Raw genomic sequence first — 48,873 nt, 5'->3', positions numbered from 1 at the left:
GCCGGATTAAGGCTTGAGTTTTTGCCATGTTTCTGTTATATTGAAAAAGCAGGGAGCAAAAACACTCCCTGCCAACCAATTTTACCCTTGTTTGGACTTTACACAAAGTTAGAAGCAGACCCACTTGGTATAAAGGCGTAATTATTAATGGATAAATGAAATTATTTCTAAATCTTTTATTCGTGTAGAAATAGAAACCGATACGATGAAAGTATCGGTTTCTATTTCTACGATATGCAAATTGTCCATCTGTACCGTTGGGCAGTTGCCTTTGCAATGCCCGATAATTCTACATTTATTTTTTTCAAAATACTTCCTTATCAGGCATCAGCAAAAGGCGCACCGCTTTTTTGCTGCAAAATGTACTCTTTATTCATTTTAAAACGCTCACAAACGAATTAGATTGCTCTTTTGAAGTGGATTTTCTTCTATAACTGCGGGCAAGATGTCCCCCGCCTCTAAGGCGGCGGGTTCCATATCCGCAGTCAGCGGGAGTGCAGTCTCCCGCTGATCGCGGCACTGCTGTGCCGTGCCCTTGTCCTCGTTGAATGACGGGACAAGCCCTTATTGAAATTATATAATGGTGATTGTTGATAAAAAATTCCGCAAGATTATTTCTAATCTTGCGGAAATACTTTTTTATGGAATACAAAGTGTTTTTAGGTTATCCATATTTTAATTTTTTTCCTGGAATACCTCTTTGATCGTGGAAGCCATTCCGACAACTCCCTGTAAATCCGAAGGGATGATAAGCTTGGTGGCGTTTCCCTGCGCCACGTTTTCCATCGCTTCATAGCTTTTCAGTGTTAAAACCTCTGTAGTGGGATGAGATTCGTTTAATTTCTTGAGGCCTTCAGCGGTAGCTTCCTGCACTTTCAGAATGGCTTCCGCTTCCCCTTCCGCATGACGGATTTTTGCCTCTTTTTCACCCTCAGCCTTCAAAATCTGAGCTTCTTTATCCGCTTGGGCACGAAGTATTTTTGCTTCTTTTTCACCCTGTGCTTCCAAAACAGCGGACTGTTTCTTTCCCTCTGCCTGCAGAATCTGTTCTCTCTTTTCACGCTCTGCGCGCATTTGTTTTTCCATCGCGTTTTTGATATCTTCCGGCGGATCAATGTTTTTCAGTTCCACACGGTTAATCTTGATGCCCCAAGGATCGGTGGCTTCGTCCAAAATAGAGCGCATATGAGTGTTGATGGTATCTCTGGAGGTGAGTGTTTCATCCAGCTCCAGATCGCCGATAATATTACGCAGTGTTGTGGCAGTCAGATTTTCGATTGCCTTGGTGGGATTTACAATGCCATAAGTGTACAGCTTTGGATCCGTGATCTGCGCGAAGATAACCGTATCGATAGACATGGTAACATTGTCTTTGGTGATAACCGGCTGGGGTTGAAAGTCATAGACTGTTTCCTTCAAAGTCACCTTTGACGCGATTTTATCGATAAAGGGAACCTTAATGTGCAGACCCACGTCCCACACTGCCTGAAATGCGCCCAAGCGCTCCAGCACATAGGCGCTGGCCTGAGGCACAATCACAATCATACGGGCAGCTATAATTAGGATCAACGCGAGAATCACAAGAAAAATAATAAGCCCTTCCATTTAAAACCATCCTTTCTTTCTCAACAAGATTTTATAAAAAGATTTTTGCATACCGTAAAACAAATCTGTTTATTTTACAATTAGGCTGACGCCCTTTATCTCTTGTACCGTAACTTTCCGCCCTTCCTCAATGATACTGTTATCGGCGCTTTTTGCTGTCCATACGGCGGCATTATATTTTACTTGTCCGCCTCCGCTGACATTATCAATTTTTTTGATAACCAAAACTTGTTTTCCGATCATGGAGTCAGAATTGGTAGGCGCTCTTTTGATCCACTTGGCAAGAACAGGTCTTGTCAGAACAAGAAGCAGAGCGGATAACAAGAGGAAACAGAGGATCTGAATCCAAATATTTTGTGTGAAATAGGATATGACAGCTGTAACCAGTGCGCCGACTGCAAACCAGATGCTTGTCAGGGTAACAGTGACAGCTTCAAAAATGAACAGCACCACAGCTATCAGAATCCATACAATCCAAGCATATTCCATGAAAAAGCCTCCTTTTTGTTTAGTATAACATATAATATACAAAGAAACAATGGGTTTGAAAAATATTGTAATTGAGATTGGGAAAGAGTGCAATCCTGTTTGCATAGCCGAAATTTGAAACATTTTTATATTGGCTTTTCCTTGCAAAAGCGTTTTAATCTTGCTATAATATTTAAATCAGTGATAGAAGGAGAAACATATGAGAGACAGAGCGTTTGATGAACTGCGGGAAACGAAGATTACATTGGATTATACGAAATACGCGGAGGGTTCCGTACTGATAGAGACGGGGGAGACGAAGGTAATCTGCACGGCAAGCTTTGAGGAAAAAGTCCCGTTTCATAAGAAAGGAACCGGCGAGGGCTGGGTAACGGCGGAGTATTCTATGCTGCCCAGGGCTACGCAACAGAGAAATGCCAGGGACATCGCAAAATTAAAAATGAACGGGAGAACTTCTGAAATTCAGAGATTGATAGGCAGGGCACTTCGATCGGTCACCGATCTTGAAAAGATGGGTGAGAATACAATGACAATCGACTGCGATGTGATCCAAGCGGACGGCGGAACCCGGACAGCTTCTATAACCGGTGGATTTGTGGCAATGTATCTGGCCTTTTCCAGACTGGTGGAACAGGGCGTTTTGGAGCAGATGCCGGTTCAGTCTTTTGTCGCGGCTGTCTCAGCAGGTATCGTCGGGGAAGATTGTGTTCTGGATCTGGATTATGAGGAGGACTCCAGCGCGGTTGCAGACTTTAATTTTATTTTAAACGAGGAAGGAAAAATTATTGAGATACAGGGCACCGGGGAGCAGCGGCCCTTTGACGAAGAGGAATTCAACCGTATATTTGCCCTTGCCAAAAAGGGCGTTTGCGAGTTGATAAAAGCACAGAAAAATGCTCTGGAAGCCACAGGAAAAGAAGGAGGGGAACCGATGTGAAATTTGTGGTAGCCACCAACAATGGGGGGAAACTGCAGGAATTCCGAGATATTTTAAAGGAATTTGGACATGAGGCAGTCTCCTTAAAAGAAGTAAATATCGATACGGATTTTGAGGAGACAGGAGAAACATTCAGGGAAAACGCTTATATGAAAGCGGGGACCATTGCCAAGCTATCCGGTCTCCCGACCATTGCGGATGATTCGGGTCTGATGGTGGAAGCTCTTGGCGGAGAGCCGGGGGTTTACTCTGCAAGATACTGCGGCCGGCATGGAGACGACGCGGCGAACAATGAGAAACTTTTGGAAAAGATGAAGGGGAACAAAGAACGCCGTGCAAAGTTTGTCTCCGCAGTCTGTGCAGTGTTTCCGGATGGAAGAGTTCTGCAGGCAGAGGGGGAATGTCCTGGAGAAATTTTGCATGAGCCCAAAGGCAACGGTGGTTTTGGATATGACCCGCTTTTTTATGTTCCCGCTTTGGGGAAAACATTCGCCCAGATGGATAAAACAGAAAAAAATATGGTCAGCCACAGAAAGAAAGCTTTGGATAAATTAAAGATTTTATTATCGAAATGATGAGAAAGGCTTGCACATTTTTTTGATATATGGTAAAATAATCTAAACACAAGATTTTCAGTGTACATAATATTAAGAAAAAAGGTGGTTTGTTATGAAAAAGACAATATTGTCAATCATTATGGTGTTCGCTTTGGTCTTCTCTTTCATGCCTAGTATGGCGGCAGACAGTGTGTCTGTTAATATGGATATGTTTGAAGCTATGTTCACGAACCTGGGCAACAACCTGACTGAATTGTCTGCGGAGGACAGGGTTGACATTTTCACAATCGGAAAGAATTATCTGACAACCGAACTGGGAATTGAGACAGTTAAAAAGGTGCTGAACGGTGAACTGACCGGAGAAATTGCCGATGAAATCAACAAAATGCTTGATGTGATCGGTGGAAAATCAACTTATAAGAACGAATTAATTATGTTTCTGGACTTTATAGATGCATTTGGTGAGAGTGTCCGCACACAGTATATCAATGATTTTCAGGCACGCAAGGCTTATACGCTGTCCTCCTCAGTGCAGATATCTATGAAAAATGTGTATAACCGTTTTGTATCCGCTGATGTACAGGAAATGCTTAGTTCATCCCATGGTGTTACCGGAAACGTTATTCTAAATGTTTTTGATGCGCTGAAGGGTAAGATTTATCTGACGGATAATAAAACGGATAATGAAAAAATTGCGCTGAAGAGCCTTAATTCCTCTTTTGAAAGTAAGCTGGACGAAAAATGGGCAGATATCAAAACCGTAAACGGAAATTCTGTAACAGGTGCGGAGGATATTATCACTGCATTGATCGATTCTTTTAATGATGGTTCGACATCCAAAGAGTTACAGGATATTAAGAACGTGTTTGAAGAGATGGGTATTTACAGTCCTCTGGAAACGCCTACACCGACCCCTAAGCCGACGAAAAAGCCGAGTACGGGGACAGGTTCAGGAACCATATATGTTCCTACTTCTACCCCTACAACAACTCCTGTTGTGACAGTAAACCCGATTCCAGTCCCCCAACCGGCTGCTGAAGACGAGATCGCTCCGGATATGGCAGGACATTGGGCAAAAGATTATGTGAGCGCTGTACAGAAAATGAATCTGTTTATTGGTGATGACCAAGGAAACTTCAATCCAGAAAACGGTCTTACCAGGCAGGAAGCCGCTATCATTATGGTACGTGCTCTGGGATTAGAAAATAAAGAAGTCACCAAAAATATAGAGTTTATTGATATCTTTACAATTGATGACTGGGCGATGAAATATGTTAAGCTATCAGTCGAATACGGTATTTTCAAAGGATATGCAGATCAGACATTTAAGCCTCATGAAATTATTCCGAGGGAACAGTTTGTAGTCATCATTGAGCGTGCATTGCGCGGCACTGACCAAGGGGACAAGACAACCGCGTTTGCGGATGGAAGTGCAATCAGCGACTGGGCAAAAGCAGCTGTTAAGAACGCTGTTGACGCAAAGATTATAAACGGATACGAAGACAACACCTTCCGGCCGGATAACCATATTACCCGTGCGGAAGCTGCTAAGATTCTGTATTCTGCTATGTACGCGTATGGCAAAGTAAACTAATAAGTGAATAACATAAAAATGAAAAGCGCCGTGCATATTTTATGCACGGCGCTTTTTGTTGTTGGATATTAGATTATTTGACAAGAGCACACCTCTACCGTTGTTTCATGTTTTTGATAAGATGTCCTGCGAAACAGATTTTGAAGATGCGATATCAGCTGTTTTTTCTAAGTTTTCCTTTTAACCGATTGCGGTAATAAGAGAGAAAAACACTCAGAGCATAGTCATACACTGCAAGCAGAGCAATTCCTCCGATACCATACAGCCATACAGGAAGTTCTGTGACGATAGGAATGAAAAGTACAAACTGAAACAGCAGCAAAAGCACAATTACCATAACCGAAAAGAATAATACTTTGATGAGCCACTCCAGCCATAGTCTGTTGAGCCGTTCAATCAGACATTTGATAACCGGATAATATCCCAGAAGAAGGACAAATTCCCAAAGAGTGATTGTCTTGTCGGGGACAAGCAAAAAGCCCAGAACAGAGATAGTGATATAGGATAAAAGGCCATACCCCATCCCGCATTCCATCACGCTGAATGCCACAAATGCAGACGCCGCACAGAGCAAGGCAACCGTTCCGAAGGGCCAGATACCTGTTAGAAAAAGAAAGACAGTGCCCAGAGCAGAAAACATTGCAGTGAGAGCGATTTTTCGCGCCACCTTCATTCCTCCTTAACAGCAGCTGATCAGATCGCCGCCCATGCTTTCACAGCAACAATCCGCACAAACCAGCTTGGTACAACAATCACATTCGGTATTTCTTCCGTATCCGTTCATGTTGCCTACATTGCGGTAGGTATTCACTCTTTGATTCAACTGTGCAAGGGCATTGCGATATTCAAAGTTTTGGGGGTCCATGCGCACTGCTGTATTCAGATAGTTTACCGCACGATCAAACCATCCGCGCTGGATGGCGATAACTCCTTTTAAATAGTTCCATTCAGCAGTTTGTTCCCGCATACTGTCCAAAATTTGTTCTGCCTCTGTAATCCGGCCGGATTGAATCAGCTGGCGGATATTTGCAAAGCTGGGATTTCCGCTGTAAGAGCTGCTTTGTCTGGAACCAGACCCAGCGGTTCCGCCTTTCTGATTCATCAGCATACGATATGCCTCATTGATCTCTTTTAATTTTTCTTCCGCCAGATCCGATAAAGGATTGTTGGCATATTGATCCGGATGGTATTTCTTCACCAGTTCCTTATAAGCTTTTTTGATGGTCTCCTCATCCGCTCCCTGGGGAACGCCTAAAATTTCATATGGATTCATTGAATTCTCCTTTTGGCAGGCTCTCCTGCCCGTGTTTTTCTATCACTCTGTCCAACACACCCCGCAGCCCTAAGTAGACCACATTTTCTACAATAGGGCGGTAACGCCGGAATGGAATCAATTCAAAACTTTTTGCGGCGGCGTCCAATGTCAGAGTCAAGGTAAAGCAATATTTTTCTTTGATTCTCTGATAGAATGCATCGACGGACTCCCCTTTTTTCCTCTCTTTGAGCAAGATTGGATTATAATTTTGATGTTTATCATCCTCTGGGATATCCTGAAGAGCATCGATGATATAGATAAAACGACCCAGTTGGTAACCGAATATCCCCAAGGCCTTTTTCTCGGATTCCGTCAAATTCAGATAAGAGGGAGTAAAAAGGCATTCCAGAATTTTCGCAAAACAGTCGGCTGTCCTGTCAATGTCATCACAGTGCTGTTTTTCCAAGTGGCTTAATTCTTTTAACTGTTTTTCTATCAGATTGTATTCATGCTCATAATATTTTTTGCATTTTTTCAGCTGTCCTTTATAGAAAAGTATGGCAAAGATGCTTTTTGGGCTTTTTAAATCATTGTAATCATCGATCAGCTTAAAATAGGTTACCATAATGCTCATATACGCTGCATAGGACAGTGCCTGCTCATCATGGGAAACGGGACGTTTGGAGAGGGGATGTATCACGCAGTGCTCCTGTCTGATTTCTGTTTTTTCTTTCGACATAGCCCCCATGGTAAGTGCCAGAAATGCAAAGTCATAGTTTAGTCCCATACGAACGGGGTGGGAAAAATGTTTTCCCAGAGCTTTGCAAAGGCCGCAGTAATACCCGCGGTATATATTATATTCACGGACCTTCAGTTCGTCTTTAAAGACGGATACATACCCAAACAAGGTTGACCTCCATTCTTTTTCCATGTTGTAGAGCAGGACAATATCCCTTTCCATCCAAGCTTTCTTTCATAACTTCTGTGAAAAAACATAGCGTTTTCTAATCTTCTGTCTCAGCTTTTCTTTCCGTGATTGCCTCGTAGGTGTTTCCGCTGTAAGAAACCGTATTGACAGGGAGGGATTTCTCCGCCAAATTTTTTTCAATTTTATATTTGATACCTGCATACACAATTGCGAACAGCGGCACGCCAACCAGCATTCCGATAAAGCCGAACAGGCCGCCGCTTATGATGATAGCGAAAATAACCCAAAAGGAGGAGAGACCTGTGGAATTCCCCAAAATTTTGGGTCCCAGGATATTACCGTCAAACTGCTGCAGTGCAAGGATAAAAACGCCGAACCAGAGTGCCTGGATGGGACTGACAAACAAAATAATAATGATACTTGGAATAGCTCCAATAAATGGCCCAAAATAGGGAATAATATTGGTAATTCCGACAATCACGCTTATGAGCAACGGATAGGGAAAGCGGAAAATGCGCATCCCGATGAAGCAGATAACTCCAATAATCAGCGAATCAATAATTTTACCGATGATAAAGCCGGTAAAGGTATCGTTGGTATAATGCCCAAAATGGATAATCTGCTTTGCCCGTTCACTTCCAAAGCAGGAAAAGAGTATCTTGTTTATCTGGGCAAAGAATTTTTCTTTGCTCCCCAGCATGTAAATGGAGATGATTACGCCAAGAATAATATCCAGTACAGAACCGGCAACTTTTGTAGTCAGTCCATACAGCAAAGGAATGGTTTTATTTAAAACTTCATAGGCTCTATTCAGCAGATCACCTGTGGAGGTAATCAGGTTGTCGAGCCTGGAACCAGCGCCTTCCACAGGGAAATTCCAGTGGGACAGCAATGCGTCTACTTGATTGGTCAGGTTGTTGACGATATCAGGAATCCCCATAATCAGGCTGCGCAGGCTGATCAGAAGTTGGGGAAGAAGTATCAGTATAAAAATATAGATCAAAAGCAATGCTAATAAATAAGTAATTCCAATAGCCAATCCCCGTTTTAATTTCGGACGCTGCTTTTTTCGTTCCAACAGGAATGCGAGAAGCTTCTCCGTTTTTTTCAGAGCCGGGTTCAACAAATATGCGAACGCAAATGCATAGAGAAAGGGAACCAGCAGGGAAGCGATTTTTGCCGTAAAACCGGTGAAATTATGAATGTTTTTCAGGAACATGTAAAATAAAATAGAAAAGCAAACAGCTCCTGTTGCATACAATGTAATTTTAAAATATTTTTTATCGAGTTTAAATTTCATGAATTCCCCTTTTAAAATCCAATCCCACTTTTTGCTGTCATTTGCGGCAGAACAGGCACCTTGCTTCTAGGATGGAGAAAAGAATCACCTTCGCCTGCAGAGCGTAGCGTTCTTTGCTTTCGTGATATTTCTTAAGGTTATCTATAACGGAACAATGAAGGCGGCGGGATGTCGCCGTAATATTGCGTTTCAATGTTCTTTCGGAATATAGAAATCTATGATTTCGTGATATTTCTTAAGGTTATTATATCCTACTTTGACACAAAAGTCATCAGTTAATAAAATTATTTATCCTATTTTGATAGAAAATTAACACTTTATTCATCATTTTTATGAGAAAAGGGGGACATCATGGGAAAAAGAAAAATGTTTTCCGGTCACTTGGGATTTATTTTAGCTACGGCAGGTTCTGCAGTTGGATTGGGGAATTTATGGCGTTTTCCCACGCTAGCCACCAAATATGGGGGAGGCAGTTTTGTTCTGCTGTATATCATTTTTGTCGCTACCATTGGTTTTTCTCTGGTACTGACCGAAGCGGCGATTGGGAGAAAGTTTCACTGCAATGTAGTGGATGCTTACCGGAAGATAAACAGAAAGTTCACCTTTCTAGGATATATTGCGGTTCTGGTTGCTTTTTTAATCCTGTCCTATTACTGCGTGATTGGAGGATGGATTTTAAAATTTATCACGGTGTATTTTTCCGGTAATGAACTCCTTGCCGCCGGAGACGGTTTTTTTGACGGATTTATCTCAAAAGCCACATGGCCGGTCTTATTTCAGGCTTTATTTGTGCTGTTTAACATGTTTGTGGTGATGCTTGGCGTACAGAATGGAGTGGAGCGGCTCAATAAAGTTTTGATGCCTGCACTGATTATTCTTTCGATTATAGTAAGCATCTTTGCCCTAAGTATGGACGGCGCCCTGGAGGGATTAAAATACTATCTTGTTCCCGATTTCTCAAAACTGTCTTTTCGTGCGGTGCTGGCAGCTTTGGGGCAGATGTTCTTCTCACTTTCCCTAGGTATGGGTGTGACCATCACATATGGTTCGTACGTCCGAAAGGATATCGATCTGGAAAAGGCGACAAAGAAAATTGAGTTGTTTGACACAGGAATTGCACTTTTGGCAGGCTTTATGGTTATACCAGCTATCTTTGCTGTATTTTCCTCCAGTTCGGAGTCTTTGGAAAATGCACTTCAGGCGGGCTCTACTCTGGTATTTATCACGCTGCCTAAAGTTTTTATAAAGATGCCTTTTTCGGGATGGATCGGCGGCACATTCTTTCTTCTCATTTTCTTTGCCGCCCTTACGTCCTCCATTGCACTGATGGAGACTGTAATTTCGACCTGGAAGGAGAAATTACATCTAAAGCGAAAGAGCTGCACCATTTTGGTTGGTCTGATTGCATTCCTGGCTGGTATCCCCGCCTCGCTGGGATACGGAATTTGGGACTCAGTTTCCATTTTTGGGATGAATATTCTTGATTTTACCGATTTTTGCACCAATCAGCTGTTGATGCCTCTGGGTGCAGTGATGACCTGTATTCTTGTCAGCTATATCTGGGGAACGTGGCATTTGACGGACGAGATCAAAAAATCCTCAGCCTTTCACCGGGAAAAATGGTATCTGATATTGATAAAATATATCACGCCTGTGGCTGTTGTGATAACATTGATTTCATCCATTTTAAATACGTTTGGAATGATACAGCTATAGATTGTTAACCTTTTATCAACTTGGTATTGATTTTCTGCCTGAAAAATAGTATAATTTAGCTAACTGTAAAAGAATAAATTGGATGAGAAATCCAGGGAAAGGCGGAGTGGCTAAGGTGAAAAAAATCAAAGTTGAAGTTTGTTCCGGGACTCAGTGCGTTATGATGGGGGCAATGGACATTGTCGCATCCATTCAGAGCCTGTCATCATTAAAGCAGCAGCTGCGACTGGATCGAAAGATAGATATTGTAACCAGCAAATGTTTTGGACTTTGTAAGGAGGGCAAGTGTGGTCCCTTCGTGCGTGTGGATGGAGAGTTGATTGAGAATGCAGACAGTGAAAGCGTCATGTCGCATATCATATCCATTGTGAACAAAAAAGGAGAATGATGCTAATGAGAGGTATTTATACGCCGGTTACAAAGATCCGCCGTCAGGTTTTTACGGAGATTGCGAAGCTGGCTTATTCGGATAAATCGGATCACGATTTTGACGAGATTCCATATACCATTATTCCGGGGGAAATTCCACAGTACCGCGAAAGCGTTTTCATGGAGAGGGCGATCGTAGGGGAGCGTCTGCGGCTTGCTATGGGAATGCCAATCCGAAGGGTTGATGAGCACTCTGTTATTTCAAAAGGTTTGCACAAGTATCGCTGTGATGAGATCAAGCTGGAAGATCCTTTGGTGAATGTGATCAGCTTTGCCTGTGCTGCCTGTCCTCCCAATTCTTATATGGTGACGGATAACTGCAGGAATTGTCTTGCTCATCCGTGTACATCGGTCTGTCCGGTGAAGGCGGTTTCGATTGTCCACGGAAGATCTCACATCGATCAGGACAAATGTGTCCGGTGCGGCAGATGTGCGGAGGTCTGCCCCTACAATGCGATTACGAACTACAAGCGGCCCTGTGCCGCGGCCTGTGGTGTAGACGCGATTGAGAGTGACCATTTGGGCAGGGCAAAAATCAATCATGATGTCTGCGTGGCTTGCGGCATGTGCATCGTAAGCTGTCCTTTTGCGGCAATTGCGGACAAGTCAGAGTTATATCAGATTATTACAGCGATTAAAAACAATAAAAAAGTATGTGCGGCAATCGCCCCCTCTTTTATCTCTCAGTTTGGACCATTGGCTACGCCGGAAAAGGTTTTTGAGGCAATCAAGGCTTTGGGTTTCCATGAGGTGTATGAGGTTGCTATTGGCGCGGATGCCGGAGCAGTGGAGGAAGCGCATCACTATGTAAATCACGTGGCAAATGGAAAACAGCCCTTTCTCGGAACCTCCTGCTGTCCGTCCTGGGCGGCGATGGCAAAGAAGAATTTTCCGGAGTATGCAGCGTGCATATCAGAATCCTCGACCCCTATGGTCGCTACGGGCAAGCTGATCAAAAAAGAAAACGAGGATGCCATTGTGGTGTTTATCGGTCCCTGTATTTCCAAGAAGCTGGAAGCTTCCCGCGAGGAAGTTCGGCCCTACATTGATTTTGTTATCACTTTTGAAGAACTTATGGGTATGATGGTTGCAAAGGGAATTGAATTTGACGATTACGATGATGATCAGAAGGTAAATCAAGCCTCAAAAGCAGGACGCGGCTATGCGGTCGCGGGTGGCGTCTGCGAAGCGATTGCGGGTTGTGTAAAGGAATTTTATCCCGAAGTGGAGATGAAAATTGACCGCGCGGAGGGACTTTCCAACTGCAAAAAGATGATGATGATTGCGAAAGCCGGTAAGCGGAACGGCTATCTGCTGGAAGGGATGGCGTGCCCCGGCGGATGCGTAGGCGGACCTGGAACATTAACACCTCCGGCCAAGGCAACGGTTGCGGTAAAAAAATTCAGCACATCTTCCGAAATGCAGTCACCCACTCAAAACGATCTGATTAAAGGATTGGAAGAATAGAATGGAAAAGCAGGTGCATTGGGCGCCTGCTTTTTGATCGTTAAAATAGATGCTGCACTCTGCTCTATGCATTTTTATGACGGCTTTTGCCTTGCAAAAGCGTTTTTATCTTGTTATAATAAAAACATATCTATTATAAAACGGAAAGGATCATTGTTATGAAAAAAGAATTCAATGAGATTTCGGCGCGGATCAGGGAATTGCGTGAAGTCTGCGGATATTCCCAGAAACAGCTGGCAGAAGAGCTTGGCATCGATGAAAGCGTTTATGCGGGCTACGAGCTAAACGGGGAGAATATCCCGATCAGCGTCATTTATGAAATTGCCAATAAATTCGGCGTGGACTTTACAGAGATTGTTACAGGTGTCGGTGCAAAACTTGACACCTACCATATCGTAAAACGAGGAGAAGGCAAAAGTGTCAGCAGATATCCAGGATATCGGTTTGAGGATCTGGCTTTCCGTTACAGCCATAAAATTATGCAGCCCTTGCTGGTAACCTTGGATCCGTCGGATAAACCGGCTGATTTGGTAGCTCATTCCGGTCAGGAATTTAATCTTGTACTGGAAGGTTCCGTGGCGGTTGTGTTTGATGGAAAAGAACTGATTTTAAATGAGGGAGATTCCATTTATTTCAATCCCACTCATCCTCACGGGCAGAAATGCCACGGGGATAAAAAGGCGAGATTTCTTACAATGATTGCTGAGTAATAGAGGAAAGAGAGATTTTACATATGATATTAGATCGTTTTTTACCCAGAAAGGAATTTGACTCCTATGAAGATTTCAAGGAGAATTACATGGTAAACACGCCGGAAGATTTCAACTTTGGGTTTGATATCGTTGACGGCTGGGCAAAAGAGCAGAAGGATTACAGAGCTTTGGTCTGGTGCAATGACCACGGCGAGGAGTATACTTTTACATACGAACAGATGAGTAAATTAAGCAACAAAGCGGCGAACTTTTTTCAGTCGAAGGGCTTAAAGAAGGGCTCCGTCGTTATGCTTATTTTAAGAAGACGCTGGGAATACTGGGTATGTGCGACGGCGTTGATAAAATTAGGAGTTATCTTTATTCCCGGAACCTTGCAGCTTACCAAAAAGGATATCGCATACCGTGCAAATGCCGCGAATATTGAAATGTTCCTCTGTGTAAACGACAGTTATGTCGTGGAACAGGTTGAAAAAGCGCTTCCCGAAATGCCGTGCGTGAAAAATATTGGCCTTGTCGGAAATACGGATAGAGATGGATGGTTTAATTTCAATAGGGAAATCGAAAACTGTTCAAATGAATTGGAAAGACCTGTGGGGGAGAACGCGGTAAAAGGCTCCGATATCATGCAGATCTATTTTACATCCGGAACCACGGGGATGCCAAAGATGGTTATGCATAACCATTTCCACCCTCTTGGACAAATCGTAACAGCAAAATATTGGCAGAGGGTGCAGGAAAACAAGCTTCACATGAGCGTTTCCGATTCCGGTTGGGCGAAGTTTGGCTGGGGTAAAATTTATGGTCAGTGGTGCTGCGGCGCAACCGTTTTCTGTTATGATATGGATAAATTCATTCCCTCCAAGCTTTTAGAAATCATGCAGAATTATAAACTCACAACCTTTTGCGCGCCGCCTACCATGTACCGCTTTATGCTTCAGGAGGATGTAAAAAGCTACGATTTATCCAGCATAGAAAACTGGGCAACCGCAGGGGAACCGCTGAATGCTGAGGTTTTCAACCGGTGGCTTAAACTCACGGGAGGGAAAATCCATACCGGTTTCGGTCAGACAGAGGGAACGGTTCTGTTCGCCGATTTTGAATGGTTTGAACCGATTCCAGGGTCAATGGGAAAGCCTTCCCCCATCTATGATATCCGGCTGGTAAATGAAAACGGTGAAGTTTGTGACAGCGGGGAAGAGGGCGAAATTGTTATTTTCAATGTGAAGAAAAAACCGCCTGTTGGTCTGTTTGTAGGCTATTATAAAAACGAAGAGCAGACAAATCTTGCGATGGGAGACGGAAACTATAATTTAAAAGATGTTGCCTGGAGAGATAACAATGGTTATTATACCTTTGTCGGACGGCATGATGACGTTATCAAATGTTCCGGATATCGGATCGGCCCCTTTGAGGTGGAAAGCGCGCTGATCGAACACCCCGCGGTTGTTGAGTGCGCCATCACCGCGGCTCCTGATCCGATAAGAGGCCAGGTGGTCAAGGCCACGATTGTTCTCGCAAAGGGTTACACCGCCTCGGACGAGCTTGTAAAGGAGCTGCAGAATCATGTTAAAAAAGCAACTGCGCCCTATAAATATCCGAGAATTGTCGAGTTTGTTGATGAACTTCCAAAAACATTAGGAGGAAAAATCAAACGGGCTCAAATCAGAAACAATGATCATAAATAAGGATATCTGCCAATGGATTACAGAGAACAGATAAAGCGGTATCAGCCCCGATGTGAGCAGGAGAAACGGGATAAGGCCATGATGCTGGAGCTGATGGAAAGCTGCGGTCAACGCCTGCTTTGGCGCGACTGCCGGGCAGTACACTTTACAAGCTCCGGGTTTATATTGAATCAGGATTTGGATAAATGTCTGTTTGCGTATCACCGCATTTATGATGCATGGGGATGGACAGGAGGGCATGCCGATGGGAACGGCGATCTTTTGCAGGTTGCCGTCAAAGAGGCAAAGGAGGAGACCGGTCTTGTGCAGGTTGACCCTCTTTCGTTTGAGATTGCTTCTCTTGATATTCTGCCGGTGCATGGCCATTGGAAAAACGGAAGTTATGTAAGTCCCCATTTGCATCTGTGCGCCGCCTACCTTCTCATTGCGGACGAGGATCAGCCAATCCGTCCCAAAAAGGATGAAAATACCGCTGTAAAATGGATATATTTATACCAAATTGAGCAATATAGCCGAGAACAGCACATGCTGCCGATTTATCGGAAACTGACGGGAAGGATTAGAGAAAATGGTATTGGGATGGATCGTTGAACCGCTTCTTGCGTGGTATGACAGGAATGCCAGAGTGTTGCCCTGGCGGGAGGAACCGACGCCTTACCGGGTGTGGATTTCCGAGATTATGCTCCAGCAAACCCGGGTGGAGGCGGTAAAGCCTTACTTTGAGCGGTTTGTGTCACAGCTGCCGGATATCACGGCGCTGGCTGAAGCGGATGATGATAAGCTGATGAAGCTCTGGGAAGGGCTGGGGTATTACAGTCGGGCACGAAATTTGAAAAAAGCAGCGCAGCTCGCTGCGGAGGAGTTTGGAGGTAGGCTGCCTGCCGCATATGACGAGCTTTTGAAATTGCCGGGCATTGGGCCTTATACCGCAGGGGCGATCTCCTCCATTGCTTTCGGCATACCCGCGCCGGCTGTGGACGGCAATGTGCTGCGGGTGATTACCCGTGTGACGGCAGACTACTCCAATGTGAGCGATTCGAAGGTAAAGCGGGAGATGGAAGAGAAGGTTCGGGATATTCTTCCGCCTGCAAGAGCAGGAGATATGAATCAAGCCTTGATGGAATTGGGAGCCACAGTTTGTTTGCCGAACGGTCTGCCGAAATGTGAGATTTGTCCTCTGAAAGAGATCTGTGAGGCGGAAAGGCAGGGAAACCCTTTGGATTTTCCCCAAAAGAATACAAAAAAAGCACGGAAAATAGAGGAGAAAACGGTTCTTCTATTGATCTGCGGTAAAAAAACAGCGATCCGAAAACGGCAGGAAAAAGGGTTGCTGGCAGGGCTATATGAATTTCCCAACCTGGACGGGTATCTCAGCGACGAGCAGATACGAAGACAGGTTGAGAAATGGGGAATGCAGATGGTTTCCATAAAAGAGACGGGGAAAGCGAAGCATATTTTCAGCCATGTGGAATGGCATATGAAGGGCTTTCAAGTTGATGTGGAGCAGGAGAGCGCTCGGTTTCTCTGGACAACCAAAGAAGAGCGTCAGGACCGTTTTCCGATCCCGTCAGCCTTTCAGTTTTATACGAAAATATTAGAGAAAGAACAGGGGAAAGCCCCTTATTGAAGCAAAAGAATAACGCCAAAGGATCCTATCGATCCTTTGGCGTTTTTTATCTCTTATGTTTTGAATGATGGCTTAGCAGATTTCTCTCACGTTGAGGATGACTTTCTTGTTTACAACCGTCTCCGCTTTCATTGTAGGAGAGATCATCAGCGCGGAAGTGAATACCAGCTGGCCGTCATTGCTGATATCGATGTTGGGTGCGACCAGCTGGCTGTCATAACAGAATCCGACCAGCAGTCTGGGATCTTCAAAACAGTTAATACGGGGCAGACAAATTTCAGGCAGCATAAAGCTGGTGCAGTGACAGGACGTAATCGGTTCATCCATATCAATGATAAACTTGAACTTAAAGACGCCTGAATTGGACGTAACTGTCCCGCACAGAACGAAAGATGCCTGATAGGTGATGGTCGTACCCATCGGAGCAACGATCAGCGGAGCGGAAGAATTTCTCCCTTCCAGCGTACATATGTCATTGTAAATTGCATTGTTGAAGTTGGCCAGAGGCAGTTCATACATGTTTCTGCTGTCTGAAATCACTGCGGAAGGAATGTATTTATTAATGACAAATGCCGTGTTCGGAAGGGTTGCTGTTGGAAATGCAACGTCGATCTTGGATTCATAAGCCAAAACCTTAAAGCAGGAATCACTGTCTAAAACCGGCTGAGCACAGGAGCATCCGTTGCAGTCTGTGAATTCTGCAATCAGGTCGCAGTTCTGAGGGGTTAAACGTATCATTTCGTTTAACTGGGTACCTTGAACAGATTTGGAATCAACAATCTGGTTGACATAGGCAAAGATATCTTTTGATTTGCCCCCGCTGTTTCTATCAGGTGTTATGCCTTCACAGCAAAAATTTTTTACAGGCGGACATTCCGGAACGTTACAGAAATCGTTTAACCGGATTTCATTGTTTTCTGCCTGCGTCTCATGGCTGCATCCGCATCCGCATGTGTTTTCGGGCTCGCGGTCACATCCGCATCCGCAGGAACCATCGCGTTTTAAAATTTTGGTGTTATTTGAAAAAATGTTATTACTGTTATTACAACTCATCATTGTAACCTCCTTCACAAGCAGTTTATGCAGGAGAGAAAAGAAGTGCCTTCCTTTTTTGAAAATTATTCTGGGGAGTTGAATATCAAAACAGAGAGACCGCTGAAGGAGCCAAAATTTATTTTACACCAAAATCATCTTCTTTTAATAAGATAAAGTATAGAAGGAAAAAGAGGTGATGAAAGTTGAACGATATGCTTGTACTGAAACATATCAGTGAAAAGTATCAGGACAAAACCGGCGAGGTGGAAGCCTTAAAGGATATCAATTTATCCATCCGCCGGGGAGAGTTTATTTCTATTGTAGGTCCCAGCGGCTGCGGGAAATCCACATTGCTTTCCATCATATCCGGACTTCTGAAACCGACTTCCGGTGAAATATATATTGCAGGGGAACCGATAAACGGCATCTCCGATAAGGTGGGCTATATGCTGCAGAAGGATAATCTGCTGGAATGGCGCACGATCTATAAAAATGTGATTCTAGGGCTGGAGATCCGGCACATGCTCACAAAAGAAAACATAGCGTATGTGACAGAACTTTTGAAAACCTATGGCCTATTTGAATTTAAAGACAAGTATCCCGCCCAGCTATCCGGCGGAATGAGGCAGAGGGCGGCGCTTATAAGGACTTTGGCCACACGCCCGAAACTTCTTTTGCTGGATGAGGCGTTCTCCGCGTTGGATTATCAGACTCGTCTGGCGGTGAGCCAGGATGTCTATCAGATACTGAAAAAAGAGAACCAGACGTCTGTCATGGTAAGCCACGATATCCCGGAGGCCATCAGCATGGCGGATCGGGTTGTCGTTCTGACAAGAAGACCCGGGATGGTTAAAAGCATCTACGAAACAACTTTTGATATGGAAGAGCGGGAACCTTTAAAAACCAGGAAAATGCCGGAATTCAGCACATATTTTAATACGATTTGGAGCGATCTTGATGTACATCTCTAATCAAAAAGCAGGGCTCTCCAAAGAGAGAATCTCCTACTTAAAAAGAACGAAATTAAGAAAAATATCTATATTTGTTGTCCAGATATTGCTTTTGGCCGGCTTTTTTGCTGTTTGGGAAATCTGCGCTGATTTAAAGATGATCGACAGCTTTATCACAAGCCAGCCTTCCCGCATTTTAAAAACCTTTGCGAACCTGTCATCAAACGATCTGCTGCTTCATCTGGGCGTCACCTGCTATGAGACAATCGTTGGTTTTCTGCTGGGCGCGTGTATGGGTACCCTGACGGCTGTTATCCTATGGTGGTCGCCCTATATATCAAAAGTCTGCGAGCCCTTCCTGGTGGTTTTAAACAGTCTGCCGAAAATTGCGCTGGGGCCTATCATTATCATCTGGGTCGGTGCGGGAACCAACGCTATCATTGTGATGGCTCTTGCCATATCGCTGATTGTCACAGTGCTGGAGATGTTAAACGGCTTTATGCATACGGAGCAGGAGAAAATTAAAATGGTCCAGACCTTCGGTGCGACACGCAGACAGATTTTCACGAAGGTGATTTTTCCGTCCAATCTAAGTACTCTGTTCAACTCGCTGAAAATCAATATCGGACTTTCTCTGGTAGGCGTTATCGCAGGGGAATTCCTGGTTTCCAAAGCGGGGCTTGGATACCTTATCGTGTATGGAGGGCAGGTATTTAAACTGGATCTGGTCATGACCAGCGTCATCATCCTTTCGGTGGTTGCGGCTCTTTTATATGAGGGAGTCGTGCTGCTGGAAAGGCTGGTAAATAAATGTATCAACCACACAGGCGCTTAAAGCGCCTGTGTATCTTGTGAAAGGAGTGTTTCCATGAAAAAAGTCAAAAAATTTCTTTGCATCCCCCTTCTGTTTGCAGTCGGTGCTTTCTGTTTTGCCGGGTGCGGAGGAGAAAAACTGCAGAAGGTACGGGTCAGTGAGGTGACTCATTCCGTCTTCTATGCGCCTCAGTATGTTGCCATCAATAAAGGCTTTTTTGCGGAGGAGGGCATTGAACTGGAACTTTCCAACGGACAGGGGGCAGATAAGGTAATGTCTGCCGTGCTCTCCGACCATATTGACATCGGTTTCGCAGGGCCGGAGGCTTCCATCTATGTATACAACGAGGGGAAGGAGGATCACACTCAAGTGTTCGCACAGATGACACAGAGGGATGGTTCCTTTTTGGTAGGGAGAACTCCAGACGATCCTTTTGACTGGGCCAAAGTCAAAGGTTCTGTTGTTCTTCCGGGAAGAAAAGGCGGCGTTCCCTATATGGCTCTGGAATATGTCATCAAATCCAAAGGGCTGACGCCCGGACAGGATGTCACGCTGGACGACAGTATCCAATTTGCCCTGATGGCAGGTGCGTTCACAGCCGGAACAGGAGACTATGTGGCTCTGTTTGAACCGACTGCTTCCATGGTGGAAAAGGAGGGGAAGGGATACGTACTCTCCTCTATCGGACAGGAAGCAGGCGAAATTCCATATACGGCCTACTTTGCAAAGAAAAGTTATATCCAGAAGAACGCTGATATCATCCAGAAATTCACCAATGCTATCTATAAGGGACAGCAGTGGGTTGCAAATCATAGTGCAAAGGAGATTGCCCAAGTGATTCAGCCTTCTTTCCCGGACACAGATCTGGAACTCCTGACAACCGTGGTGCAGAGATATCAGGATATCGATGCCTGGTCAAAAGATCCGGTGATGAAATCCTCTTCCTTTGAACTGCTCCAGACAGTTATGACGTCAGCGGGTGAGCTCTCCAAAAAAGCACCGTATGAACAGATCGTCAATAATACATACGCAGAAAAGGCAAAAGAGACAAACAAATAGTAAGGGTGGTCTTTATGAATACGACTCAATTGCTGGTCAATATTGCGGCCAGGGACCCGAATGGCAGTATATTAACGATCTATCAGAAAGAGAAAAAACAGACCGGCAGAATTCTCTTTCACAATAAAATTTATTTTGTCGGCGCGATGTTTACAGGAAACACACCAAAAATTGACCGTATTGAAGGCGAAAAGACCATAATCAAATGCATTTTTGATCTGGAGGAAGGCGAGTATTGCTTTCAATATAGAATAAGAGAAAGAGTCTTGAATGAACTTTCCTGCGTAAAATCCAATTGCTGTAATATCATCGATTTTTATGTTTTTGATTGAACTTTTTCAGAAATTGGATATAATAGAGAGCAGAAGCGATTTGCTTCTGCTCTTTTTTACGCGAGAGAGGTGAAACGCCACGAACAAGAAAAATCTTGTTCAGGCTCTATACTTATCAAAAGCAGCCAATCTGTCTGAAAGAAAGGAAATAGAAGAGATGAGAAAGACAAAAAAAGTATCCGATTCCACTGTTACCATGGTACAGCAAGTGCTGCCCAACGATACCAATCCGCTGGGAAATCTTTTGGGAGGAACTCTGATGCACTGGATGGATATCTGTGCAGGACTTGCCGCCGCACGGCACGCCAATGAGGCGGTGGTAACGGCGGCGGTTGACCACATCGATTTTAAGCATCCCGTGCGCATGGGGGAAATGGTCACGCTGACAGCAAAACTTACAAAGGTGGGCAGAACCTCCATGAACATCAGCGTGGAGGCGGTTGCGGAAAACCTGAAAACGGGAAATACGATTATTGCCAACCGTGCAGACTTTGTTTTTGTGGCGATGGACAGCGAATATCAGCCTATCGAAGTGCCTTTGCTGGACATAGACGAGTGAGTTCCTTAATTATTTTTTCCCACAATCCGCTTTTATCGCGTTCAGAATCTCCTGTTTGACAGCGGATATACGCGCGCATTCCACAGCGTCTATCTGAAAGCGGCAAACCTGCAGTTCGTGATAGATTCGGAATTGTTCCAGGTTGAGCGTATTCATCAGCTTTTCTTCCAGTTCATGAAGTTGGTTCGATAGCTTTCGGTACCTTTCTGAATCTGTATCTAAACGAGAAGTCATAAAATATCCCTCCTATCTATAGAAGGGATATCTTTTTGACGTTCATTCAGGTAGGATTTCAGAATAGTCTCGATAAAATTGGAGAGAGTTCGGTTTTCCAAACCTGCAAAATACAGCAGTTGATCAATCAGTTCTTTTTCTAACCGGAAGCTGCATACTTTTCTTTCGATTCCCATGGAACCACCTCGATTTGAATATTATAGTTTTATTTTACATCAATGGGAAGTCGGAATCAAAGTTTATATTGTATATAATCGTATTACGCTGTAAGCACTCACCTGGCAAGCAGAAAGAAGGCAAGATAAAAAATAGGAACCTCTCGATGAGAAGTTCCTATTTTACTGCTGAAAACAAACGAAAAAGCCGCCTGCCTGTCATTCCGAGAAACGAGAAATCTCCCAGCTTATAACTGCGGGCAAGATGTCCCCCGCCTCTTAAGGTGGCGGGTTCCATATCCGCAATCAGCGGGAGTACAATCTCCCGCTGATTGCGGTACTGCTATGCAGTGCCCTTGTCCTCGTTGAATGACGGGGCAAGCCCTTATTGAATCCCCAGGCGAGTCAGCTTTGAGATTCTTCGCTTCGCTCAGAATGACAGGTAGGGAAATAAGGGAAAAACCGATTTTAAGGGGTTATCCGCCAATCGGTTTTTACCGTGGTAAAATAGCTCCCGTTGATTTTTACATCCAGCTTTACCAGACAGCTCTCCGGAAATTCAATCCGGTCCGGCTCAAAGGTTTCCACTTCCTGCGCAATGATATAAGGCTCCCATTTTTCCTTTTCGGCGGCGGTCATGGAATCCAAATCGCTTTTTTCCGCCAGACGCTCTATTTTTGCTGTCCGCGACAGGGTTATCTTTCCGGTTTCCGTACCGTTTATAATGGCGGAGACTTCATAATCTCCAACTTCGTCCAAAAGGGCAGTGATCTCTGCCGTACCATCCCCGCTCACAGCGGCGGTTCCCGTCTTTTTCAAAACTCCGTCTTTCCATATATGGATTTCGCTTTTGATATTTGAGGCGTTAGCAAACTGCAGAAAAACCTTGTTGTTCTCGTCGGTCGAAGAGCCTATCAGGGATGCCTGCACAGCATAGTCCATTTTGATCCGCTTGATCACGGTCTGCTGGGTTTCCTCTATAAAATACAGATAGCCATCGTCCCCTTTTACCAGTTCGGTGAGAGGGGCGTTTTCGCTGGAACCTGGCAGAACCTTTTTTGCTTCCAGCGTGTTCGGGTCAACCACATACAGGATATTCCGGATAGTCGCATAGAGGTAACCGTTGTCAAAGAATATACGGAAGGGGCGCCACTGCCTTCCATAGCTCATAGGCTCATAGCTTTTTGATTTTACCAGCTCCAGCGTATCGGGATTCAGAGCAAACAGCGCACCGCTGCTCACACCCCACAGCAGATTATCCGGCCCCATCTCAAGATCACCGATAAAGGTGATTGCCTGTGAGGTTTGGGGGAGCTTCAGCGATGATGTTCCGGCAAGCTTTTGCTGAGCGATATCGTAGACCGCAACCTGTGCCGATTGTTCCACCGGATCGATTCCCAGACCGCCATAGATGCAGGAAGACAGAAAGATTTTTCCGTTCCGGAAAGCCAACCCGGTAATGCTCTGATTCGGAATGATATTCTTTTTGACCGTCCATTGCTTTGTCCTGCGGTTATAAAGGGAAAGCGCGCCGCCCACACTGTTATAATCCGCTACGGTTCCGGCAACCAGATAATCGCCGAAGACCTCTAGGGCAAAAGGGCGGTCCTGCCCGTCAGAACTGAGGGCTTTCAGCAGGGTTGGATTTGTGCTGTCAAAGGGCTTAGAAGGATCTAATTCGTGAATTTTCGCACCGGGGTATACCCCCAGATACACCTTCCCGTCTGACACGGCAATTCCTTCCGTCTGACCGGAGGAAAAACGGTTCTGGCTTTTTTGATTGACATCATATTCCACGCCGATGGTGGACATATATGTGCTGTAATACAGCTTGCCTTCCAAGTATCCCAGTCCTCGCAGCACGGCGGGACAGGATTGCAGAGCATCCTTCACACCCCGTGTCTTTCCAGTGACAGGATCCAGATAGGCAATCGTCCCATCGAAAAAGACATGTACAAAAGTGAGGTTTGGCAGGTAGCTGTCATTTTTTAGCATGACAGCCCCGCCCCGCCGGAAGCCAGTATTGTATTTGATATCCGTCTGAGTTACCGTCTCGGATTCCAAATCAAATTCCTGAATATATCCGCCTGCAGGGAAATAGCATTTGCCGTTTATTTCAGGGGAGGGGTACAGTCCGTTTGCTCCGGATACCGGCGGAAGCCAGCGGTTCTCAGGAATATGGTAGATGAGCCATTTTCCGCCTGCGTCCGATTCCGTATAGCTGATAAGATAATCCCTCACAACCCGGGAGGAATAGAGAGATGTAATCTTGAAATTGGTATCAGGCAAGGCGATTTCGGTAAAGACGCCGGATGAAAGGTCATATTTTTTCAGCCGGGTATTCGGAGCTTTGCTGCCGATATAGAGAGAACCCTTATAATAAGACATAGATTTGGCATACTGGGCGTCGGGAAACACAACCCCTAAATCGGTGAACACTCCGGTTTTCGGATCGAATTTAATCAGCTTGGCCCTCTTATAGGTACTGATATAGACATTGTCCTGATCATCTACAGCCATGGCAAGACCAGCGCTTTCCCCGGCAACAGAGCCCAAATCCTCAAATTTGCTCAGGGCAGGAGTATAGCGGTACATTTTACAGTTGTTATAGGTTGTCAGATAAACCCGGCCCTGAGAATCCACTGCGTGAGACCAGACCGTGGCTTCCTCGTTCAGATTATAAGACTCTATCAGCTTTCGGGCATCCAAGTCAAATACATTGAATTTTCCCGGCACGCCGGAGGTGGTCGTGCACAAAATGTTTGTCCCGTTTTTCTGCGATACGATGCAGTCAGGCGTCTGGCGGTAGTCGGTAATGGCGGTGTCAGTAAGGGATTCATAACCGCTGAAGGAAACATTGTCCAGATCGGCTGCTGCCACCGGAACCGCTGATAGGATCATAGACGCCAGGAGCAACAAAGCAAATTTTTTCATTTTCCAATCACCTGCTTTCTCTTTCTATCTCTATTTTATCCGAAACGGGGAGGTTATTCAATCCTATTCCCTGTGCATTCTTTGTCATTTTTCAGGCATATCTTGAACAAAGCTATCATTTGTTTGCTCAAAAGGGTGCAAAAGTTGCTGATCTTTCAGAAAATTCACTTTTTCCATCTGAAATTCTTGATATTTTTTTGACAGAGTGTTATAATACACCCGTATATCAATATTTAAGCTGAAAAATAGGAGGAAGCAAAATGAAGATACTGGTAACTTCACCAACGGGGTACGTGAAAGATACCTTTTTCACCGATCGTTCCAAAAAGATGTTGGAAGATCTGGGGGAAGTAGAATACAATCCGTATGACAGACATTTTACCCCTGAAGAACTGAGGGATAAGCTGGAAGGCGTAGACATTTTAGTTACAGGCTGGGGTACGCCTGCACTGACAGAAGAAGTGATTGCAAAAGCGGATAAGCTGAAAATGGTTGCACACACTGGGGGAACGGTAGCCAGTTTGGCCACCGATGCTGTGTATAACCGCGGCATCATCGTTTTAAGCGGAAACCCTGTCTTTGCGGAATCCGTTGCAGAGAGCTGTGTGTGCTATATTATGGCAGCGCTGAGGGATATTCCGAAATATGATAATTTGGTAAAAGCCGGCGGATGGAGATCCACTGCCTATTATAACGAGGGTATCATGGATAGAACCATCGGATTGGTCGGGTTTGGTATGATTGCAAAATTCTTTGCAAAAATGCTGCAGCCTTTCCACTGCAATATTAAGATTTATTCCAGTTACCTGACACAGGAAGAGGCTGCAAAATATAATGCCACCGTTGTTCCTTTGAATGAAATTTTTGAAACCTGCGATATTATTTCAGTACACTCTGGCTCCAACCCGAAAACATTTCATCTTGTCGGGGAAGAACAGCTAAAGAAAATCAAGGATGGCGCATTGCTTGTCAATACGGCCAGGGGTGCGGTCATTGATGAAGAGGCTATGATTCGTGAATTGGAAACGCTGCGGTTCAAAGCCGCTTTAGACGTGTTCACGAAAGAACCATTGGATCCGGACAGCAAGCTGAGATATCTTCCCAACGTTTTGGCAATCCCGCACATGGGCGGTCCGACCATTGACCGGCGTGAATATGTGACAATGGCTCTGGCGAAGGACATCAAGGAATTTAAAGAAGGCAAAAAAGACGGTTTTTATTGCCAAATTTCCGCAGCGTATGCGAAGAATCAGACAAGATAACCATTACAAATACATAGAGGAAAGGCCTGCCTGTCAAAGGTGGGCCTTTTCAATGAAGTCCTTTTTTCTTCCAGTGATAGAATAAAATGTCCAAATATTGAAAGTTGGCAATCGGAGAAATTGCAAAAAGCGATATTTTTTCATATTTTTTATAGGAATTTGAAATTTATTTAAAAAATTTGTTGCATAACATTCAAAAATAAGGTATAATTAATGGTGAGACTTGGGAAAAAATATCAATGATATATGGAGGAACAGATCTATGGAATTTAAAAATCCAGAAATGGCAAAAATCTATGAAAACGTCTGCAAAAGAAATCCTCATGAACCGGAATTTCTGCAGGCAGTGAAAGAGGTTCTGGAATCTCTGGAACCGGTGGTGAAGAAAAACCCGATTTACCTGGAAAAAGGTGTAATCGAAAGAATGGTTGAGCCGGAAAGGGTTATATCCTTCCGCGTATCCTGGATGGATGACAACGGGAAAGTGCAGGTAAACAGAGGGTTCCGCGTACAGTTTAATTCTGCAATCGGACCTTATAAGGGCGGACTGAGACTGCATCCTTCCGTAAACCAGAGTGTTATCAAATTTCTCGGTTTTGAACAGGTGTTCAAAAACTCACTGACCACTCTGCCGATGGGCGGAGGAAAAGGTGGATCTGACTTTGATCCCAAAGGAAAATCCGACAATGAAATCATGCGGTTCTGCCAGAGCTTTATGACAGAGCTTTCCAAACATATCGGCGCAGACACGGACGTTCCCGCCGGGGATATCGGCGTAGGCGGAAGAGAGATTGGCTTTCTGTACGGTCAGTATAAACGTTTGAGAAATGAGTTCACCGGCGTTCTGACCGGAAAAGGACTGACTTACGGCGGTTCTTTGGCAAGAACTGAAGCGACCGGCTATGGTCTGTGCTACTTTGCAAATGAAATGCTCAAGCAGAAGGGCAAATCTTTCAAAGATCAGACGGTTGTCATATCTGGTTCCGGAAACGTTGCAATTTACGCTACGGAAAAGGCACAGCAATATGGCGCAAAAGTCATTGCACTGTCGGATTCCTCCGGCTATATCGTGGATGAAGACGGTATCAAATTGGATACGGTAAAACAGATCAAAGAAGTGGAGCGGAAACGGATTTCCGAATATGTAAAATATCATCCGAACGCAAAATTTGTAGAGGGCTGCAAAGGCATCTGGACGGTTAAGTGCGACATCGCACTTCCCTGCGCAACCCAGAATGAGCTGGACGGAGAGAGTGCGAAAGCACTGATTGCGAACGGCTGTTACCTGGTTGCAGAGGGTGCGAATATGCCTTCCACACCGGAAGCAATCGAAGCCTTCCTTGCAAATGACGTATACTTTGGCCCGGCAAAGGCAGCGAACGCCGGCGGTGTTGCAACTTCCGGTTTGGAGATGAGCCAGAACAGTGTCAGACTTTCCTGGACATTTGAAGAAGTTGACGAAAAGCTGCATTCTATTATGAAAGACATTTACCGGAGTGCATACGATGCGGCAAAAGAATACGGCTGCGAAGGCAACTTGGTTGCCGGTGCGAATATCGCAGGTTTTCTAAAGGTTGCAGATGCAATGATCGCTCAGGGTGTTGCATACTAAAATTAGAATAACAGAAAATATACAAAAAACTCTTCCTCATTCGGCATAAAATGGGGGAGAGTTTTTTATGTTCCTGCCGAATATGTTTTTTTCTATAGACTGCGGAGGAAAGTTGAGTGTAAACAGGGGATTTATCTAAGCATAGAATACCGTATCCGAACCCGCCGCAACCAACCAAAAACAGAATTTTTCTGTGTTGTCGGGTTTGTCATACGACGATATGCCTGCACCCTTTCGCCTTGAAAACTTCTCATTTTATGATTGCTTTCGGTTTGCAATTTTTTTGATTCGATTTTTTGTCAGGACGAGGAAAAAGCACAGGGTATACTGGCGTATGCGCGAGCATTTTGACGACGTAATGGCGGAAAAGCGTTCAAAAAAACGGGTTCGTATACGGTACTCTAATGCTTAAGTATTAGGGAGCCGAACGCAATAGCATAAAAGGTGGTCATTTGTTGCTTGTGCACAAAAATAGTTAATTTTTTAACAAATTAATGGGAGGCATTTTTGGGTTAGATATGGTATAATAACCGAGCCTGGTTACAGTATGTCAAATAGTGAGGAAAGGGATGAGGAAAATGCTGTCATACAATTATTTGTTTGATATCGCATTGATTTTATTAAGCACAAAATTGTTAGGGCTTTTGACAAAGAAAATCAGAATGCCGCAGGTTGTAGGGGCTTTGCTTGCGGGTTTAATCTTGGGACCTGCCATGCTGAATGTGCTTCAGGAGACAGAATTCATCAAGCAAATGGCGGAGATCGGTGTGATCATCCTGATGTTTACGGCTGGCTTGGAAACAGACATCAATGAACTGAAAAAGACAGGAAAAGCATCTTTTCTGATCGCACTTTTTGGTGTTGTTATACCGCTGGTTGGCGGATTCTTGGTGGCACACTTCTTCCATGAAGGAAATGTGGAAGGCGGCCCCAGCGTCTTTTTACAAAACGTATTTATTGGGGTGATACTGACTGCTACTTCGGTCAGCATTACGGTAGAAACGCTAAAGGAATTGGGAAAGCTGAATACCCGTGCAGGAAATGCAATCCTTGGAGCTGCCTTGATTGATGATATTCTGGGGATTGTAGCCTTGACATTGATCACCAGCCTTGCAGACAAAAATGCGTCGGCGGGAATCGGAATTGTATTGTTGAAAATTGTGGCTTTCTTTGTGCTTGCCGCTACGGTAGGTGTTGTATTTTATAAATTTTATGACAAATGGATCAGAAGATATCAGAAGGATATGAGGCGTTTTGTCATTGTTGCATTCGTGTTTTGCTTGCTTCTGTCTTTTGCGGCGGAAAAGTTTTTCGGCGTGGCCGATATCACAGGCGCTTTTCTGGCCGGACTAATCCTATCAAAATGTAAAAGAAGATCCTATATTGCCGCCCGGTTTGAGACAACCTCCTATATGCTTTTATCCCCTATCTTTTTTGCAAGCATTGGCATTAAGGTGGTTCTGCCTGAAATGAACGCCGGGATTATTTGGTTTACCGCGATTTTGGTGATTGTGGCTGTTTTCACAAAGATTGTGGGATGCGGCCTTGGCGCAAAGATATGCCGGTATAAAAACAGCGAATCGCTTCAAATCGGAGTCGGCATGATCTCGAGAGGTGAGGTTGCGCTGATTGTAGCCAGCAAGGGCGCTGCAGTGGGATTAATGAATTCCTTGTTTTTTGGCCCTGTTGTTGTGACGGTAGTGGTGACCACTATTATCACGCCGATTTTGCTGAAACTTGTCTTTCAGAAAAAACAGGTCGAACCGATCCACAGCGAATTAATAGAACAGTATGAAGAGGTGCAGAAGTTGGAGGATGCGGAGGAACATATCATCGACTATATTGAGAAAGAGAAAATAGGAAAATAGGAGCGCAGAAGGGAGCAGCCGCCGGGTAAGGAAAAGGCGGACGCTCCTTTTTAGGTTGTGATATTGCCGAAAACAGAGCTTTAAGCGTTCTTTCCTCTTCTGAAAAACGTTTTTATGGATATTCATATTGCACAAAAATATCTTCTTTTTTTGTATACAACTTTTTGATTCAATTTTGATATTCATATTGACAAACAAAAAGCAAAGTGTTACACTGTAACTAATTAGTTACTTGCGTTGTGATGGGGGTTTATCATGTCCGAGGAAATCAGGCGAGAAGAAAACAAAACCCGTGAAATCATATTGAAGACAGCGGAGGAAGAGTTCGCTAACAAAGGTTTTTATGGAGCAAGAGTTGATGAGATTGCCAGAAATTCGACCATCAACAAACGGATCATTTATCAGAATTTTAACAGTAAGGAACAGCTGTATAAGGAGGTTTTGATTCACGCGTATACGAAGATGGCCAAAGCGGAATCAGAATTGTTTACCGTTCAGGAAAATGCGACACAGACGATAAAAAACCTGATCCGAATGTATTTTGATTATCTGAAATCCAATCCGACCTATGTTAGCCTTATTTTATGGGAAAATTTACACAAGGGATTGTATGTGAATGATCTGGATTTTTCCAACATTAAAAACAAAGTTTATGATTTCATATATAAAGTGCTCCAAGCAGGAAAGAAGACCGGAGAATTCCGCGGGGATTTCAATGAGGATCAGGTTATCCTCTCCATCCTCACCTTTACGTTCTCCTATTTTTCGAATCGGTATACACTGTCCAATCTGCTCAAAGGAAAAGTGGATTTTGAAAAGGATTATGACGAGCGGATTGCGTTTGTCACCGATATGATACTCAAAACGATAAAAAATTAAATTATATATACAGGGGGATCTATTATGGCTGAACAGGTAAAAGTTCTTTTGGTAGGCGCTGCATTCAGTGCGGACCTACATATGGATGGCTACTCCAGATGCACAGATATCGCAAAAATCGTCGCTATCTGCGACAAGGTGCCGGGAAAGCCGGCTGAAATTGCCGAGAGATACGGCCTTTCTGACGTGGCATACTATGACGACTATAAGACGGCAATTGACAATGTGGACTGTGATGTGGTAGATATCTGCCTTCCTAACTTCCTGCATTATGAAGTTGCGATGTATGCGTTCTCCAAAGGCAAAAACGTTATTACAGAAAAACCGATTGCAACAAAAGTAGAACACGGCATTGAAATGCTGGAGGCAGCTAACAAAGCGGGAAAAAAATTATACTACGCTGAGGATTGGCTGTTTGCACCTGCTCTGAACAAAGCGATGGAACTGGTGGAAGAAGGTGCGATCGGAAGACAGATGTATATCCGTGCAAGGGAATGTCACTGTGGTTCCCATTCACCCTTTGCTCAGTCAATTGAATTCTGCGGCGGCGGCAGTATGATCCACCTGGGATGTCATCCCATCGGGTTTATGCTGTCTATGAAGAACAATGAGTGGACGGAATTGGTTGCGATGACTTCCGGCGGAAAAGAAAACAATATGTGGCACACCGGTATGGAAGGCGAGGACTGGGCAGCCGTTATGATGAAATTCGCTGACGGAACCAGCGCGCTTCTGGAAGCAAATTATCTGGCCACCGGCGGAATGGAAGACAGCATCGAAATTTACGGAACGGAAGGAAAGATGGCGATCGACCTGACTTTCTCTTCTCCGATTCATTTATATTCCATTCCCGGCGTGAACTACACAGTGGAAAAAGCGGAAATCACAACGGGCTGGTCCAGACCCGCTGTGGATGAGAAATATAATCTTGGTTATGTGGCCGAAATCAGACATTTTATGGAGAGTGTCCGTGACAATAAAGATGCGAAAGTAGGGCTGCGCGGCATTGACGGTTTGGAAATTTTGAAAGTTGTTAATTTAATTTACAAATCTGCAAAAGAAGGGGTTAAAATTATCAACCCTGCTTTAAATAAGTAATTGTACTTGTGTGAAAAACATATGAAAGAGGAGTAGAACCATGAAAAGAAATTTTGATTTACCGGTTGAAGTTGCCGGCGTGAAGTTCAGAAACCCGTTCTTCGTCGCTTCCGGTCCTACAACCAAGTCGGTAAAACAGTTGAGAAAAATTGATGAATGCGGCTGGGGCGGCGCATCCATTAAACTGACCATCGATCCGACCCCTTATATTAACAGGAGACCGAGATACGCAATGTTCAGCGACAGAAATGCACTGTGCTTTACGGTTGAAAAAAGGCTGAACTTTGAACAGGGGCTGCGTCTGATGGAGGATGCAAAGAAGGAACTTTCCAAGGAGTTAAAGCTGTTTGCGAATATTACATACGCTGGCGACGGGGATATTGTTGCCGGCTGGGTGAACATGGCGAAAAAGTTTGAGGAAGTCGGTGCGGATATCATTGAGTTGAATATGTGCTGCCCGAATATGTCCTTTAACTTACAGCTGTCTTCCGGCAATGACAACGCCTCAACAAAAAAGACAGGGGCTTCTCTTGGAATGAACGGGGAAGCGGTTGCTGAAATTGTAAGAGCAATCAAAAAAGAAATCAAAATCCCCCTGTTTGTCAAATTGACACCGGAAGGCGGTCAGATTGCACATGTGGCACAGGCCTGTTATGCAGCTGGTGCGGATGCGGTCGGCGGTACTTCCAACCGGATGGCGATCCCTCCGATTGACATTGAAGGCGATCCTTCAAAGGCACCGTATCATCTGCAGGATGAAATCTCTATGTCCTGCCACTGTAGCTCCTGGGTAAAACCGCTTGCACTGAGAGACTGTTATGAAATCCGTAAAGTCAACGGTCCTGAACCGAAAATCATGCAGGCTGGCGGTGTCAGAACGTGGTCTGACGCAGTCGAAATGTCCATGTGCGGAGCTGACTTGATCGGAATTTGTTCCGAAACTCTGATCAGCGGATTTGATTTCATCGGCGATGTGATCGATGGATGCCGTGATTATCTGCACAGACATGGCAAAGAAACGCTGGCTGATGTAAGAGACGCTATTGTATCAAAAGTAAAAACAGCTGCTGATGTAACTCTTTACGAAGGTTATGCACATATCAAAGACAACAATCTGGCTGCTCCCTGTAAAGCTGCTTGTGCTTTTAATGTTCCGGCTCAGGCGTATATCAATGCGGTTGCCAGAAAAGATTTCAAGAGAGCATATGAACTGATCACAGAAAAAGGTCCACTGCAGTCTCTCTGCGGATGGGTCTGTAACCACGAGTGTGAAAAGAGCTGTACCCGGGGCATAGCCGGTGAGGCAATTGCAATCCGGGATATCAAGAAATTTGTTCTGGAATATGGTGAAAAACAGGGATGGACTCCTGCTATCAATAAAGCAAAAGCAAATGGCCATAAAGTCGCTGTTATCGGTTCGGGACCTGCAGGTATGTCCGCGGCTTACAGCCTGGCTCTGGGTGGCTATGATGTCACCGTTTACGAAAAAGAAGCGGAATGCGGCGGTATGCTCAGATATGGTCTGCCCACATTCCGTATGGACAGGAACATCCTTGACAAAGAGCTCGAGACTATCAAAGACTTGGGGGTCAAATTTGTAAATAATACAGCTTTCGGAAAAGATATCACAGTGGATAGTCTGAAAGAAGAAGGATTTGATTCTATCTTCCTGGGAATCGGTGCATGGAAAGGCCGCACGCTCAATATTGAAAATGATGACGCAGAGGGCGTTGTGACAGCTGTTGACTTTCTGAAAGACGTCAATGAAGGAAAAATCAAATCTGTCAGCGATACCGTTGTGGTTATCGGCGGCGGCTTCACTGCGATGGATGCTGCAAGAGCTGCAAAACGCCTGGGCGCAAAAGATGTTTATGTTGCATACAGAAGAACCAGAGACGAAATGCCTGCAACTGGGGATGAAATTATCGACGCGGAGGAAGAAGGCATTAAGATTATTTATCTGGCTGCTCCGAAATCGATTCAGAAGAATGGCAACAAGGTCTCCGGCATCGTTCTGGAAACCCAGGTTCTGGGTGAAGTGGACAGCTCCAACCGGAGAAAACCGGAGGCAATTGTCAATGCGGATTATACCATCAACTGTGGTATGGTTATCGCCGCAACCGGACAAACGCCGGACAGTGCTTCCTGCCATAACATCGAAACAAAATGGGGTATGATTCAGGTAGATGAGAATGGTAAGACCAGTATTGAAGGCGTATACGCCGGCGGTGATGCAACGACTGTTAAGACTGTGATTGCTGCGATTGCAGCAGGCAGAAAATGTGCTGCAGCGATCGACAGAGACAACATGGGTGATAAAGCTACCATCAAATGGGAGCCGGTAACCAACGTTGTGAATCCGATTGATGTCCTGAAGAGAAACGACTTCATCGAAGATGAACCGAGAAAATCTTTGAATGTTGTTGATGCTGAGGCAAGAGTAAACAACTTTGAGACTTATGTCAGAACACTGACGGAGGAAGAAGCAGTTGCAGAAGCTTCCAGATGCCTGAAATGCGGCTGCGGCGAAGGGTGCCAGCTTTGTAAATCAATCTGCAGCGAGTTTGCTATCTACAATCCGCTGTCTGATAAGATTGAAATCAACAAGGATGAGTGTGTTGCCTGCGGAATGTGCTTTAATAGATGCCCGAATAAAAACATTGAAATGATTGACACCGGCATTGTTGTAAAATAACGAAAAGAAAGATATCCCCGCCTCTGTGAGTGTTGGGAACTACTTTCTTTTTTCGGCGGGGGTTGTACTCCCGCTGAATCGTTGCATAACGGGGCAATGTCCCTTATTGAAAATATTTTTTGGTGTGGACAGGGGGGATGGAAACGTCTCCCTGTCCAGCCGTCAAAAAGCCAGTGAAAAACTAAAATAAATAGGAAACAGAAAGGGAGATCAACATGTTAAAACAATTTCAGGTTGGCAAAATGGATGTAAAGGTTTTTGAAAAGAGAACCGAAATGGGTCAGGTTGCTGCGAAAGAGACAGCGGAAGCAATCAAAAAAGTAATCGCAGAAAAAGGTGAATGCTATATTATTTTTGCCGCTGCACCTTCCCAGGACGATTTAACCGCTGCCTTGGTTGAAGATAAATCAATCGACTGGACAAAGGTTACCGCTTATCATATGGATGAATATATCGGGCTGGATCCGGAAGCTCCTCAGGGCTTTGGAAATTATCTGAAAGAAAAATTATTCGGGCAGGTTCCGCTGAAAGCTGTTCATTACTTAAAGGATATCAAAGGTGAACCAGAGGAAGTTTGTGAAAAATACTCCGCTTTGCTGGAGGAACACAAACCGGATATCGTTTGCATGGGAATTGGCGAAAACGGTCATATCGCATTCAATGATCCGCATGTCGCTCATTTCGATGATGACAAACTGGTGAAAGTAGTGGATCTGGATGACACCTGCAGACAGCAGCAGGTAAACGATGGTTGCTTTAAGACTTTTGATGATGTTCCGAAATATGCATACACACTGACAATTCCTGCTTTGATGCTTCCGGAATATATTTTCTGTATCGTTCCTGCTCCGACAAAGGCAAATGCAGTAAAAGCAACCTGCCAGGGTATCATTACAGAACAGGTTCCTGCTACTATTTTAAGAATCCATGAGAATTCGAATTTGTATGTAGACTCTGACGCTGGAAAATACATTCTTTAAAGAGAAAAAGCAATATGTGTTTGAAAAGCCTGTACCGTACCGGTATGGGCTTTTTAAAATGTGGAAAAATAAAAAACAGAGAAATGAAATCAAAAATTTGATCTGAAAAATCGAGGAATATAGCACATAGGATTCTGTCAAACACAGTATTTTCTTTCATAACAGTAGCATTTTTTATAGAAATATGCTATAATTGTAGAGAATTTTAGGTTCAGAAAACAGGTGGAAATAATGAAAAAATGGATTGAGAATTGCAAAGCATTTTTTGGAAGCCGTTCGAATCGGAAGCTTATGTTGAATTATGGGATGATTGTACTGATTATTATCTCTTTTTCCGTATTCTCCTTTTTTGCTATGGGTTCTTTCTTGATTAGCCGATTTGACAGCAATAACGAGATTATTGTAAATACCCTGTCGCGTTCTTTGAACAATGTATTTAAAAAAATTGATGATATCAATAAGAGTCTGGTGGAATTGCAGGAGAACAATGATATTTTCTCAGATAATGGCATTATCCATGCGGATACAGCAACAAAAATTAAATTTTCTTCTCAAATTAATACATTGACGCTTAGCAATGACTTTATTGAAGAAATTGCCTTTATGAAGAAAGATCAAAATCATATGATCACTTCCCAGGGAACCGTGGACAAAACAGAATTCTTTGAAAAAAGATACAACTGTGAACAATATAATCTGAACTTTTTTAATATTATTGAGACGGATTATTATACGATTAAAGCACTGCCTTCTGCATACTATAAAAATTTGGTAAAATACCCCTCCGAAGATCCCCAGAGGCTTATGGTTTTTATCAAGAGTATACCATCTACAAACATAAACATCATACTATTTGTATCGGAGGAGCGGTTCCTGCGCTATACCAATCTGGAACAAATTGATGGTAAAATGACATTCCGGATTTATGATCAGGGCGACGAACTGATCTTCTCAAATGCTGCTGATGATTACCGGATAAATACGGGAAAGGTACCGCCGGAGTATAAGGAGGAGGTAATCAAGGAAGGTTCCAAAATATTATATGTCAAAAAATCCGATTACAATAACTTTTACTATATCGCAGAGATCAATAACTATGTGCGTACCAGTATGCTGATCAGTTGCATTTTATTGTTTTTGGGACTGATAACAGCCGCGTTTTTTGTAGTGATGCGCATTAAAAAGTCAAATAAAATTCTTGCAGAAGTGTACAGGGAGCTGGACATGGACGAGAATGAAAGTTATATTGACATGATCGATGAAGGTATTCTGGGTTTGAAGGCGGAGATTGAGGAGAGAAACGGACGTATCGACACAATGAAGCAGGAGATACAGAACAGTTTATTTGCAAAGCTGGTGCACAGCAGTTCCTATTACAACAAACATAAAAAAGCGGTGGAGATGGTATTTGAGAAGATCAGTGAAAGGGAAAAATATATTGTGATTTCCCTGGAGGTTATTAAAGAGAACTCGTACTCGCCCAAGTATGAGGTGGAGGCGTTTTCAGAAAAATTTTCTGATATGAGCATACAGGAGATCACCATAGAGGAGCAGGGTGGAAAATATTTGTTCATTTTGGGAATGTACGACACCACATCCATCGAATTGCTGACGGATGAAATCAATAAAACAGCCAAGGAGATACGTAGCAGGGATATCGATATTCTGGTTTCGGTGAGCAAAGAATTTTTTGGACTTAGCGGTATCTATGAAGCGTACGGCGATATTAAAATCTGCCGAGATTACAGAGGGGTTAACGACAAGGAAAGCGTTTTGCATATAAAAGATATCAAATATGGAAGCTACTTATATATTCCGTTGAATTTCAAGGATGAATTTACAAGCAAGATGGTGACAAAAGAAGAACAAGCCTTGAAAGATTACTGCAAAGAAATTTTTCAAGTGAATTTAAAGAATAATATCCCGATCATCAAATTTGAATTTCTTTTAAGAACAATGCAAAATGCGATCATAGAAGTGCTCTCCACCAACAAAAAAGGAAAATCAGAATTGTTTGAGATAGAACAGGTTTTCCTGAGCAGAATCGAGCATCTGAAAGAAGATTATGACTTTGAAGGTGTTATCAATAGCTTTTATAATCTGCTGCATCTGAGCATTGCCATGTGCGACAGCAAAAAGAATACCTTAAACCGGGCTGACGTTATCAAGTATATCAATACCCATTATAATGAGGATTTGTATCTGGAGAAAATCGCCTCGGTATTTGACACGACATCAAAATACTTTTCAAACTACTTTAAAAAAGAATTTTCGATTGGATTTAGTGAATATCTAACACAAATCAGGATTTCTCATGCAAAGAAACTGCTGATCGAATCAAAAAGTTCGCTAGGCGAAATCGGTGAGAAAGTAGGGTATTTTAATCAAGCTACTTTTGCGGTAGCGTTCAAAAAGAATGTGGGCGTACCGCCTGGGAAATACAGGGATATGCATAAAAACACGGGAGATGACAAGAAAAAAGAAAATTGAATATCAAAATATCTACAAATATAAAAAAATCCACATGTGGAAAAACCGCTGGCATCATAAGGTTCGAAGGCTTTTTTGAAAAAAAGAAGGATATTTAAAAGTCGGTTGAAAAAGAAATATTTACGCGGTACGTCCTTTTCTATATAATACAGTCATGAGCTTTCCCATGCAAGTTATGGGGAGGAGAACGGTATTTTTCATAAGATAAAGAAAAATATTAAAAATAATTTTGAGGGGGTCAACAAAGATGGCGAAAGCGTCAAAGGCAGATGTTTCCACAACGGTCACTGTAAGAAAAAGGACCTTGGGCGAACGTCTCAAAAAAGACTGGCAATTGATTTTACTAGCATTGCCTGGCGTTGTTTTCTATATCATCTTCCGCTATGGACCGATGTATGGTTTGACAATCGCATTTAAAGATTACGGTATTTACACGGGTATTTTGGGGAGTCCGTGGATAGGGTTTAAGAATTTTGTCGAATTCTTTAATATTCAAAACGGATGGACTGGTTTTGCATCCAGCGATTTTCTACCGTTGTTCCGCAACACGTTGTTATTGGGGCTATATTCGTTGTTCTGGGGTTTTCCCTTCCCAATTCTATTTGCAATTCTGCTGAACGAAGTAAAGAATTCAAAATTCAAAAAGCTCGTTCAGACAACCAGCTTCCTTCCTTCCTTCCTGTCCGTTGTTGTCGTATGTTCTATGCTGGTTGACATGCTTTCCCCGAGCAACGGCGCGATTAATTCATTGCTGAAAGCAATCGGCTTGGTAGGGGAAGACGGATATTATTTCATGATCAAGCCGGAATGGTTCCGCACCATTTATATTGCCAGTGATATTTGGCAAAACTGTGGCTACAACGCAATCATCTATGTTGCTGCTCTTGCAGGAGTTGATCAGCAGCTTTATGAGGCGGCAAAAATCGATGGCTGCGGCAGAATAAAGAGTATGTGGTATGTTACCCTTCCAAGTATCCTGCCTACTGTTGCGACAATGTTTATCATGCGTTCCGGTAATCTGATCAAAATCGGTTACGAGAAAGTTATTCTGTTATATCAGCCGGCTACTTATAGTGTTGCTGATATTTTTGGAACCTTTGTATATAGAAAAGGTATAATCGACATGGACTATAGTTACTCTACTGCTGTAGGCCTGTTTGAATCAACTGTAGCGTTAATTTTGGTTATCACTTGCAATACCATCAGCCGTAAGTTAACCGAAACAAGCTTGTGGTAAGGGGGTAAGGAGAATGAGTGGATTAGTAAAAACAAGAAAACCAAAAAGCAAGCTGGATCGCTATACACTGTTCGACTATATTAATGTCGTACTGATGCTTCTTGTTATTTTTATAACATTGTACCCGGTTTGGTATGTACTTTGTATCTCTTTAAGTTCATCGGAAGCGATTAACCAGGGGGTTGTCAATTTCCTGCCGATGAAGTTTTCGGAAACTGCCGGAAAGATTGTCCCCGGATTCAGCTTTGAGGCCTATGGGAAAATTCTTTCCACACCAAAGATTCCGCGGGCATATTGGAATACCATCCGCTACACAGGCGTTGGTGTTGTGTGCGAACTGCTAATGACAATCATGTTCGCTTATCCGCTTTCAAGAAAGACATTCATATTCCGGAAACCCTTGATGGTAATGGTGACGATTACGATGTTCTTTTCCGGCGGTTTGATTCCTACATATCTGATTGTAAGCTCCTTGGGCCTGCTTGACAGCATGTGGGGGTTGATTATTCCGAACTTGATTTGGACATTTGACCTGATTATTTTGAAAAACTTTTTCGAGGGAATTCCGCATGAGTTGTATGAGGCAGCTATTGTAGACGGAGCCAGTGAGTTCAGGATTATGACTACCATTTTTGTCCCTCTGGCAAAACCTTCTATCGCGGCCATTGCACTGTTCTTTATCATGGGTAACTGGAACAGCTTCCTGATCCCGTCTATCTATCTTACCTCTGCGGATAAATATCCATTGCAGGTAGTTTTGAGAGACATGCTTATGAATGATACGACCAAGGTTTCCGATATCATGGACGATGCGAAATTTACACCGGAAGCATTGAAGAACGCAACCATCTTTGTTTCCATTCTTCCCATGCTGGTTGTTTATCCTTGGCTGCAGAAATTCTTTATTAAGGGCTTAACAGTTGGAGCTGTAAAAGGATAATTGATCAACTTCGATGCGTGAAAAGGAAATAGAATGAATAAAAAGAATCGGTATACAGTACCGGTTCTTTTTGCATTTCAATAGATTGTATATGATCGATTGGTGGAGATAGCAAATAAAACCACCACAAGGAGACTTATTTTCGGGCGAAAAACAAATCAGACATTATGTAAACAGTGAAACAACATGGAAAAAGGCAGCAAACTTAAAATTGGTATCAGCATTATAAACAAAAATTGCAATAAAAAACTGTAAAATAACACAAAAAAGAAGAGTTGAGTCTATTTTTATTGACACTCTATTTGGGTGTGATATAATAAGATTGCATCTATAGGATGAATGGGGAAATGCATGAAGCCCAGTTAAGGGCTGAGTTAAAGGAGGAAATTTATGAAGACCAAAAAGTGGATGGCTGCGGGGCTTTCCGCAGTGCTGGCTGTTTCGATGTTCAGCGGCTGTGGCAACAGCAGCGAAGTGGACGTAGGAACGATGACAAGTGAAGAAATCGCAAAATTTGAGCAGGATACAGGCGGATTGAAGCTGCCCCTTGACAAAAAAGGGACAACCCTTACTATTCTTTGCGACACGGACAAAGACAGCAATAATAGTATTGTTATCAATGAACTTCGCCGCAGAACTGGAATCAATCTTCAGCTGATTCAAGTACCCAGAGCGACAATTAAAGAAAAAGCCCGGGTGATGGTTGCGTCAAAGGATGAAATGCCAGATATCTTTAGCGGCGGCATGACGATTGCCGAGGTGAACGATATTGCAACACAGGGAGCTTTTGAACCAGTCACTGACCACATAGATGAATTGCCTAACTTCAAGAGCATTTTTATTGACAATGCCGCGGAGCTTGGAACAGCAAAGGTAATGAAAAGCTTTACTGCCTCTGACGGAAAGCTTTATGTTTTCCCGGGATATGATGTGCAGCGTGATGTAAATCATGGTATGCTGTATCGAAAAGATATTTTTGACAAACATAATATCCCAATGTGGAACAGCCCTGAAACGTTCTACGACGCGCTGAAAAAATTGAAATCGATTTATCCCAACTCCATCCCGATGGTTTCCAAAACCAAAGATACCATCTTCAACCAGATCGGGCAGAGCTGGGGCTTGGGGAGTGAGTCTCCCGGTATCTATTACAATGCGGACACCAACACTTGGAAGTACGCGTCCACCGATCCGAAATACAAGGAAATGTTGGATTTCTTAAAGAAGTTGTATGATGAAAAGCTGCTGGATCCTGAATTTTTAACGGCTACTCAGGCAGCATGGACTTCCAAGATGACACAGGCGGAAACCTCTTTTGTTACATTTGACTGGATCGGACGACTGGAAATGTTCTATGAACAGGCGAAGGCGACCGTTCCCGATTATGATTTGAGATATGCAAACCCGATTGGACCCACTCAGAAAGTGATTACTCTGGCGAAAGCGAATGGCGGACCTGCTATCAAGAAATCAAAAAACAGTGAATTGGCAATGAAACTGGAAGATTATCTGCTTAGCCAGAATGGCGCAGAGTTGATGACTTGCGGTGTGGAAGGTGTTACTTTCAACTGGAATGCAGATAAAACGCAGGCGCAGTATATCGGTGTAGAGCCTAATCAGTTCAGCGATATCAATATCATGGAAGAGAAATACGGGTTATATGTTTCTGGTCTTTATAAGAGATTTGACCGGAAATCCGGTTATTTTGACTTCACAGAAAAAGAGCAGGAAGCTCAAGATATGATGCTGAACAAAGAAGGCGGCGGATTTATTCCCGAACCGCCGGAAGTGACTTTGACAAACGAAGAGCAGGATATCCGGTCCCAGTATGATCCGAAGGTGAGAAAAGCTGCTGCAGAATTTGCTTCTAAATATATTCTGACCAATGATCAGACTGGGGACAAAGCATGGGAAGCATGGCTGAAACAGGCAGAACAGCTTGGGGCAAAAAATGTTGAGGATGTCTATAATGCAGCACAGGCTCGTTATGATGCGAAATAATAATCTCACAAACCTCTAGGCATTAAAATGCCAAGATTTCCAAAGGATATTTGATGAAAAAAGCCATCCAATTTTGGATGGCTTTTTTGCTTTCTTTCCTCTTTTCATTTGGCTTGGGGAAAACGGTTTTTTGGCAGCTTGAAGATTATAACTGTGGGCAAGATGTCCCCCGCCTCGAAAGAAGGCGAGTTCCATATCCGCAGTCAGCGGGAGCGCAATCTCCTGCTGACTGCGGCACTGCCAAGCAGTGTTCTTGTCCTCGTTGAATGACGGGACAAGTCCTTATTGGAAAATCAACTTAAAAAATCGGATGCCACAGGATACCCATACATTGCAGTGGCGGAGAGAACAGCACGGTTTACTGCCTTTGCCATTACCCAAGAGCCCAAGGTGCCGACCACATCCAAGTCCGCAGAGATGCTGCCGGTGGAGAGGCCATAAATGCTGTCACCGTCCGCTGAAGTGTGAACGGGACGGATCGTTCTCGCATAGCCATTATGGGCCATCATTGCGATTTTTTTCATCTGTACTTTATGAAATGCTGCATTTGTAACAATAGCTCCTATCGTGGTGTTTCCAGTGAAAAGATTTTTCATTCCCGTATAGGAACGGTAGAATTCGGTCTCAGTATCGCGAAATCCATTTTTTTCTTCATTTAAAAGCCCGGCTAGTTTTTTTCCTGTTTCACAATCGTATATATCCCCCAAAGCGTTGACAGCGACAACTGCACCTACTTTCAAATCGCCGAGCTGGACGGCATAGCAGCCTAATCCGGATTTCATCATAAAATCAGTCCCGTAAAACTTTCCGACAGCCGCGCCAGTGCCAGCGCCAATGTTCCCGGAATCATTCCGTTTACGCTGGGCATCCATACATGCGCGGTACGCCATAGCAGCGTCGGGACGCACTTTATGATTTGCCAGTTCCAGATCAAACAGGCAGGCTGTACAGACAATCGGCACCACGGTCATTCCTACGTCAAAGCCGATTCCCTTTTCCTCCAGATAGCGCATTACGCCTCCGGCGGCGTCCAGTCCGTAAGCGCTGCCGCCGGATAATACTAAAGCATGGATTTCATTGTTGGAAGCGGTAGGATCGAGAAGCTGAGTTTCTCGGGACGCTGGAGCACCGCCCCGTACATCCAATCCGGCGGGAGCTCCCTTTTCACAGAGCAGTACCGTACAGCCGGTAGCATTGGCATAGTCTTGTGCATGACCTATGCTGAGGTTTTCAATTTTCGATATCGGTATTTCGTGATATAACTTGCTCATTGTTTCCTCCTGGAAATATGTTTCACAATTATTTTATTTATCATACCATATTAAAAACACTCTTGCAACTGTCGCAAATATTATGTATAATGATTATTGAATTGTTCTGCCCGGATGGGATTTTCCACCGGGACGGATTGCACTGAGTGCACAGTTCAATAAAAAATAAAATACAGAAAGGAAAAGACCAAAATGAAGACAAACACCAAACAACTTGTACAACTGGCACTTTTGACGGCTGTGATTCTTGTGATGGCTTTTACCCCCATCGGTTATCTTAAAACACTGGGATTGGAGATAACCTTGATTGTTGTCCCGGTAGCGATAGGCGCAGTTCTTCTAGGGCCGAAAGGCGGCGCTGTTTTGGGTACAGTGTTCGGAGTGACCAGTTTTATTCAATGCTTTGGAATGAGCCCGTTCGGAGCGGCGCTCTTGAGCATTAGTCCAGTAGGGACGTTCATTACTTGTATCATTCCCCGAATCTTAGCCGGATGGCTTTCTGGCGTTGTGTATGCTGTCCTGAAAAGAGGGAAGGCAGAGAAAGCGTCGGTGTGGATTGCTAATTTAAGCTGTCCTTTACTCAACACGGTTCTTTTTATGAGTTCCCTCGTCCTGTTTTTCTATAATACGGAATATATTCAGGGCTTTGCGGCGACGCTGGGGGCAGCGAATCCGTTTGCATTTATCATTTTGTTTGTAGGAGTGAACGGACTGATTGAAGCGGCAACCTGCTTTGTGTTAGGTTCTGCAGTATCAAAAGCTTTGATTCACTTAAAGAAATAAAATTTCAACGGAAAAGCCAATATGAATAGGTGTTCGAACAAAGACAACGGGCCGGTGATTATCGTCACCGGCCCGTTGTCTTTCTGATATAAACATACAATTTCTTTCAGACTTGTTTTGTAGATATGTCTGTTAAATGATTCAAATTAGTTCAATGATGACGGCATCCCTATCGATACGGCTTGTCTCGGAAGAAAAATGAATGGAATACTCCAAATTTTTCAGCGCTTTGATTAAATCATTTTGATAGGAGCGCTGCATCTGATAACGGTTACCTCCTACTACCTGAAAAGTGGGAAGGGCGTAGAGCTGTTTCAAGGTTTGACTGTCCACAGTGCTGTGAATCACAAAGATTAATCCCTGTGTGGTGCGCGTCGACGCCGAATTGATGCCGTACTGTGAAGAAGCTCCGGAACCTCCTCCTGAATTGCCTTTGTCGGTCTCAGAAGTGAAACCTGAGCCAGTGGAAGGGGTCTCACTTTCGGGGGTCTGAGGAGAAGGGGTTGAAACCGGCGCCTTCGTCTGATAGGCCGTGTTGGGTTTTTGAACAGTGGAACCAGGCCGTTTTGAAGGAGCCTTGGTGGAAGTTTTGCTCTGTTCGTCTTCCGGCTTGTTTTCAGAGACAGTCGAATCATCGTAAACCTTTTCCTGTCCGTTGATTTCCTGCTGTATTTGAGTATGGGGCTGTTCTGCTTCCGTGCTATAATCTGATGCCTCCGGTGCGGATGTTACAGCCATAGGCAGATTGCTGTCAGAACCGGATTGATAATCAGCAGGCTTGAAATTGCCGCCATAAGCCATAATCATAATTGCAAAGGCGGCTGCAGCCGAGACAGCCAACCCATATTTGGGAAGAAATTTCAAAAAACTTCTTTTGTTTTCTTGTGGTTTTTCCAGATTTACTCTGATCAGGTTCTCCCTTAGCTTCACATTGAAGTTTTCCGGCAGAGGAGCCATAGGGATATCTTGCAGCTCCTGTTTAACCGCTTTGACAAACGCAAATTCCTCTTTGCATTGTGTACAAGTTTCAAGATGCTCCAGCAATCTGACCTCGTCCGCTTTGCCGAGGGTCCCGTCCATATATTCATAAAACATATTTTGAAATTTTTTACATTGGTTCATAGGATACACCTCACATTCCTACTAGTATAGACGGGAGCATTTTAAAAAAGTTCCTTATATTTCAGTAAGGAATTTTTTAGGGAAATTCTAGCCCGGTTGATCTTCGATTTTACCGTACCAATATTGGCGCCGGTGATCTCAGCGATTTCCTGATAACTCATTCCCTGAAGCTCTCTTAGAACGATCATTTTTTTGTGCTCATCATTCAGTTGTTGGATGGCCTCATAAAGAGCCTGTCTGCGTTCTTTTTTCAGGATTTCCTCTTCCACGTCAGCATTTTTGTCCTCCAACTGAAAAGAAGCTTCTCCATCCTCGAATTCGATTTGTGAATCGATGGAGATGTCATTCTTTTTATCCTTATTTTTTCGAATCATATCTAGACAAGTATTGGTTGTAATACGATACAACCAGGTGGAGAAAGATGAATTCTCCTGAAACTTGTCCAAATTTTTATAAACTTTTATAAATACCTCCTGGGAGGCGTCAAATGCATCCTGTTCGTTTGCGAGCATTCGAAGGGCAATGTTATATACCTTTTGCTGATGGACGCTTATCAGCTCTTCAAAACTGGCAACATGACCTTCCTTGCTCCGTCTTAACAGTTCCTTTTCTGTCATGTACATATAACCCCGCTTCTATAACCCTCGTCTCTGCAGACGGTTGGGTATTGAATTCTTAATACGGTGAGAATATATCTTAAATATCGCAGGGTTGAAATGCTTGCAAGGCATTTTTTGCTTCGCAAAAGCATTTCAATCTTGTTATAACCCCGCTTTTAACAAGGCGTGCGGTATTCCGAGAACGCCGTCTAGAATACTGCGCCGAAAGCCTCCAAAATATTTTTCACTCTTATTATTTCCATTCCCTCCAGAGAAAGACTCTCAGAGTTGGTGGAATACGGGATGATACAGCGTTTGAAACCCAATTTAAACGCTTCGTTCACCCTTTTTTCAACAAAACTTACATTCCGGATCTCACCGGTCAGTCCCATTTCTCCGAAAGCAACGGTATCATCGCCTACGGGATGGTTTTTGATATTGGAAGCAACCGCGAGGCAAATGCCCAAATCAGCGGCAGGTTCCATAACCTTTATCCCGCCTGTAATGTTCAGATAAATATCACTGGAGGATAGGTTAAATCCGGCTTTTTTTTCCAAAACAGCCATTATCATGCTGGCGCGGTTAAAATCAAGCCCCGTAGTCATCCGTCTGGGGGCAGCATAGGCACTGTGAGCGGTAAGGCCTTGAATCTCTGCCAGGATGGGACGGGTGCCCTCCATCGTGCAGATGACGATCGTGCCGCTCACATTTTTCGGTCTGCCCTCCAGAAAAACCTGGGAGGGATTGCCCACTTCTAGAAGACCTCTGTCGGTCATTTCAAACACACCGATCTCATCTGTAGAACCATAACGGTTTTTAACCGCCCGGATAATTCGGAAATTGGAATACCGCTCTCCTTCAAACTGAAGGACACAGTCCACCATATGCTCCAAAACCTTGGGACCTGCAATCATCCCCTCTTTTGTAACATGCCCGACGATAAAGACCGTAATATTATTCTCTTTTGCAAAGCGTGTCATTTTCAAAGTGCATTCCCGGACTTGGGATACGCTGCCGGGAGCGGAAGAAATGTCCTCGGCGTAGACGGTCTGGATAGAGTCCACAATGACCACATTTGGTTTTAGTGTCTGGGCATCCGCTATCAGCCCATCAATATTCGTATTAGACGATAAAAATATATTTTCGTTTCCATCCTTTAATCGGTTTGCACGAAGCTTGATCTGCTCCACAGACTCTTCTGCCGAGCAGTAAAGAATTTTAAAATTTTTCTGGATGTTCAGGCACATCTGCAAGAGAAGGGTTGATTTTCCGATACCCGGATCGCCGCCTACCAGATTGACTGAGCCGATAACGGCGCCGTTTCCCAGAACACGATCCAGTTCTCTGTATCCTGTAATGAAACGGATTTCTTTTCCAACTTCGATATCGCTCATTTTTTTCGGTTTGCTGTTTGTGACCACGCTGCTGTAGCGGTTCTGTTTCGCCTCTTTTTTCATAACCTCCTCGGTGAAGGTATTCCAATGTTCGCAGCCGGGACATTTTCCCAACCATTTGGGCGATTCATAACCGCATTCACTGCAATAAAAAACCGTTTTTACAGACGCCATTTTCTCACTTCCTTTATGCTTTGCAGATCCCGTCAAAATTATTTTTCTATTCTTCGAATTCATAAATCATAGAGCAAAGTATCCAAACCTGTTTTTTTGAACCATTATTTTCCGCTATGCCTTTATCAAAATGCCGCACAATTTTGTAATGTTCCGTCAGGATTACCTGCTCTTTTTCCTTGTCTTGCGAAAAATTTGTTCTGTGAAAACCATACTGGTTCCGACGCTCTAATGCTTAACCGATATTGCCATTTTATCAAATAAAACAAAGTTTGTCTACTGGTCCTTCATAAATATAGAGAAAAAGCATAAACTAAAGAGAAAAGAAGAATCCAAAATCTTCAAAAAATCAGAATTTCATCAAAATCGCTTGCAAATAAAAGCCAGTTGGTGTAAAATACTCTAAGTAGATAGAAAAGTGGATGAAAAGAGTACTTAGAAAAATCATTTGGAGGCGCAAAGAATGAGAACAGTCGTATATGCGTTATCGATATTGATCCAACTGTTTATTTTGTTTATCGGATTGTATCATTGCGTAATTGGTGTCTTTGCTTTTATTGAACGAAAAAAGAAAACAGATATTCCCAACAAAAAGAATATGTTTGCAATGGTTGTCGCCGCTCATAATGAACACAGTGTAATCAAGCAGATGGTGCAAAGTTTAAGAAATCTTGACTACGACAAAGAAAAGTACGATATCTTTGTGATTGCGGATAACTGCACGGATGACACGGCCAAAATTGCCGCGGAAGCCGGCGCGCTGGTGCATGAACGCTTCAATTCAGAAAAACGGGGAAAAGGCTATGCGCTGGAGTGGATGTTTGAGAAGATATTCAAGATGGAAAAACATTATGATGCCATCTGTATTTTCGATGCGGATAATATTGTCGATCCGCAGTACTTAAACGAGATTAACAAAAAGCTGAATGAGGGTTACAAAGCTGTTCAGGGATATGTTGACACCAAAAACCCCAACGATTCATGGATTACAGCATCCTATGCGATTTCTTTCTGGTGCTTGAACAAGGTGTTTCAGACGGCAAGGAGCAATGCAGGTCTTTCCAATCAGATCAATGGTACCGGCTTTGCCCTGCGCACCGAGGTCCTCAAGGAAATGGGCTGGGGTGCCACCTGTTTGACGGAAGACATGGAATTTACCATGAAGTTGATTCTGAATAATATCAAAGTTGGCTGGGCAAAAAAAGCGGTTATCTATGATGAAAAGCCGCTGACGTTATCTCAGTCCTTTAAACAGAGGACAAGATGGATGCAGGGACATACCGATGTGGCTTCCCGTTTTGTGAAACCTCTTGCAAAAAAATGGCTGAAGGATAATGACTGGGCCGCTTTTGACGGAATGATTTACCTTTTCCAGCCGATTCTTTTGGTTGCTATGCTGATATCTACCACAATGTCAATTGTGCAGCTGTTTTACCCTACCGTACAATTCTGGTTTACACCAAATTTAGCGATACCGGCAGCGGCGTGGAATGTTATCATGCTGGTTCAGCTGGCCTTTTTCCCGTTTATTCTCTGGCTGGAAAAGAAGCTGACCTTTAAGATGCTGCTTTACTATATTCCTTATATTGCTTTCACCTACACTTGGATGCCGATTGCGGCGGTGGGTATGGCGAAAAAGAACCAGAAAGAATGGTTTCATACACAGCATACCAGAAAAATTAGCATTGATGAATTGGAATCTTAAATAGAAAAACGCGCCGATGAAATCGGCGCGTCAGCCTGTCGAAAAAGTCCAGTATACACTGGGCTTTTTTGCGTATGTGTGGTAAAATAAAGATAAGAAAAGACTGGGGAGGGACGGCGTGTGCTAGCAAAAGAGCAGGAATTGCGCAGAAATGTAGTAGAAATCCTATGTTTGGAGGAGCTGGTTCCATCGGAGCATCTGCTGCGGCAGATTGACAGCGCGGTGGATTTTACGCATCTGTACGACTTGGTGGATGCGCTTTACAGCCGTGACAACGGCCGTCCCAGCATTGACCCGGTGGTATTGTTCAAAATTGTGTTCATCCAGCACCTGTACGGCATCCCCTCGCTGCGCCGTACCATGCAGGAGATTGGCATGAACATCGCATA

General features: G+C 43.8%; 43 protein-coding genes. 29 read left to right on the top strand and 14 right to left on the bottom strand.

Annotated elements, in window-relative coordinates; translation table 11 throughout:
* Positions 1-675 precede the first annotated feature (675 nt).
* On the bottom strand, positions 676-1,605 hold the full coding sequence (locus KQI32_RS07745; RefSeq protein WP_177690190.1) for an SPFH domain-containing protein: 930 nt from the start codon (positions 1,603-1,605) through the stop codon (positions 676-678).
* A 69-nt stretch (positions 1,606-1,674) separates the two neighbouring features.
* Positions 1,675-2,094, bottom strand: coding sequence for an NfeD family protein (locus KQI32_RS07740; RefSeq protein WP_216424580.1), 420 nt, complete (start codon positions 2,092-2,094; stop codon positions 1,675-1,677).
* Positions 2,095-2,293: 199 nt separating this feature from the next.
* Here KQI32_RS07740 and rph point away from each other — a divergent pair, with 199 nt between their 5' ends.
* The 3 genes from rph to KQI32_RS07725 all read left to right on the top strand — a co-directional run bounded on the left by rph (position 2,294) and on the right by KQI32_RS07725 (position 5,182).
* Entirely contained in the window at positions 2,294-3,031 is a 738-nt protein-coding gene (gene rph / locus KQI32_RS07735; protein WP_216424579.1) for a ribonuclease PH, read from the top strand.
* Entirely contained in the window at positions 3,028-3,606 is a 579-nt protein-coding gene (locus tag KQI32_RS07730) for an XTP/dITP diphosphatase (RefSeq protein ID WP_216424578.1), read from the top strand. The genes rph and KQI32_RS07730 overlap by 4 nt, the downstream gene beginning before the upstream one ends.
* Positions 3,607-3,700: 94 nt before the next feature.
* Positions 3,701-5,182: an S-layer homology domain-containing protein gene (locus tag KQI32_RS07725; RefSeq protein ID WP_216424577.1), complete on the top strand. Its 1,482-nt coding sequence runs from the start codon at positions 3,701-3,703 to the stop codon at positions 5,180-5,182.
* A 154-nt stretch (positions 5,183-5,336) separates the two neighbouring features.
* Here the strand turns inward: KQI32_RS07725 and KQI32_RS07720 are convergent, their stop codons facing one another.
* From KQI32_RS07720 to KQI32_RS07705, 4 genes are read right to left on the bottom strand one after another with little or no spacing between them, the layout of a single operon-like run.
* Entirely contained in the window at positions 5,337-5,849 is a 513-nt protein-coding gene (locus tag KQI32_RS07720) for a hypothetical protein (protein ID WP_177692067.1), read from the bottom strand.
* A 12-nt stretch (positions 5,850-5,861) separates the two neighbouring features.
* Positions 5,862-6,455, bottom strand: coding sequence for a DnaJ domain-containing protein (locus tag KQI32_RS07715; RefSeq protein WP_216424576.1), 594 nt, complete (start codon positions 6,453-6,455; stop codon positions 5,862-5,864).
* Positions 6,442-7,398 (bottom strand): DUF5685 family protein, encoded by a 957-nt coding sequence (locus KQI32_RS07710; RefSeq protein WP_216424575.1) that lies wholly within the window; start codon positions 7,396-7,398, stop codon positions 6,442-6,444. The genes KQI32_RS07715 and KQI32_RS07710 overlap by 14 nt, the downstream gene beginning before the upstream one ends.
* 43 nt (positions 7,399-7,441) lie before the next feature.
* Positions 7,442-8,665 (bottom strand): AI-2E family transporter, encoded by a 1,224-nt coding sequence (locus tag KQI32_RS07705; RefSeq protein ID WP_177692070.1) that lies wholly within the window; start codon positions 8,663-8,665, stop codon positions 7,442-7,444.
* A gap of 351 nt (positions 8,666-9,016) precedes the next feature.
* Between KQI32_RS07705 and KQI32_RS07700 the strand changes: the two genes are divergently transcribed.
* The 7 genes from KQI32_RS07700 (at position 9,017) to mutY (ending at position 16,302) form a co-directional block, all read left to right on the top strand.
* On the top strand, positions 9,017-10,381 hold the full coding sequence (locus KQI32_RS07700) for a sodium-dependent transporter (protein ID WP_177692071.1): 1,365 nt from the start codon (positions 9,017-9,019) through the stop codon (positions 10,379-10,381).
* Positions 10,382-10,496: 115 nt separating this feature from the next.
* Positions 10,497-10,769, top strand: a complete 273-nt coding sequence (locus KQI32_RS07695; protein ID WP_177692072.1) for an NAD(P)H-dependent oxidoreductase subunit E — start codon at positions 10,497-10,499, stop codon at positions 10,767-10,769.
* 5 nt (positions 10,770-10,774) lie between these two features.
* A complete protein-coding gene (locus KQI32_RS07690) occupies positions 10,775-12,277 on the top strand; it encodes a 4Fe-4S dicluster domain-containing protein (protein ID WP_177692073.1) in 1,503 nt (500 codons plus the stop codon).
* A gap of 158 nt (positions 12,278-12,435) precedes the next feature.
* Positions 12,436-12,987 (top strand): helix-turn-helix domain-containing protein, encoded by a 552-nt coding sequence (locus tag KQI32_RS07685; protein ID WP_216424574.1) that lies wholly within the window; start codon positions 12,436-12,438, stop codon positions 12,985-12,987.
* A 23-nt stretch (positions 12,988-13,010) separates the two neighbouring features.
* Positions 13,011-14,675 (top strand): AMP-binding protein, encoded by a 1,665-nt coding sequence (locus KQI32_RS07680; protein ID WP_177692075.1) that lies wholly within the window; start codon positions 13,011-13,013, stop codon positions 14,673-14,675.
* A gap of 12 nt (positions 14,676-14,687) precedes the next feature.
* Positions 14,688-15,266, top strand: a complete 579-nt coding sequence (locus KQI32_RS07675; RefSeq protein WP_177692076.1) for an NUDIX hydrolase — start codon at positions 14,688-14,690, stop codon at positions 15,264-15,266.
* Complete coding sequence (mutY, locus tag KQI32_RS07670; protein ID WP_177692077.1) at positions 15,244-16,302, top strand: A/G-specific adenine glycosylase; 1,059 nt, start codon at positions 15,244-15,246, stop codon at positions 16,300-16,302. The genes KQI32_RS07675 and mutY overlap by 23 nt, the downstream gene beginning before the upstream one ends.
* A gap of 72 nt (positions 16,303-16,374) precedes the next feature.
* On the opposite strand, the gene KQI32_RS07665 is transcribed toward mutY, so the two are convergent.
* Positions 16,375-17,358 (bottom strand): hypothetical protein, encoded by a 984-nt coding sequence (locus tag KQI32_RS07665; protein ID WP_177692078.1) that lies wholly within the window; start codon positions 17,356-17,358, stop codon positions 16,375-16,377.
* A gap of 182 nt (positions 17,359-17,540) precedes the next feature.
* Between KQI32_RS07665 and KQI32_RS07660 the strand changes: the two genes are divergently transcribed.
* The 5 genes from KQI32_RS07660 to KQI32_RS07640 all read left to right on the top strand — a co-directional run bounded on the left by KQI32_RS07660 (position 17,541) and on the right by KQI32_RS07640 (position 21,051).
* The gene (locus tag KQI32_RS07660) at positions 17,541-18,308 is read left to right on the top strand and encodes an ABC transporter ATP-binding protein (RefSeq protein WP_177692079.1); all 768 of its coding nucleotides are present in this window, start codon (positions 17,541-17,543) and stop codon (positions 18,306-18,308) included.
* Positions 18,295-19,122, top strand: a complete 828-nt coding sequence (locus KQI32_RS07655; RefSeq protein WP_177692080.1) for an ABC transporter permease — start codon at positions 18,295-18,297, stop codon at positions 19,120-19,122. Before KQI32_RS07660 ends, KQI32_RS07655 begins: the two co-directional genes overlap by 14 nt.
* A 33-nt stretch (positions 19,123-19,155) precedes the next feature.
* Positions 19,156-20,160 (top strand): ABC transporter substrate-binding protein, encoded by a 1,005-nt coding sequence (locus KQI32_RS07650; RefSeq protein WP_177692081.1) that lies wholly within the window; start codon positions 19,156-19,158, stop codon positions 20,158-20,160.
* 14 nt (positions 20,161-20,174) lie between these two features.
* Positions 20,175-20,492, top strand: a complete 318-nt coding sequence (locus KQI32_RS07645) for a hypothetical protein (protein ID WP_177692082.1) — start codon at positions 20,175-20,177, stop codon at positions 20,490-20,492.
* Between the two features lie 157 nt (positions 20,493-20,649).
* Complete coding sequence (locus tag KQI32_RS07640; protein ID WP_177692083.1) at positions 20,650-21,051, top strand: acyl-CoA thioesterase; 402 nt, start codon at positions 20,650-20,652, stop codon at positions 21,049-21,051.
* A gap of 9 nt (positions 21,052-21,060) precedes the next feature.
* Here KQI32_RS07640 and KQI32_RS07635 read toward each other — a convergent pair whose 3' ends face one another.
* The 3 genes from KQI32_RS07635 to KQI32_RS07625 form a co-directional block, all read right to left on the bottom strand.
* Complete coding sequence (locus KQI32_RS07635; protein WP_216424573.1) at positions 21,061-21,285, bottom strand: hypothetical protein; 225 nt, start codon at positions 21,283-21,285, stop codon at positions 21,061-21,063.
* Positions 21,282-21,461, bottom strand: coding sequence for a hypothetical protein (locus KQI32_RS07630; protein ID WP_216424572.1), 180 nt, complete (start codon positions 21,459-21,461; stop codon positions 21,282-21,284). Before KQI32_RS07630 ends, KQI32_RS07635 begins: the two co-directional genes overlap by 4 nt.
* Before the next feature lie 447 nt (positions 21,462-21,908).
* Positions 21,909-24,374, bottom strand: coding sequence for a hypothetical protein (locus tag KQI32_RS07625; protein WP_216424571.1), 2,466 nt, complete (start codon positions 24,372-24,374; stop codon positions 21,909-21,911).
* 260 nt (positions 24,375-24,634) lie between these two features.
* Between KQI32_RS07625 and KQI32_RS07620 the strand changes: the two genes are divergently transcribed.
* The 11 genes from KQI32_RS07620 (at position 24,635) to KQI32_RS07570 (ending at position 41,436) form a co-directional block, all read left to right on the top strand.
* Positions 24,635-25,636 (top strand): hydroxyacid dehydrogenase, encoded by a 1,002-nt coding sequence (locus KQI32_RS07620; protein ID WP_216424570.1) that lies wholly within the window; start codon positions 24,635-24,637, stop codon positions 25,634-25,636.
* Positions 25,637-25,898: 262 nt separating this feature from the next.
* Positions 25,899-27,248 carry an NADP-specific glutamate dehydrogenase gene (gene gdhA, locus KQI32_RS07615; protein WP_216424569.1) on the top strand — a complete coding sequence of 450 codons (1,350 nt, stop codon included), beginning with the start codon at positions 25,899-25,901 and terminating at the stop codon, positions 27,246-27,248.
* 578 nt (positions 27,249-27,826) lie between these two features.
* Positions 27,827-29,116 (top strand): cation:proton antiporter, encoded by a 1,290-nt coding sequence (locus KQI32_RS07610; protein ID WP_216424568.1) that lies wholly within the window; start codon positions 27,827-27,829, stop codon positions 29,114-29,116.
* 255 nt (positions 29,117-29,371) lie between these two features.
* A complete protein-coding gene (locus KQI32_RS07605; protein WP_177692130.1) occupies positions 29,372-29,995 on the top strand; it encodes a TetR/AcrR family transcriptional regulator in 624 nt (207 codons plus the stop codon).
* 24 nt (positions 29,996-30,019) lie between these two features.
* Positions 30,020-31,093: a Gfo/Idh/MocA family protein gene (locus tag KQI32_RS07600; protein ID WP_177692129.1), complete on the top strand. Its 1,074-nt coding sequence runs from the start codon at positions 30,020-30,022 to the stop codon at positions 31,091-31,093.
* A gap of 40 nt (positions 31,094-31,133) precedes the next feature.
* Entirely contained in the window at positions 31,134-33,788 is a 2,655-nt protein-coding gene (locus tag KQI32_RS07595; RefSeq protein ID WP_177692128.1) for an FAD-dependent oxidoreductase, read from the top strand.
* Between the two features lie 215 nt (positions 33,789-34,003).
* Positions 34,004-34,768: a 6-phosphogluconolactonase gene (locus KQI32_RS07590; RefSeq protein ID WP_177692127.1), complete on the top strand. Its 765-nt coding sequence runs from the start codon at positions 34,004-34,006 to the stop codon at positions 34,766-34,768.
* A gap of 231 nt (positions 34,769-34,999) precedes the next feature.
* Positions 35,000-37,258, top strand: coding sequence for an AraC family transcriptional regulator (locus KQI32_RS07585; RefSeq protein ID WP_177692126.1), 2,259 nt, complete (start codon positions 35,000-35,002; stop codon positions 37,256-37,258).
* A gap of 247 nt (positions 37,259-37,505) precedes the next feature.
* A complete protein-coding gene (locus tag KQI32_RS07580) occupies positions 37,506-38,495 on the top strand; it encodes a sugar ABC transporter permease (RefSeq protein WP_216424567.1) in 990 nt (329 codons plus the stop codon).
* A gap of 13 nt (positions 38,496-38,508) precedes the next feature.
* Positions 38,509-39,435, top strand: coding sequence for a carbohydrate ABC transporter permease (locus KQI32_RS07575; RefSeq protein WP_216424566.1), 927 nt, complete (start codon positions 38,509-38,511; stop codon positions 39,433-39,435).
* Positions 39,436-39,825: 390 nt separating this feature from the next.
* Positions 39,826-41,436: an extracellular solute-binding protein gene (locus tag KQI32_RS07570; RefSeq protein WP_216424565.1), complete on the top strand. Its 1,611-nt coding sequence runs from the start codon at positions 39,826-39,828 to the stop codon at positions 41,434-41,436.
* A gap of 293 nt (positions 41,437-41,729) precedes the next feature.
* Here KQI32_RS07570 and KQI32_RS07565 read toward each other — a convergent pair whose 3' ends face one another.
* Positions 41,730-42,707 (bottom strand): P1 family peptidase, encoded by a 978-nt coding sequence (locus KQI32_RS07565; RefSeq protein WP_216424564.1) that lies wholly within the window; start codon positions 42,705-42,707, stop codon positions 41,730-41,732.
* Between the two features lie 192 nt (positions 42,708-42,899).
* Between KQI32_RS07565 and KQI32_RS07560 the strand changes: the two genes are divergently transcribed.
* Positions 42,900-43,490, top strand: coding sequence for an ECF transporter S component (locus KQI32_RS07560; RefSeq protein WP_216424563.1), 591 nt, complete (start codon positions 42,900-42,902; stop codon positions 43,488-43,490).
* Between the two features lie 141 nt (positions 43,491-43,631).
* Here the strand turns inward: KQI32_RS07560 and KQI32_RS07555 are convergent, their stop codons facing one another.
* The 3 genes from KQI32_RS07555 to radA form a co-directional block, all read right to left on the bottom strand.
* A complete protein-coding gene (locus KQI32_RS07555) occupies positions 43,632-44,612 on the bottom strand; it encodes an anti-sigma factor (protein ID WP_216424562.1) in 981 nt (326 codons plus the stop codon).
* Positions 44,613-44,653: 41 nt separating this feature from the next.
* The gene (locus KQI32_RS07550; RefSeq protein WP_216424561.1) at positions 44,654-45,235 is read right to left on the bottom strand and encodes an RNA polymerase sigma factor; all 582 of its coding nucleotides are present in this window, start codon (positions 45,233-45,235) and stop codon (positions 44,654-44,656) included.
* A 185-nt stretch (positions 45,236-45,420) separates the two neighbouring features.
* Complete coding sequence (gene radA / locus KQI32_RS07545; protein ID WP_216424560.1) at positions 45,421-46,779, bottom strand: DNA repair protein RadA; 1,359 nt, start codon at positions 46,777-46,779, stop codon at positions 45,421-45,423.
* Between the two features lie 463 nt (positions 46,780-47,242).
* Here radA and KQI32_RS07540 point away from each other — a divergent pair, with 463 nt between their 5' ends.
* A complete protein-coding gene (locus KQI32_RS07540; protein ID WP_216424559.1) occupies positions 47,243-48,484 on the top strand; it encodes a glycosyltransferase family 2 protein in 1,242 nt (413 codons plus the stop codon).
* Positions 48,485-48,604: 120 nt separating this feature from the next.
* On the top strand, positions 48,605-48,873 hold a 269-nt coding region (locus KQI32_RS07535; RefSeq protein ID WP_216423449.1), incomplete at its 3' end, for a transposase.

This window comes from Acetivibrio sp. MSJd-27, from assembly GCF_018918095.1.
Lineage (GTDB): Bacteria > Bacillota > Clostridia > UMGS1840 > HGM11507 > HGM11507.
This window is presented reverse-complemented; position numbering and strand designations above follow the sequence as displayed.

Bases quoted from the DNA above. Each gene is read 5' to 3' on its own strand.
- KQI32_RS07540 (WP_216424559.1), top strand. From the start codon at position 47,243: ATGAGAACAGTCGTATATGCGTTATCGATATTGATCCAACTGTTTATT.
- KQI32_RS07570 (WP_216424565.1), top strand. From the start codon at position 39,826: ATGAAGACCAAAAAGTGGATGGCTGCGGGGCTTTCCGCAGTGCTGGCT.
- KQI32_RS07580 (WP_216424567.1), top strand. From the start codon at position 37,506: ATGGCGAAAGCGTCAAAGGCAGATGTTTCCACAACGGTCACTGTAAGA.
- KQI32_RS07610 (WP_216424568.1), top strand. From the start codon at position 27,827: ATGCTGTCATACAATTATTTGTTTGATATCGCATTGATTTTATTAAGC.
- KQI32_RS07630 (WP_216424572.1), bottom strand. From the start codon at position 21,461: ATGGGAATCGAAAGAAAAGTATGCAGCTTCCGGTTAGAAAAAGAACTG.
- KQI32_RS07600 (WP_177692129.1), top strand. From the start codon at position 30,020: ATGGCTGAACAGGTAAAAGTTCTTTTGGTAGGCGCTGCATTCAGTGCG.
- KQI32_RS07590 (WP_177692127.1), top strand. From the start codon at position 34,004: ATGTTAAAACAATTTCAGGTTGGCAAAATGGATGTAAAGGTTTTTGAA.
- KQI32_RS07585 (WP_177692126.1), top strand. From the start codon at position 35,000: ATGAAAAAATGGATTGAGAATTGCAAAGCATTTTTTGGAAGCCGTTCG.
- KQI32_RS07710 (WP_216424575.1), bottom strand. From the start codon at position 7,398: ATGGAAAGGGATATTGTCCTGCTCTACAACATGGAAAAAGAATGGAGG.
- KQI32_RS07575 (WP_216424566.1), top strand. From the start codon at position 38,509: ATGAGTGGATTAGTAAAAACAAGAAAACCAAAAAGCAAGCTGGATCGC.
- KQI32_RS07715 (WP_216424576.1), bottom strand. From the start codon at position 6,455: ATGAATCCATATGAAATTTTAGGCGTTCCCCAGGGAGCGGATGAGGAG.
- KQI32_RS07655 (WP_177692080.1), top strand. From the start codon at position 18,295: ATGTACATCTCTAATCAAAAAGCAGGGCTCTCCAAAGAGAGAATCTCC.
- KQI32_RS07740 (WP_216424580.1), bottom strand. From the start codon at position 2,094: ATGGAATATGCTTGGATTGTATGGATTCTGATAGCTGTGGTGCTGTTC.
- KQI32_RS07685 (WP_216424574.1), top strand. From the start codon at position 12,436: ATGAAAAAAGAATTCAATGAGATTTCGGCGCGGATCAGGGAATTGCGT.
- KQI32_RS07650 (WP_177692081.1), top strand. From the start codon at position 19,156: ATGAAAAAAGTCAAAAAATTTCTTTGCATCCCCCTTCTGTTTGCAGTC.
- KQI32_RS07645 (WP_177692082.1), top strand. From the start codon at position 20,175: ATGAATACGACTCAATTGCTGGTCAATATTGCGGCCAGGGACCCGAAT.
- KQI32_RS07560 (WP_216424563.1), top strand. From the start codon at position 42,900: ATGAAGACAAACACCAAACAACTTGTACAACTGGCACTTTTGACGGCT.
- KQI32_RS07625 (WP_216424571.1), bottom strand. From the start codon at position 24,374: ATGAAAAAATTTGCTTTGTTGCTCCTGGCGTCTATGATCCTATCAGCG.
- KQI32_RS07745 (WP_177690190.1), bottom strand. From the start codon at position 1,605: ATGGAAGGGCTTATTATTTTTCTTGTGATTCTCGCGTTGATCCTAATT.
- KQI32_RS07635 (WP_216424573.1), bottom strand. From the start codon at position 21,285: ATGACTTCTCGTTTAGATACAGATTCAGAAAGGTACCGAAAGCTATCG.
- KQI32_RS07550 (WP_216424561.1), bottom strand. From the start codon at position 45,235: ATGTACATGACAGAAAAGGAACTGTTAAGACGGAGCAAGGAAGGTCAT.
- KQI32_RS07700 (WP_177692071.1), top strand. From the start codon at position 9,017: ATGGGAAAAAGAAAAATGTTTTCCGGTCACTTGGGATTTATTTTAGCT.
- KQI32_RS07675 (WP_177692076.1), top strand. From the start codon at position 14,688: ATGGATTACAGAGAACAGATAAAGCGGTATCAGCCCCGATGTGAGCAG.
- radA (WP_216424560.1), bottom strand. From the start codon at position 46,779: ATGGCGTCTGTAAAAACGGTTTTTTATTGCAGTGAATGCGGTTATGAA.
- KQI32_RS07690 (WP_177692073.1), top strand. From the start codon at position 10,775: ATGAGAGGTATTTATACGCCGGTTACAAAGATCCGCCGTCAGGTTTTT.
- KQI32_RS07620 (WP_216424570.1), top strand. From the start codon at position 24,635: ATGAAGATACTGGTAACTTCACCAACGGGGTACGTGAAAGATACCTTT.
- KQI32_RS07640 (WP_177692083.1), top strand. From the start codon at position 20,650: ATGAGAAAGACAAAAAAAGTATCCGATTCCACTGTTACCATGGTACAG.
- KQI32_RS07605 (WP_177692130.1), top strand. From the start codon at position 29,372: ATGTCCGAGGAAATCAGGCGAGAAGAAAACAAAACCCGTGAAATCATA.
- KQI32_RS07725 (WP_216424577.1), top strand. From the start codon at position 3,701: ATGAAAAAGACAATATTGTCAATCATTATGGTGTTCGCTTTGGTCTTC.
- KQI32_RS07680 (WP_177692075.1), top strand. From the start codon at position 13,011: ATGATATTAGATCGTTTTTTACCCAGAAAGGAATTTGACTCCTATGAA.
- KQI32_RS07595 (WP_177692128.1), top strand. From the start codon at position 31,134: ATGAAAAGAAATTTTGATTTACCGGTTGAAGTTGCCGGCGTGAAGTTC.
- KQI32_RS07665 (WP_177692078.1), bottom strand. From the start codon at position 17,358: ATGATGAGTTGTAATAACAGTAATAACATTTTTTCAAATAACACCAAA.
- gdhA (WP_216424569.1), top strand. From the start codon at position 25,899: ATGGAATTTAAAAATCCAGAAATGGCAAAAATCTATGAAAACGTCTGC.
- KQI32_RS07565 (WP_216424564.1), bottom strand. From the start codon at position 42,707: ATGAGCAAGTTATATCACGAAATACCGATATCGAAAATTGAAAACCTC.
- KQI32_RS07555 (WP_216424562.1), bottom strand. From the start codon at position 44,612: ATGAACCAATGTAAAAAATTTCAAAATATGTTTTATGAATATATGGAC.
- mutY (WP_177692077.1), top strand. From the start codon at position 15,244: ATGGTATTGGGATGGATCGTTGAACCGCTTCTTGCGTGGTATGACAGG.
- KQI32_RS07705 (WP_177692070.1), bottom strand. From the start codon at position 8,665: ATGAAATTTAAACTCGATAAAAAATATTTTAAAATTACATTGTATGCA.
- rph (WP_216424579.1), top strand. From the start codon at position 2,294: ATGAGAGACAGAGCGTTTGATGAACTGCGGGAAACGAAGATTACATTG.